47 protein-coding genes and 1 tRNA gene (1 of these 48 running past the window's edge) are annotated in these 57,671 nt (G+C 62.9%); 26 read left to right on the top strand and 22 right to left on the bottom strand.

Annotated features, from left to right (window positions below; all coding sequences use genetic code 11):
* Positions 1-280, bottom strand: partial view of a 3-deoxy-7-phosphoheptulonate synthase gene (locus ACF8EF_RS01860; RefSeq protein ID WP_176683939.1) — the 5' portion only. The gene continues 797 nt to the left of window position 1, outside the view; 280 of the gene's 1,077 nt are visible here — the first part of the coding sequence; its start codon is at positions 278-280; its stop codon lies off the left edge, out of view.
* Between the two features lie 232 nt (positions 281-512).
* On the opposite strand from ACF8EF_RS01860, the gene ACF8EF_RS01855 reads away from it, so the two are divergent.
* From ACF8EF_RS01855 to cysB, 3 genes are all read left to right on the top strand, one after another.
* Positions 513-1,460 carry a putative 2-dehydropantoate 2-reductase gene (locus ACF8EF_RS01855; RefSeq protein WP_176683938.1) on the top strand — a complete coding sequence of 316 codons (948 nt, stop codon included), beginning with the start codon at positions 513-515 and terminating at the stop codon, positions 1,458-1,460.
* Positions 1,461-1,583: 123 nt separating this feature from the next.
* Positions 1,584-2,081: a universal stress protein gene (locus ACF8EF_RS01850; RefSeq protein ID WP_176683937.1), complete on the top strand. Its 498-nt coding sequence runs from the start codon at positions 1,584-1,586 to the stop codon at positions 2,079-2,081.
* Positions 2,082-2,209: 128 nt separating this feature from the next.
* Positions 2,210-3,184, top strand: coding sequence for an HTH-type transcriptional regulator CysB (gene cysB, locus ACF8EF_RS01845; RefSeq protein ID WP_010953293.1), 975 nt, complete (start codon positions 2,210-2,212; stop codon positions 3,182-3,184).
* Between the two features lie 169 nt (positions 3,185-3,353).
* On the opposite strand, the gene ACF8EF_RS01840 is transcribed toward cysB, so the two are convergent.
* The 5 genes from ACF8EF_RS01840 to ACF8EF_RS01820 all read right to left on the bottom strand — a co-directional run bounded on the left by ACF8EF_RS01840 (position 3,354) and on the right by ACF8EF_RS01820 (position 8,764).
* Positions 3,354-4,088 carry a phosphoadenylyl-sulfate reductase gene (locus ACF8EF_RS01840; protein WP_003250299.1) on the bottom strand — a complete coding sequence of 245 codons (735 nt, stop codon included), beginning with the start codon at positions 4,086-4,088 and terminating at the stop codon, positions 3,354-3,356.
* Positions 4,089-4,166: 78 nt separating this feature from the next.
* The gene (gene pabB, locus ACF8EF_RS01835) at positions 4,167-5,507 is read right to left on the bottom strand and encodes an aminodeoxychorismate synthase component I (RefSeq protein WP_392460389.1); all 1,341 of its coding nucleotides are present in this window, start codon (positions 5,505-5,507) and stop codon (positions 4,167-4,169) included.
* Between the two features lie 199 nt (positions 5,508-5,706).
* Positions 5,707-6,687: an alpha-L-glutamate ligase-like protein gene (locus tag ACF8EF_RS01830; RefSeq protein ID WP_176683935.1), complete on the bottom strand. Its 981-nt coding sequence runs from the start codon at positions 6,685-6,687 to the stop codon at positions 5,707-5,709.
* Positions 6,687-8,222, bottom strand: a complete 1,536-nt coding sequence (locus ACF8EF_RS01825; protein WP_176683934.1) for an inactive transglutaminase family protein — start codon at positions 8,220-8,222, stop codon at positions 6,687-6,689. Before ACF8EF_RS01825 ends, ACF8EF_RS01830 begins: the two co-directional genes overlap by 1 nt.
* A 5-nt stretch (positions 8,223-8,227) precedes the next feature.
* A complete protein-coding gene (locus ACF8EF_RS01820; protein WP_021782881.1) occupies positions 8,228-8,764 on the bottom strand; it encodes an ATP-dependent zinc protease in 537 nt (178 codons plus the stop codon).
* Positions 8,765-9,074: 310 nt separating this feature from the next.
* Between ACF8EF_RS01820 and ACF8EF_RS01815 the strand changes: the two genes are divergently transcribed.
* The 6 genes from ACF8EF_RS01815 to prpD all read left to right on the top strand — a co-directional run bounded on the left by ACF8EF_RS01815 (position 9,075) and on the right by prpD (position 17,615).
* Positions 9,075-9,791 (top strand): GntR family transcriptional regulator, encoded by a 717-nt coding sequence (locus tag ACF8EF_RS01815; protein ID WP_176683933.1) that lies wholly within the window; start codon positions 9,075-9,077, stop codon positions 9,789-9,791.
* A complete protein-coding gene (prpB, locus tag ACF8EF_RS01810) occupies positions 9,788-10,678 on the top strand; it encodes a methylisocitrate lyase (RefSeq protein ID WP_012053054.1) in 891 nt (296 codons plus the stop codon). Before ACF8EF_RS01815 ends, prpB begins: the two co-directional genes overlap by 4 nt.
* Positions 10,679-10,738: 60 nt before the next feature.
* Positions 10,739-11,866 carry a 2-methylcitrate synthase gene (gene prpC, locus ACF8EF_RS01805; RefSeq protein WP_021782879.1) on the top strand — a complete coding sequence of 376 codons (1,128 nt, stop codon included), beginning with the start codon at positions 10,739-10,741 and terminating at the stop codon, positions 11,864-11,866.
* A gap of 162 nt (positions 11,867-12,028) precedes the next feature.
* A complete protein-coding gene (gene acnD / locus ACF8EF_RS01800; protein ID WP_176683992.1) occupies positions 12,029-14,617 on the top strand; it encodes a Fe/S-dependent 2-methylisocitrate dehydratase AcnD in 2,589 nt (862 codons plus the stop codon).
* A 151-nt stretch (positions 14,618-14,768) separates the two neighbouring features.
* A complete protein-coding gene (prpF, locus tag ACF8EF_RS01795) occupies positions 14,769-15,959 on the top strand; it encodes a 2-methylaconitate cis-trans isomerase PrpF (protein WP_176683931.1) in 1,191 nt (396 codons plus the stop codon).
* 171 nt (positions 15,960-16,130) lie between these two features.
* Positions 16,131-17,615 carry a 2-methylcitrate dehydratase gene (gene prpD / locus ACF8EF_RS01790; protein ID WP_176683930.1) on the top strand — a complete coding sequence of 495 codons (1,485 nt, stop codon included), beginning with the start codon at positions 16,131-16,133 and terminating at the stop codon, positions 17,613-17,615.
* A gap of 71 nt (positions 17,616-17,686) precedes the next feature.
* Here prpD and acnB read toward each other — a convergent pair whose 3' ends face one another.
* Positions 17,687-20,296 carry a bifunctional aconitate hydratase 2/2-methylisocitrate dehydratase gene (gene acnB, locus ACF8EF_RS01785; protein WP_176683991.1) on the bottom strand — a complete coding sequence of 870 codons (2,610 nt, stop codon included), beginning with the start codon at positions 20,294-20,296 and terminating at the stop codon, positions 17,687-17,689.
* 405 nt (positions 20,297-20,701) lie between these two features.
* On the opposite strand from acnB, the gene ACF8EF_RS01780 reads away from it, so the two are divergent.
* On the top strand, positions 20,702-21,184 hold the full coding sequence (locus ACF8EF_RS01780) for a DUF1289 domain-containing protein (RefSeq protein WP_176683990.1): 483 nt from the start codon (positions 20,702-20,704) through the stop codon (positions 21,182-21,184).
* A gap of 10 nt (positions 21,185-21,194) precedes the next feature.
* Here ACF8EF_RS01780 and queD read toward each other — a convergent pair whose 3' ends face one another.
* Positions 21,195-21,551 (bottom strand): 6-carboxytetrahydropterin synthase QueD, encoded by a 357-nt coding sequence (gene queD / locus ACF8EF_RS01775; protein WP_003250327.1) that lies wholly within the window; start codon positions 21,549-21,551, stop codon positions 21,195-21,197.
* Between the two features lie 53 nt (positions 21,552-21,604).
* Complete coding sequence (locus tag ACF8EF_RS01770; protein ID WP_176683928.1) at positions 21,605-22,684, bottom strand: patatin-like phospholipase family protein; 1,080 nt, start codon at positions 22,682-22,684, stop codon at positions 21,605-21,607.
* 237 nt (positions 22,685-22,921) lie between these two features.
* Between ACF8EF_RS01770 and ACF8EF_RS01765 the strand changes: the two genes are divergently transcribed.
* The 5 genes from ACF8EF_RS01765 (at position 22,922) to ACF8EF_RS01745 (ending at position 26,957) form a co-directional block, all read left to right on the top strand.
* Positions 22,922-23,230, top strand: a complete 309-nt coding sequence (locus ACF8EF_RS01765) for a PepSY domain-containing protein (RefSeq protein ID WP_176683927.1) — start codon at positions 22,922-22,924, stop codon at positions 23,228-23,230.
* Positions 23,230-23,544 (top strand): PepSY domain-containing protein, encoded by a 315-nt coding sequence (locus tag ACF8EF_RS01760; protein ID WP_176683926.1) that lies wholly within the window; start codon positions 23,230-23,232, stop codon positions 23,542-23,544. Before ACF8EF_RS01765 ends, ACF8EF_RS01760 begins: the two co-directional genes overlap by 1 nt.
* Entirely contained in the window at positions 23,545-24,213 is a 669-nt protein-coding gene (locus ACF8EF_RS01755; protein WP_010953307.1) for a response regulator transcription factor, read from the top strand.
* Positions 24,210-25,529: a sensor histidine kinase gene (locus ACF8EF_RS01750; RefSeq protein ID WP_176683925.1), complete on the top strand. Its 1,320-nt coding sequence runs from the start codon at positions 24,210-24,212 to the stop codon at positions 25,527-25,529. The genes ACF8EF_RS01755 and ACF8EF_RS01750 overlap by 4 nt, the downstream gene beginning before the upstream one ends.
* Before the next feature lie 273 nt (positions 25,530-25,802).
* Positions 25,803-26,957: an HPP family protein gene (locus tag ACF8EF_RS01745; protein WP_176683924.1), complete on the top strand. Its 1,155-nt coding sequence runs from the start codon at positions 25,803-25,805 to the stop codon at positions 26,955-26,957.
* On the opposite strand, the gene ACF8EF_RS01740 is transcribed toward ACF8EF_RS01745, so the two are convergent.
* Positions 26,931-27,797, bottom strand: coding sequence for a LysR family transcriptional regulator (locus ACF8EF_RS01740; protein WP_176683923.1), 867 nt, complete (start codon positions 27,795-27,797; stop codon positions 26,931-26,933). The genes ACF8EF_RS01745 and ACF8EF_RS01740 overlap by 27 nt on opposite strands.
* A 178-nt stretch (positions 27,798-27,975) precedes the next feature.
* Between ACF8EF_RS01740 and ACF8EF_RS01735 the strand changes: the two genes are divergently transcribed.
* Positions 27,976-29,865, top strand: coding sequence for a propionyl-CoA synthetase (locus ACF8EF_RS01735; RefSeq protein WP_103444078.1), 1,890 nt, complete (start codon positions 27,976-27,978; stop codon positions 29,863-29,865).
* Between the two features lie 260 nt (positions 29,866-30,125).
* On the opposite strand, the gene zapE is transcribed toward ACF8EF_RS01735, so the two are convergent.
* Together zapE and ACF8EF_RS01725 are read right to left on the bottom strand one after the other, a co-directional pair.
* Complete coding sequence (gene zapE, locus ACF8EF_RS01730; RefSeq protein WP_176683921.1) at positions 30,126-31,196, bottom strand: cell division protein ZapE; 1,071 nt, start codon at positions 31,194-31,196, stop codon at positions 30,126-30,128.
* A 132-nt stretch (positions 31,197-31,328) separates the two neighbouring features.
* On the bottom strand, positions 31,329-31,571 hold the full coding sequence (locus ACF8EF_RS01725) for a hypothetical protein (protein ID WP_020193386.1): 243 nt from the start codon (positions 31,569-31,571) through the stop codon (positions 31,329-31,331).
* A gap of 259 nt (positions 31,572-31,830) precedes the next feature.
* Here ACF8EF_RS01725 and ACF8EF_RS01720 point away from each other — a divergent pair.
* A tRNA-Gln gene (locus ACF8EF_RS01720) sits at positions 31,831-31,905 on the top strand.
* 116 nt (positions 31,906-32,021) lie between these two features.
* Here the strand turns inward: ACF8EF_RS01720 and ACF8EF_RS01715 are convergent.
* From ACF8EF_RS01715 to ACF8EF_RS01705, 3 genes are read right to left on the bottom strand one after another with little or no spacing between them, the layout of a single operon-like run.
* A complete protein-coding gene (locus ACF8EF_RS01715) occupies positions 32,022-34,409 on the bottom strand; it encodes a response regulator (RefSeq protein ID WP_392460387.1) in 2,388 nt (795 codons plus the stop codon).
* 13 nt (positions 34,410-34,422) lie between these two features.
* A complete protein-coding gene (locus ACF8EF_RS01710) occupies positions 34,423-34,884 on the bottom strand; it encodes a response regulator (RefSeq protein ID WP_176683919.1) in 462 nt (153 codons plus the stop codon).
* A gap of 15 nt (positions 34,885-34,899) precedes the next feature.
* The gene (locus ACF8EF_RS01705) at positions 34,900-37,146 is read right to left on the bottom strand and encodes an ATP-binding protein (RefSeq protein ID WP_392460386.1); all 2,247 of its coding nucleotides are present in this window, start codon (positions 37,144-37,146) and stop codon (positions 34,900-34,902) included.
* Between the two features lie 267 nt (positions 37,147-37,413).
* On the opposite strand from ACF8EF_RS01705, the gene ACF8EF_RS01700 reads away from it, so the two are divergent.
* The 7 genes from ACF8EF_RS01700 (at position 37,414) to ACF8EF_RS01670 (ending at position 43,758) form a co-directional block, all read left to right on the top strand.
* A complete protein-coding gene (locus ACF8EF_RS01700; protein ID WP_176683917.1) occupies positions 37,414-37,941 on the top strand; it encodes a spore coat U domain-containing protein in 528 nt (175 codons plus the stop codon).
* Positions 37,942-37,971: 30 nt separating this feature from the next.
* Complete coding sequence (locus tag ACF8EF_RS01695) at positions 37,972-38,508, top strand: spore coat U domain-containing protein (protein ID WP_176683916.1); 537 nt, start codon at positions 37,972-37,974, stop codon at positions 38,506-38,508.
* An 18-nt stretch (positions 38,509-38,526) separates the two neighbouring features.
* The gene (locus ACF8EF_RS01690; RefSeq protein WP_209964917.1) at positions 38,527-39,060 is read left to right on the top strand and encodes a spore coat U domain-containing protein; all 534 of its coding nucleotides are present in this window, start codon (positions 38,527-38,529) and stop codon (positions 39,058-39,060) included.
* Between the two features lie 3 nt (positions 39,061-39,063).
* Positions 39,064-39,567: a spore coat U domain-containing protein gene (locus ACF8EF_RS01685; protein ID WP_176683914.1), complete on the top strand. Its 504-nt coding sequence runs from the start codon at positions 39,064-39,066 to the stop codon at positions 39,565-39,567.
* Positions 39,568-39,607: 40 nt separating this feature from the next.
* Entirely contained in the window at positions 39,608-40,384 is a 777-nt protein-coding gene (locus ACF8EF_RS01680; protein WP_339444615.1) for a molecular chaperone, read from the top strand.
* A gap of 108 nt (positions 40,385-40,492) precedes the next feature.
* Positions 40,493-42,790 (top strand): fimbria/pilus outer membrane usher protein, encoded by a 2,298-nt coding sequence (locus tag ACF8EF_RS01675; RefSeq protein WP_392460400.1) that lies wholly within the window; start codon positions 40,493-40,495, stop codon positions 42,788-42,790.
* Positions 42,787-43,758, top strand: coding sequence for a spore coat U domain-containing protein (locus ACF8EF_RS01670; RefSeq protein WP_176683912.1), 972 nt, complete (start codon positions 42,787-42,789; stop codon positions 43,756-43,758). Before ACF8EF_RS01675 ends, ACF8EF_RS01670 begins: the two co-directional genes overlap by 4 nt.
* Before the next feature lie 89 nt (positions 43,759-43,847).
* Here ACF8EF_RS01670 and ACF8EF_RS01665 read toward each other — a convergent pair whose 3' ends face one another.
* From ACF8EF_RS01665 to dkgB, 5 genes are all read right to left on the bottom strand, one after another.
* Entirely contained in the window at positions 43,848-44,996 is a 1,149-nt protein-coding gene (locus ACF8EF_RS01665) for a carboxypeptidase family protein (protein WP_176683911.1), read from the bottom strand.
* Positions 44,997-45,137: 141 nt separating this feature from the next.
* Positions 45,138-45,911: a helix-turn-helix domain-containing protein gene (locus ACF8EF_RS01660; RefSeq protein WP_176683910.1), complete on the bottom strand. Its 774-nt coding sequence runs from the start codon at positions 45,909-45,911 to the stop codon at positions 45,138-45,140.
* Between the two features lie 36 nt (positions 45,912-45,947).
* Positions 45,948-47,180 (bottom strand): MFS transporter, encoded by a 1,233-nt coding sequence (locus tag ACF8EF_RS01655; RefSeq protein WP_176683909.1) that lies wholly within the window; start codon positions 47,178-47,180, stop codon positions 45,948-45,950.
* A 240-nt stretch (positions 47,181-47,420) separates the two neighbouring features.
* Entirely contained in the window at positions 47,421-48,593 is a 1,173-nt protein-coding gene (locus tag ACF8EF_RS01650; RefSeq protein WP_392460398.1) for an MFS transporter, read from the bottom strand.
* A gap of 20 nt (positions 48,594-48,613) precedes the next feature.
* A complete protein-coding gene (gene dkgB / locus ACF8EF_RS01645; protein ID WP_176683907.1) occupies positions 48,614-49,417 on the bottom strand; it encodes a 2,5-didehydrogluconate reductase DkgB in 804 nt (267 codons plus the stop codon).
* Positions 49,418-49,621: 204 nt separating this feature from the next.
* On the opposite strand from dkgB, the gene ACF8EF_RS01640 reads away from it, so the two are divergent.
* Positions 49,622-53,809, top strand: a complete 4,188-nt coding sequence (locus ACF8EF_RS01640) for an NEL-type E3 ubiquitin ligase domain-containing protein (protein WP_392460384.1) — start codon at positions 49,622-49,624, stop codon at positions 53,807-53,809.
* Positions 53,810-53,855: 46 nt separating this feature from the next.
* Here the strand turns inward: ACF8EF_RS01640 and ACF8EF_RS01635 are convergent, their stop codons facing one another.
* Together ACF8EF_RS01635 and ACF8EF_RS01630 are read right to left on the bottom strand one after the other, a co-directional pair.
* On the bottom strand, positions 53,856-54,350 hold the full coding sequence (locus ACF8EF_RS01635) for a DUF934 domain-containing protein (RefSeq protein WP_176683905.1): 495 nt from the start codon (positions 54,348-54,350) through the stop codon (positions 53,856-53,858).
* On the bottom strand, positions 54,334-55,986 hold the full coding sequence (locus tag ACF8EF_RS01630; protein ID WP_176683904.1) for a nitrite/sulfite reductase: 1,653 nt from the start codon (positions 55,984-55,986) through the stop codon (positions 54,334-54,336). The genes ACF8EF_RS01635 and ACF8EF_RS01630 overlap by 17 nt, the downstream gene beginning before the upstream one ends.
* A 213-nt stretch (positions 55,987-56,199) precedes the next feature.
* Here ACF8EF_RS01630 and ACF8EF_RS01625 point away from each other — a divergent pair, with 213 nt between their 5' ends.
* Positions 56,200-57,276: an ABC transporter substrate-binding protein gene (locus ACF8EF_RS01625; protein ID WP_176683903.1), complete on the top strand. Its 1,077-nt coding sequence runs from the start codon at positions 56,200-56,202 to the stop codon at positions 57,274-57,276.
* The last annotated feature ends 395 nt before the right edge of the window (positions 57,277-57,671 follow it).

Genomic DNA, 57,671 nt, shown 5'->3' with positions numbered 1-57,671 from the left:
CGCGCATGACCAGGTACAGCGTATCGGACACTTCTTCGGCCAGCACTTTCAGGCGCTCGGCGTATTCGTGGGCAGCCTTGATGTCGTGGATGGAGCAAGGGCCGACCACGACGAACAGGCGATGGTCCTTGCCGTCGAGAATATTGCGCACGACTTCACGGCCGGCAGTCACGGTCTGCAGGGCCTTGGCGCTGAGGGGGATTTCCTTCTTGAGCTGATCAGGGGTGATCAGGGTCTCGTTGGAGGCAACGTTCAAGTCATCGATCGGTAAATCAGCCATCGTGTTACTCGTCAGGTCACGGGTGCCGGCCGCCAACTAACCCCGTGCGGCCCAGCAGCAAGAATAATCGCAGCGGGGAGCCGAACCTTAGCGCGTTACAGGTGGCACGACAATGGGCTTGACCCAGTCATTGTGGGGTTTTTACCTGAGCGAAGGTGTTGCGTGCGAATGGACTGCCCAGCGCTGCGTAACCTGTGTAAAAAGAGCGCTGACTATAGACCTGGAGATTGGCATGCATTCTCACCCCCCTCGCATCGGCATCATCGGCAGCGGTGCCATTGGTGGCTTTTATGGGTTGATGCTGGCCCGGGCCGGTTTCGACGTGCATTTTCTGTTGCGTAGTGAGTATCAGGCCGTTTGTGAACAAGGGCTGAGCCTGGACAGTGCCGTGCATGGCGCATTGCAGATGAGGGTGCAGGCGTATGCCAGTGCCACCGACATGCCGCCCTGTGACTGGCTCCTGATCGGGGCCAAGGCCACCAGCAACGAGCAGTTGGCTCCGTTGATCGTCCAGGCCGCTGCGCCCGGCGCCAAGGTGGTGCTGTTGCAGAACGGCCTGGGTGTAGAGGAACAGTTGCGTCCGGCCTTGCGGAGCGACATGCACCTGCTCGGCGGCCTGTGCTTCATCTGCGTTAACCGCCAGGCACCAGGTGTCATTCGTCACCAGGCTTTGGGTGCGGTCAACCTGGGTTATCACAGCGGGCCGGCCAGCGATTGTGGTGTCGCGCTGGTGAATGAAGGCGCCGGGTTGTTCCAGGCTGCGGGGATCGACTCGCAGGTCATGCCGAACCTGGCCTTGGCACGCTGGCAGAAGCTGGTGTGGAACGTGCCTTACAACGGCCTGTCGGTATTGCTGGGGGCTAGCACCGCGCCGCTGATGGCCGACAGCAATGCCCGCGCGCTGATACAGGCCTTGATGGCCGAGGTGGTGCAGGGCGCGGCAGCCTGTGGCCATGTGCTGCCCGAAGGCTATGCCGAGCACTTGTTCCAGGTGACCGAGCGCATGCCCGACTACTGGCCGAGCATGTATCACGACCACGTCCACAAACGCCCGTTGGAGCTGGGGGCCATCTATGCCGAGCCGCTGGCACGCGCACGGGCGGCAGGCTGCAACCTGCCGCGCATTGAGATGCTGTACCAGGCGCTGAGTTTCATCGACAGCGGCAACAGGCCTGCCTGAAGGGGCGGAGGCTTCGGCGGGGCGCTACAGCCCGCGGCCACAGCGCGCCGGACGGCAAAGCGAGCGTCCGGCGCGCTGCTAAGCTGAAGCTTGCTCTGCCGCTGCGGCAGTCGAGGAGGTCGAATGATCCGCTCCATGCTGTACGCCACCGACCTCGGTGTCTACGCCCCTTTCGTGATGCAACACGCGCTGGCCCTGGCGCGCACGTTCAGTGCCGAGCTGTATGTGATCCACGCGGTAGAGCCGATGGGGCAGTTCGCCGAATCCCTCCTGCAAAGTTACCTTGATGAGCAGACGCTCGACCAGTTGCATCGCCAGGGGGTGAACACAGTGATGGCGAACATAGAGCAGCGTGTGCTGGAAAACTTTCGTGACGAGCTGGGCGAAGAGGCTGACCTGGCGGTGATCAAGGCCGTGCGGGTGCGTCAGGGTGACCCGGCGCAGGTGATTCTCGACCAGGCTCAGCGGCTAAGCGTCGACCTGTTGATATTCGGTAGCCACAGTGCGGGTGCCGGGGTGGATGTACCGTTGGGGCGTACGGCGGTGCGGCTGCTGCAGCTGTCGCCGGTGCCGGTGTACATGGTGCCCTTGGCGCAGCATCTGGGGCGTAGGAAAGCATGAAGATAGGTGTAGGCCGTCTCCGTGGGCATGTAACAAAATAGTTCTAGATTTATTTCAAGAACCACTAATATAGTTATATATCGTCGCTGCCTGCTGCCGCGGACTCATCGCTGAACCGAGGGAAACCTATGAAGCTTCAACAACTGCGCTACATCTGGGAAGTGGCGCACCATGACCTCAATGTCTCCGCGACGGCGCAGAGCCTGTATACCTCCCAGCCAGGTATCAGCAAGCAGATCCGCCTGCTCGAAGACGAATTGGGTGTTGAAGTATTTGCCCGCAGCGGCAAGCATCTGACCCGCGTTACCCCGGCCGGTGAGCGCATCATCAACACAGCAGGCGAAATCCTGCGCAAGGTCGAGAGCATCAAGCAGATTGCCCAGGAGTTCTCCAACGAGAAGAAGGGCACGCTGTCCATCGCCACCACCCACACCCAGGCGCGCTATGCGTTGCCGCCGGTTATCAGCAGCTTCATCAAGCAGTATCCGGAAGTGTCCCTGCACATGCACCAAGGTTCGCCCATGCAGATTGCCGAGATGGCAGCGGACGGTACGGTCGACTTCGCCATCGCCACCGAGGCGCTGGAGCTGTTCGGCGACCTGATCATGATGCCGTGCTACAAGTGGAACCGTTGCGTCGTGGTGCCACAAGGTCACCCGCTGGCCAAGCTGCCGAAATTGACCCTGGAAGCAGTCGCCGAATACCCGATCGTCACCTACGTGTTCGGCTTCACCGGGCGCTCGAAGCTGGATGAGGCTTTCAATCACCGCGGCCTCACGCCAAAAGTGGTCTTCACCGCGGCTGACGCCGACGTGATCAAGACTTATGTACGCCTGGGGCTGGGCGTGGGTATCGTTGCCGGCATGGCTGTGGACGCCAAGCTCGACAGTGACTTGGTGGCGCTGGATGCCAGTGAGCTGTTCGAAGCCAGCATCACCAAGATCGGCTTCCGTCGTGGTACCTTCCTGCGCGGCTTCATGTGCGACTTCATCGAGAAGTTTGCCCCGCACCTGACTCGTGAAGTGATGGCCAAGGCCATTCAGTGCCACAACAAGCAAGAGCTGGAAGAGTTGTTCGAAGGTGTCGAGCTGCCGGTGCACTGATTCGGGAATGCTGGGGCCGCTGTGGGAGTAACTGTCTAGCTCAATTTCTAAAAGCTGGCGCGATCCCTGTGGGAGCGGGCTTGCCCGCGAATACGGGCGAAGCCCGTGCCATCCACCGCGGTGTCTTCTTCGCGGGTAAACCCGCTCCTACCAGAGCGCCAGGACTAGCTCAAGCCTTGCTGATCAGGTTGCCCGCATGCAACCCGCATTCCTTCTGTGTCGACTCTTCCCACCACCAGCGCCCTTCACGCTCATGCTGGTTTGGCAGCACCGGGCGGGTGCACGGCTCGCAGCCAATGCTGATGAAGCCACGCTCGTGCAGGCTGTTGTACGGCAGCTCGAGCATGCGGATATAGCCCCATACCTCTTCACTGCTCATCTGCGCCAGTGGGTTGAACTTGTACAGCGTGCGCTCAGGCGTGGAGAAGGCGCTGTCGATTTCCAGTGCTGCCACCTGGCTGCGGGTGCCGGGGCTTTGGTCGCGGCGCTGGCCGGTAGCCCAGGCGCTGACGGTGGCCAGCTTGCGTCGCAGTGGCTCGATCTTGCGAATGCCGCAGCACTCGCCATGGCCGTCCTTGTAGAAGCTGAACAGGCCCTTTTCCTTGACGAACGGGTCGAGCTTGGCGCGGTCGGGGCTGAGGATCTCGATCGGCAGGTTGTACTGTTCGCGTACCTGGTCGATGAACCGGTAGGTCTCCGGGTGCAGGCGCCCAGTGTCGAGGCTGAATACCTTTACCTGCTTGTTCAGCTTCCAGGCCATGTCGACCAGCACCACATCCTCGGCGCCGCTGAAGGAGATCCACAGGTCATCACCGAAGTGCTCGAAGGCCAGCTTGAGGATGTCTTGTGGGGACTTGTTGGCATAGGTCGCGGCCAGGGCGGCGACGTCGAAGGGTTGGCTCATCAGGCGGTTTCCATCTTGGCTGTGGCGCTGTGCGCTCGTAGTGGTGTGATGGTAACAAAAAACGCGGTCTAGAAGGGCTTACAAGCCCTGCAGGGTCTGCATCAGCACCCGCACTTTGGCTATCGACTCTTCATATTCGGCCTGCCACTGCGAATCGGCTACCACCGCACCGCCGCCCCAGCAACTGACCTGGCCATCTTTGATCAGCAAGCTGCGAATGGCGATCGAACTGTCCATTTCGCCACGCACATCCACATACAGCAGCGAGCCGCAGTACAGCGCACGGCGTGCTGGTTCCAGTTCGTCGATGATCTGCATGGCGCGGATTTTCGGTGCGCCGGTGATCGAGCCGCCTGGGAAGCTGTCGCCGATCAGGTCCAGCGCATCCTTGTCGCTGGCCAGCTGGCCGGTGATGCTGCTGACCAGATGGTGCACGTTGGGGTAGCTCTCCAAGCTGAACAGTTCCGGGACCTTCACTGAACCGATCTCACACGTGCGCCCAAGGTCGTTGCGCAGCAGGTCGACGATCATCAGGTTTTCCGAGCGGTCCTTTGGGCTGTGCAGCAGCTCTTCGGCATTACGCTTGTCTTCAGCCGGGTCGCTGGCGCGCGGGCGGGTGCCCTTGATCGGCCGGGTTTCCACCTGGCCTTGGCTGACGCGGATGAAGCGCTCGGGCGAAAAGCTCAGCAGGGTACTGCCGTCGGCCAGTTGCTGGTAGCCGGAGAAGGGTGTCGGGCAGGCTTGGCGCAGGGCCTGGTAGGCCCGCCATGGATCGCCTTGGCAGGGCGCACGAAAGCGCTGGGTGAGGTTGATCTGGTAGCAGTCACCGGCCTGGATGTAGCGTTGTACCTGGTCGAAAGCTGTTTTGTACTGCTCGGGCTCCAGGTCACCGGCCATCGGCGCGAGTAGGCGGAAGTCGCCGGTGGTGGCGGTGGTGTCCTGGAACAGGCTGATCAGGCGTTCGCGTTTGTCGCCTGCCAGGCTCGGGTGGAACACCAGCTGGCTGGTGCCGAGCAGATGATCGCTGACCAGTGCCCAGTCATACAGGCCCAGTTGTGCGTCTGGCAGGCCGAGGTCGTCCACGGCCAGACTTGGCAGGTGTTCCAGGCGGCGGCCGAAGTCGTAGCTCAGGTAGCCGATCAGGCCGCCGGCGAAGGGTAGTTCTATACCGTTGGGCAAGTCCGCGTGGCCCAGTTGTTCCAGGGCAGCACGCAGGCGCTGGAGGAAGACGCGGCCCTCTTCATCGGGCTGCGCCTGCAGTTGTTGCAGCGGCCATGCGCTGAGCAGGTCGAACCGGCCGCGTTCGGCGCCGGGGCGGGCGCTGTCGAGCAGGATCGCACCGGGGGCCTGGCGCAGGTGGGCGAAATAGGCGGCAGGGTCGGGCTTGTAGGGCAGGGGGTGTAGCGTGCAGGTCGGCATCAGTATGGACGGCGATGTAAAAGCGAGGAGGGCGATTGTAGACCTGTGCAGGAAAAGCGCCTAGCGCTGGGTACGACATTCAACGCTGTGTTTGGCCCATGCGCAGCACAAGGCAGCCCCTGCAGGTCGAGTGAAGCACTTGAACCCCGTGCAGTGGCAGCCTTGTGCTGTGAGTGGGCTGCAAGGCAGCCCCTGTATTTCAGCGGTTAGGCACATGCCCGAACAAACCCTGCGCTACCCGTACCCGCTGCTCGGCGTCTTCGCTCACACCCTCCTTGGCCAGTGCTTCGATGTGTGCCTCGATGGCATGGGTGCGTTGAGTCAGGCCGCAATCGTTGGCAATCTGGATGTTCAGCCCCGGGCGGGCGTTGAGCTCCAGAATCAGCGGGCCTTTCTCCTGGTCAAGCACCATGTCCACACCGATATAGCCCAGGCCACACAGTTCATAGCAGCCAGCGGCCAGTTTCATGAAACCGTCCCAGTTCGGCAGTTGCACGCCGTCCACCGCGTTGGTGGTGTCCGGGTGCTTGCTGATGATGTTGTTCAGCCAGGTGCCGCGCAGGGTCACGCCGGTGGCCAGGTCGACACCCACGCCGATGGCGCCCTGGTGCAGGTTGGCCTTGCCGCCGGACTGGCGAGTCGGCAGGCGCAGCATGGCCATCACCGGGTAGCCCATCAGCACGATGATGCGGATGTCCGGCACGCCTTCGTAACTGATGCTCTTGAATATCTGGTCCGGGGTCACGCGGTACTCGATCAGTGCGCGGTCGCGGTGCCCGCCGAGAGAGTACAGCCCGGTGAGGATGCTGGAAATCTGGTGCTCGATTTCCGCATGGCTGATGATCTTGCCCGACACCGTGCGGTAGCGGTCCTCGAAGCGGTCGGCGATTACCAGGATGCCATCACCGCCGGCGCCTTGCGCCGGCTTGATGACGAAATCGCTGCGCCCGCCAATGATCTGGTCGAGCTTCTCGATCTCTTTTTCGGTCTCGATGATGCCGTACATTTCCGGCACATGGATGCCGGCCGCCAGCGCGCGCTCCTTGGTGATGATCTTGTCGTCGACGATCGGGTACAGGTTGCGCTTGTTGTACTTCAGCACATAGTCCGCGTTACGCCGGTTGATCCCCATGATGCCCCGGGCCTCCAGGGCTTTCCACGTCTTGATCAGGCCAAACATCAGGTGTCAGCCTTATTCAGGAAAGCCTTGAAGCGCACGAGCTCGGTCAGGCGGTAGCCGCGATAACGGCCCATCGCCAGCATGAAGCCCACCAGGATCAGCAGCACTGCCGGGAAGGTGAACACGAAGTACACCAGTTCCGGCACCATCATCAGCAGGTGTGCCAGGGCAGCGGCGAACAGGGTGCCGACGGCCACTTTCATGGCATGTCCACCACCACGCTCCTCCCAGGTGATCGACAGGCGTTCGATGGTCATGGTCAGGATCACCATGGGGAACAGTGCTACCGACAGTCCGCGTTCAAGGCCCAGCTTGTGGCTGAACAGACTGATGGCGGCAATCAGCACCACGACAAAGGTCAATACCACCGACAGGCGTGGCAGCATCTGCAGCTTGAGGTGTTCCAGATACGAGCGCAGCGACAGGCCCAGGGCAGTGATCACCGTGAACAGCACAATACCAAAGCCCAGCTGGGTTTCGCGGAACGCCAGGGCAATCAGCACCGGTGTGAATGTGCCCAGGGTCTGGATACCGATCAGGTTGCGCAGCACCAGGATCACCAGCACGCCGATCGGGATCATGACCATGATCATGAAGGTCTGCTGGGTTTGCAGCGGGAGGCCGTACAGCGAGTATTCGAGGAAGTCGGCGTCAGTGTTCTCGTCGGTCAGCTTGGCCAGGCGGATGGCGTTCATCTCGCTGTTGTTCATGCTGAAGGTGACGTTGGCCTTCTTGCCGCCATCGACGGTGATCAGGTTGTCGTCACCGGTCCACCACAGCAGGCGGTCGCTCGGCAGGCCTTGCTCACCGGTGTCCGGGTTGAAGTACAGCCAGTCGTCACCGTTGAAGCTGCGCAACCACAGCTCCGGGGTTTGCGGGGTGTCGGCCAGCAGGCGGATGGTGTGCACCCGTTCCATTGGCACGTGGGCGATCGACAGCAGCAGGTCGATGACCTCGGCTTTCTTCATCGCCGAAGTGTCGCCGGCCAGCAGTAGCTTGACGTTGTCGTCGTTTAGGTTGTTGACCCGCTTGATGGTCTCGCTGACGAAGGTCTCGACGTCAGCCGAGTGCTGACGTATAGGCGCCATCAGCGCTTCGGCGGCGATCTTTTCGGGGCCTTCGACGGCCAGGCTGTCACGGAAGGTCGGGCCTTTGACCTTGGTCTTCTCGCTGCTGTAGCGCTTGGTCAGTACCAGGCGGTAGTAGAGGGTCTGTTTGCCACTGGCGCGACGTGCCGACCAGGTAACCTTGCGGTTGCCGTCTGCACGGTTGATGCTGACCCCGTAGTTGTTGGAGATGAAGCTCTCGTTGAGGCTGACGTAGTCGCGGTTCAGCGGTGGCACGAACATCTGCACCTTGACCGGATCCTTGCTGTTGGCCACGAACTCGACCTTGGCGTCGATGTTCCACAGGTCGTCGGTTTCATCCTCGGTCACCGGGATGCCGAGCACGAAGATCTGATAAGCCGTGACCGCCACGCCCAATAGCACCAGCACGGTGATCAGGGCTTTCAGATGGAGGGTAAGAGAGCGCATCGGGATTACTCTGCTTTGGGAGCGTCGGTGGCACAGGCAGGTTTGCCGGCCGCGTATTTAAGGCTTGGGTCAACCAGTGCGTCGAAGTGCTTGAGCGCCTCGGAGCCGATCAGCAGCGGGAACTGGAAGGCGCTGCGGTCGGTGAGGTTGACTTCGATGGTGCGTCTGGCCTGGCCCATGCAGATTTCGAGTTCGATGACCGGACGGGCCGTGTAGGCCTTGCCCGATTCGGCATCATAGTCGCCAGCCCGGCGCTTGATCTTGCTGACGCGTGCCAGTGGGCGTTCGATCGGGTGCGAATGGGCCGCATCGATCGCGAGGTAGAAGCGTACCCAGCTTTCGCCATTGCGCTTGAACCGTTTGATGTCGCGGGCGCTGAGCGATGCGGTCTTGGCGCCGGTGTCGAGCTTGGCGGCCACTTCCAGATCCAGGTCGCCCAGATGCGCGTATTCGTTGAGACCATACACGGTCTTGCCCGCAGCCTGGCCAAGGGCCGGCAGCAGGGTGAGGCATAACAGCAATAAAACGGGTGTAAGTCTCATATTCCTGGCGCGGTGCTTTGCAAGGTTCTAGGCAAGGTTCAGGGCAAGAAGACTGGCAATTACTGCGCAAGCTTCCTCGTTTATCTGTCAACAAGCATGCATGCATCCATGACAGACAGGCTATCCATACCCCATCGGAGGCGCGGCATTCTATCACGCCGACGTCTTGACGCCAGCGGTGCGCGATCTGACAGCGTAGAAGTGGTGATAGTTCGTGATTAGACGATTGTCGACAATATTCATTTTGTCTTTGACTTGGCGGTCTCATTTAGCTAGTTTCTGACGAGTAGTTTTAAAAGGTGTCGACAATATGCAGGACCTTTCCACCCCCGGGCCGGTGCTGGCAGACGAAACGGAAACCCTCTCCGAAAACGTCTTCCGGCGCATCCAGGCGGCCATTGTCAAGGGTGATATCGCCCCCGGTAGCAAAATTTCCGAGCCGGAGTTGGCGCGCACCTATGGCATCAGCCGTGGGCCGCTACGCGAGGCTATTCACCGCCTTGAAGGCCAACGCCTGCTGGTGCGCGTGCCGCATGTGGGCGCGCGGGTGGTATCGCTCAATCACGCCGAGCTGATCGAGCTGTACGAAATCCGTGAGTCGCTGGAAGGCATGGCCTGCCGCCTGGCCGCTGAACGCATGAGCCAGGCTGACATCGACGAACTGCGCCGGGTGCTCGACACCCATGAGCGCGACGCTGCGTTCCAGGCGGGCCTGGGCTACTACCAGCAGGAAGGCGACTACGACTTCCATTACCGGATTATTCAGGGTAGCGGCAACCAGACCCTGGTCAAGATGCTCTGCGGCGAACTGTACCAACTGGTGCGCATGTACCGTATCCAGTTCTCTGCCACGCCCAACCGGCCACGCCAGGCCTTTGCCGAGCACCATCGCATTCTTGATGCCATCGCCGACCGCGACGGCGAACTGGCCGAACTGCTGATGCGTCGTCACATCGGCGCGTCCAAGCGCAATATCGAGCGTCACTACCTGGACGCCCACAACAACAGCACACGAGGTGAGAAATGACAGTCAAGAGCACCCCCGGTCAGCGTTTCCGTGACGCCGTTGCCGCTGAACATCCGCTGCAGGTGGTTGGCGCCATCAATGCCAACCATGCCCTGCTGGCCAAGCGTGCCGGCTTCAAGGCCATCTACCTGTCTGGTGGTGGCGTGGCCGCCGGCTCCCTGGGCCTGCCAGACCTGGGCATCACTGGCCTGGACGACGTGCTCACCGACGTGCGCCGTATCACCGACGTGTGCGACCTGCCGCTGCTGGTGGATGTCGACACCGGCTTCGGCGCTTCGGCCTTCAACGTCGCCCGTACCGTGCGTTCGATGAGCAAGTTCGGCGCTGCCGCCATCCACATCGAGGACCAGGTTGGCGCCAAGCGTTGTGGCCACCGTCCCAACAAGGAAATTGTCAGCCAGCAGGAAATGGTCGACCGTATCAAGGCTGCCGTCGATGCCCGCAGCGATGACAGTTTCGTGATCATGGCGCGTACCGACGCGCTGGCCGTCGAAGGCCTGAACGCCGCCCTGGACCGTGCCGAGGCGTGCGTCGAAGCTGGCGCCGACATGATCTTCCCGGAAGCCATTACCGAGCTGCAGATGTACAAGACCTTCGCTGATCGGGTGAAGGCACCTATCCTGGCCAACATCACCGAATTCGGTGCCACGCCGCTTTATACAACCGAAGAGCTGGCCTCGGTCGACGTGTCGTTGGTGCTGTACCCGCTTTCGGCGTTCCGCGCCATGAACAAGGCGGCTGAGAACGTGTACACCGCGCTGCGCCGTGACGGCACGCAGAAGAACGTGATCGACACCATGCAGACCCGCATGGAGCTCTACGATGCCATTGGTTATCACGCCTTCGAGCAGAGCCTCGATGCACTGTTTGCCCAGAAGAAGGGCTAAGCGCCAACTCCCGAATTAGCCGGAAAGCATCCATAACAAATTCAAGAAAGGAGAAACACCATGGCCGAAGCAAAAGTACTCAGTGGCGCAGGCCTGCGTGGCCAGGTGGCCGGCCAGACTGCACTGTCGACTGTGGGCCAGGCCGGTGCCGGGCTGACCTACCGTGGTTATGATGTGCGTGACCTGGCTGCCGGTGCCGAGTTCGAAGAAGTCGCCTACCTGCTGCTATATGGCGAGCTGCCCACCCAGGCCGAGCTGGCCGACTACAAGCACAAGCTCAAGGGCCTGCGTGACCTGCCGCAAGCCTTGAAGGAAGTGCTTGAGCGCATCCCGCGCGATGCCCACCCGATGGACGTCATGCGTACCGGTTGCTCGGTAATGGGCACTCTCGAGCCAGAACTGACCTTCGAAGCCCAGCGCGACAAGACCGACCGCCTGCTGGCGCTGTTCCCGGCCGTGATGTGCTACTGGTATCGCTTCACCCACCATGGCGTACGCATCGACTGCACCAGTGATGAAGACACCCTGGGTGGCCACTTCCTGCACCTGCTGCACGGCAAGAAGCCGAGCGAGCTGCACGTCAAGGTCATGAACGTGTCGTTGATTCTCTACGCTGAACACGAATTCAACGCCTCGACCTTCACTGCCCGTGTCTGTGCCTCGACCCTGTCTGACTTGTACTCCTGCGTTACCGCAGCCATCGGCTCGCTGCGTGGGCCGCTGCACGGCGGTGCCAACGAGGCAGCGATGGAACTGATCGAGCGCTTCCAGAGCCCGCAGGAAGCCACCGCCGAGCTGCTGCGCATGCTCGAGCGCAAAGACAAGATCATGGGCTTTGGCCATGCCATCTACAAAGAGTCCGACCCGCGCAACGAGGTGATCAAGGGCTGGTCGAAACAGCTGGCTGACGAAGTGGGTGACAAGGTGCTGTACCCGGTTTCCGAAGCCATCGACAAGACCATGTGGGAGCAGAAGCGCCTGTTCCCCAATGCCGACTTCTACCATGCCTCGGCGTACCACTTCATGGGCATTCCGACCAAGCTGTTCACCCCGATCTTCGTCTGCTCGCGGCTGACCGGCTGGGCGGCGCACGTCTTCGAGCAGCGCGCCAACAACCGCATCATCCGCCCGAGCGCCGAGTATGTCGGCGTCGAGCAGCGCCAGTTCGTGCCGATCGAGCAGCGCTGAATAGCTACAGAGAGGCAGCCCGTTTCCCTTGTGGGAGCGGGCGTGCCCGCGAATGCGCCCGGCCTTGCAACCGCTGTGCACCTGCTGACGCATTCGCGGGCACGCCCGCTCGTACAGGTACGGTGAAACCTTCCGAACCCTGTGACCGAGCCTGATTCCATGATGAACACTGCATACCGCAAGCACCTGCCAGGCACCGACCTGGACTATTTCGATGCCCGCGCGGCGGTCGAGGCGATCAAGCCCGGCGCCTACGACGGCTTGCCTTACACGTCCCGCGTGCTCGCCGAGAACCTGGTGCGCCGCTGCGACCCTGCTACGCTCGATGCCTCGCTGAGCCAGCTGATCGAGCGCAAGCGCGATCTCGACTTCCCGTGGTTCCCGGCCCGCGTGGTGTGCCACGACATCCTCGGCCAGACTGCGCTGGTCGACCTTGCCGGCCTGCGTGACGCCATTGCCGACAAAGGCGGCGACCCGGCCCAGGTCAACCCGGTGGTGCCGGTGCAGCTGATCGTCGACCATTCGCTGGCCGTCGAGTGCGGTGGTTACGACCCGCAGGCCTTCGAGAAGAACCGCGCCATCGAAGACCGCCGCAACGAAGACCGCTTCCACTTCATCAACTGGACCAAGAAGGCGTTCAAGAACGTCGACGTGATCCAGCCGGGCAACGGCATCATGCACCAGATCAACCTGGAGAAGATGTCACCGGTGGTCCACAGCGACCACGGCGTCGCCTACCCGGACACCTGCGTCGGCACCGACAGCCACACGCCGCATGTCGATGCGTTGGGTGTGATCGCCATCGGCGTAGGCGGCCTGGAAGCCGAGAACGTGATGCTCGGCCGCGCCTCCTGGATGCGCTTGCCGGAAATCGTCGGCGTCGAGCTGACTGGCAAACTGGCCCCGAACATCACTGCCACCGACCTGGTCTTGGCCCTGACCGAGTTCCTGCGCAAGCAGAAAGTGGTCGGCGCCTACCTGGAGTTCCATGGTGAGGGTGCACGTGCCCTGACCTTGGGCGACCGCGCCACCATTTCCAACATGGCCCCGGAATACGGCGCCACTGCCGCGATGTTCGCCATCGACCAGCAGACCATCGACTATCTGCGCCTGACCGGCCGTGAAGAGCAGCAGGTCAAACTGGTGGAAACCTACGCCAAGGCCACCGGCCTGTGGGCCGACAGCCTGGGCGCTGCCGTCTATGAACGCACCCTCAGCTTCGACCTGTCGAGCGTGGTGCGCAACATGGCCGGCCCGTCCAACCCGCACGCCCGTGTCGCCACCAGCGACCTGGCCGCCAAGGGCATTGCCGGCAACTGGGAGGAGGTGCCGGGGCAAATGCCTGACGGTGCGGTGATCATCGCTGCCATCACCAGTTGCACCAACACCAGCAACCCGCGCAACGTGATTGCTGCAGGCCTGATTGCACGCAATGCCAACAGGTTGGGCCTGGCCCGCAAGCCGTGGGTGAAGTCGTCGCTGGCGCCCGGCTCCAAGGCCGTGCAACTGTATCTGGAAGAAGCCGGCCTGGAGAAAGAGTTGGAGCAACTCGGTTTCGGCATCGTCGCCTTCGCCTGCACCACCTGCAACGGTATGTCCGGTGCCCTGGACCCGGTGATTCAGCAAGAAATCATCGACCGCGACCTGTATGCCACCGCCGTGCTGTCGGGTAACCGCAACTTCGACGGGCGTATCCACCCGTATGCCAAGCAGGCCTTCCTCGCCTCGCCACCGCTGGTGGTAGCCTATGCCATTGCCGGTACCATTCGCTTCGACATCGAGAAGGATGTGCTGGGCGTGGTCGATGGCAAGGAAATCCGCCTGAAGGATATCTGGCCCAGTGATGAAGAGATCGATGCAGTGGTGCGTGCAGCGGTCAAGCCGGAGCAGTTCCGCAAGGTGTACATCCCGATGTTCGCCATCGAGGAAGACCGTGGGCCGAAGGTGGCGCCGCTGTATGATTGGCGCCCGATGAGCACCTACATCCGCCGCCCTCCCTACTGGGAAGGCGCCCTGGCCGGCGAGCGTACGTTGCGTGGCATGCGCCCGCTGGCGGTGCTGCCGGACAACATCACCACCGACCACCTGTCGCCGTCCAACGCCATCATGCTCGACAGTGCCGCCGGTGAATACCTCGCGAAAATGGGCCTGCCGGAAGAGGACTTCAACTCCTACGCCACTCACCGGGGTGACCACCTGACGGCCCAGCGCGCCACCTTCGCCAACCCCAAACTGTTCAACGAAATGGTGCGCAACGACGACGGCAGCGTGAAGCAGGGTTCGCTGGCGCGTATCGAGCCGGAAGGCAAGGTTACCCGCATGTGGGAGGCGATCGAGACTTACATGCAGCGCAAGCAGCCGCTGATCATTGTCGCCGGTGCCGACTATGGCCAGGGTTCGTCCCGTGACTGGGCGGCCAAGGGCGTGCGTCTGGCGGGTGTCGAGGCAATTGTCGCCGAAGGCTTCGAGCGCATTCACCGCACCAACCTGGTAGGCATGGGCGTGCTGCCGCTGGAGTTCAAGCCGGGCACCGACCGCAAGACCCTGGACCTGGATGGCAGCGAAACCTATGACGTGCTGGGTGCGCGTACGCCACGGGCGACCCTGACCCTGGTGGTGACCCGTGCCAATGGCGAGCGCCTGGAAGTACCGGTGACCTGCCGTCTGGACACCGCCGAGGAAGTGTCGATTTACGAAGCGGGCGGGGTGCTGCAGCGCTTTGCCCAGGACTTCCTCGAAGCGACCGCCTGAGCATGAATCGGGGGCCGCTTTGCGGCCCTTTCGCGACACAAGGCCGCTCCCTCAGCGGGCGGCGCAGTACCTGTGGGAGCGGCCTTGTGTCGCGAAAGGGCTGCAAGGCAGCCCCAGGGTATTTCACCGGACTATCAGGATGCCCAAGAAAATGGCACATGTACCCCAGATCAAAATCCCCGCCACCTACATCCGCGGCGGCACCAGCAAAGGCGTGTTCTTCCGCCTGCAAGACCTGCCTGAGCAGGCGCAAATTCCAGGTCCTGCCCGCGATGCGCTGCTGCTGCGGGTAATCGGTAGCCCCGACCCTTACGGCAAGCAGATTGACGGCATGGGCGGCGCCACGTCGAGCACCAGCAAGACCGTGATCCTGTCGCAAAGCATCAAACCCGAACACGATGTCGACTACCTGTTCGGCCAGGTCAGCATCGACAAGGCCTTCGTCGACTGGAGTGGCAACTGCGGCAACCTGTCCGCTGCGGTCGGTTCGTTTGCCATCAGCAGCGGCCTGGTCGACCCGGCGCGTATTCCGCGCAACGGTATCGCCACGGTGCGTATCTGGCAGGCGAATATCGGCAAGACCATCATCGCCCACGTCCCGATCACTGAAGGTGAAGTGCAGGAAACCGGCGACTTCGAGCTGGACGGGGTCACCTTCCCGGCGGCCGAGGTGCAGCTGGAGTTTCTCGACCCTGCAGCCGATGAAGACGGCGGTGGCGGTGCCATGTTCCCCACCGGCAAGCTGGTCGATGACCTGGAAGTGCCGGGGGTCGGCACGTTCAAGGCAACCTTGATCAATGCCGGTATCCCGACCATTTTTGTCAATGCTGCCGATATCGGCTACACCGGTAGCGAACTACAGGACGCCATCAACGGCGACCCGCAGGCGTTGCTGCGTTTCGAGACCATCCGCGCCTATGGCGCCGTGCGCATGGGGCTTATCGACAACGTCGACCAGGCTGCCGGGCGTCAGCACACGCCGAAAGTGGCGTTCGTCGCACCGCCGAGCACCTACACTGCGTCCAGTGGCAAGGCGGTGCAGGCCGGTGATATCGACCTGCTGGTGCGGGCCTTGTCGATGGGCAAGCTACACCATGCCATGATGGGTACGGCTGCGGTGGCAATTGGCACTGCGGCGGCCATTCCGGGCACGCTGGTCAACCTCGCCGCTGGCGGGGGCGAGCGCAGCGCTGTGCGTTTCGGTCATCCTTCGGGCACCCTGCGGGTCGGGGCCGAGGCGCGCCAGGTGAATGGTGAGTGGACGGTAACCAAGGCAATCATGAGCCGCAGTGCTCGCGTGCTGATGGAGGGCTGGGTTCGCGTGCCTGGCGACAGCTTCTAACGCACCACCGGCGCTCGGCTTTAGTTCGTTGGGGCCGCTTGGCGGCCCTTCGCGGGCTTGCCCGCTCCCGCAGGGTAACCACAGGTTCTGAATGCTGTGGTCAACCTGTGGGAGCGGGCAAGCCCGCGAAGGGCTGCACGGCAGCCCCGGCAATTCTGAAGGGAGCTGGATATGAGCGCCAACGTAGACCTCAACGACCGCCCGGACTACGACCGGGTACTACAAACCCTGGCCGATTACGCCCTCGGCTATCGGGTCGAATCCCTCGAGGCCCTGGACACCGCGCGCAACTGCCTGATGGACACCCTCGGTTGCGGCCTTCTTGCCTTGCGCTTCCCTGAGTGCACCAAGCTCCTTGGCCCTCAGGTGGAAGGCACGCTGGTCCCAAATGGTGCTCGCGTCCCCGGCACCTCCTATCGCCTCGATCCGGTCAAGGCTGCCTGGGACATTGGCTGCACGGTGCGCTGGCTGGACTACAACGATACCTGGCTGGCCGCCGAATGGGCTCATCCCTCGGACAACCTTGGCGGCATCCTGGCAGTGGCTGATCACCTGTCACAGAAGCGTCTTGCCGCGGGTGAAAAGCCACTGCCGATGCGTGATGTGCTCGAGGCCATGGTCATGGCGCATGAAATCCAGGGGGTGCTGGCGCTGGAAAACGCCTTCAACCGCGTCGGCCTCGATCATGTGATTCTGGTGAAGGTCGCCTCGACCGCCGTGTGCGCCAGGTTGATGGGGGCCAATCGTGAGCAGATGCTCTCGGCCTTGTCCCACGCCTTCGTCGACGGCCAGGCCCTTCGTACCTATCGCCACGCGCCCAACGCCGGTTCGCGCAAGTCCTGGGCCGCGGGTGACGCCTCCAGCCGAGGAGTGCAACTGGCTGACATCGCCTTGCGTGGGGAAATGGGCGTGCCGGGCGTGCTCACGGCTTCGCAGTGGGGGTTCTACGATGTTTCGTTCAGCCATACCAACAAAGACCTGGCACTCAAGCCCGCCGGGCAGTACGAGCTGCGTCTGCCCCAGGTGTTGGGCAGCTATGTGATGGAAAACGTGCTGTTCAAGGTCAGTTTTCCTGCCGAGTTCCACGCCCAGACCGCCTGTGAGGCAGCAGTAACCCTGCATCCACTTGTGCGTAACCGTCTGCATGAAGTCGACCGCATCGTCATCACCACCCAGGAATCAGCGATCCGCATCATCTCCAAGAGCGGCCCGCTGGCCAATGCCGCCGACCGTGACCACTGTCTGCAGTACATGGTGGCCGTGCCGCTGATCTTTGGCCATCTGGTGGCCGAACATTATGAGGACGCCTTCCATGCCAACCACCCAAGTATCGACCGCCTGCGCGAGAAGATGGAGGTGGTGGAAGACCCGCGCTTCAGTCGCGAGTACCTGGAGCCGGACAAGCGTTCGATCGCCAACGCGCTGCAGGTGTTCTTCAAGGATGGCAGCAGCACCGAGCAAGTGGTGGTGGAATACCCGATCGGGCATCGTCGGCGGCGCGGGGAAGGTATACCGTTGCTGGAGGCCAAGTTCAGGGCCAACCTGGCGACCCGCTTTGCCCGGCAGCGGTGTCAGCAGATTTTCGAACTGTGCAAGGACCAGCAGAAGCTGGAAGGCATGGCGGTGCACAGGTTCGTGGATTTGTTTGTGATATGAGCTTGCCTGCGCATAAAACAACAAAGCCCCGGCATCGCTGCCGGGGCTTTGCTTACAACCTGTAACTCAGCTTACGCCTGGACCACCGGGATCTTGGCGTTGGCTGCCGCTTCGCGGAACTCGGCGATCTGGTCGAAGCTCAGGTAGCGGTAAACGTCGGCAGCCATGCTGTCGATGTCTTTCGCATACTGCATGTACTCTTCGACGGTCGGCAGTTTGCCGATGATCGAAGCGACAGCGGCCAGCTCGGCCGATGCCAGGTACACGTTGGTCGCGTCGCCCAGACGGTTCGGGAAGTTACGGGTCGAGGTGGAGACCACGGTCGAGCCGGTCTGCACACGTGCCTGGTTACCCATGCACAGCGAGCAGCCTGGCATTTCCATGCGAGCACCGGCCTTGCCGTAGATGCCGTAGTAGCCTTCTTCGGTCAGCTGGTGAGCGTCCATCTTGGTTGGCGGAGCCAGCCACAGACGGGTCGGAATGCCACCCTTGACCTTCTCCAGCAGCTTGCCGGCAGCGCGGAAGTGACCGATGTTGGTCATGCACGAACCGATGAACACTTCGTCGATCTTCTCGCCTTGTACCGAGGACAGCAGGCGGGCATCGTCCGGGTCGTTCGGCGCGCAGAGCACAGGCTCTTTGACGTCGGCCAGGTCGATTTCGATGATTTCGGCGTATTCGGCATCGGCGTCGGCCGACAGCAGCTCAGGCTTGGCCAGCCAGGCTTCCATGGCCTGGGCGCGGCGCTCCAGGGTGCGGGCATCGCCGTAGCCTTCGCCGATCATCCAGCGCAGCAGGGTGATGTTGGACTGCAGGTACTCGGCGATGGCCTTTTCCGGCAGCTTGATGGTGCAACCGGCAGCGGAACGCTCGGCCGAGGCGTCGGACAGCTCGAAGGCTTGCTCGACGGTCAGTTCGTCCAGGCCTTCGATTTCCAGGATGCGGCCGGAGAAGGCGTTTTTCTTGCCTTTCTTCTCAACGGTCAGCAGGCCTTGCTGGATGGCGTAGTAAGGGATGGCATGAACCAGGTCACGCAGGGTGATGCCTGGCTGCAGTTTGCCCTTGAAGCGCACCAGGATCGATTCTGGCATGTCCAGCGGCATGACGCCGGTGGCGGCAGCGAAGGCCACCAGGCCGGAACCGGCCGGGAACGAGATGCCGATCGGGAAGCGGGTGTGCGAGTCGCCACCGGTACCTACGGTGTCAGGCATCAGCATGCGGTTCAGCCAGCTGTGGATGATGCCGTCGCCCGGGCGCAGCGACACGCCGCCACGGGTGCGGATGAAGTCTGGCAGGGTGTGGTGGGTGGTGACGTCGATCGGCTTCGGATAGGCCGCGGTGTGGCAGAACGACTGCATGACCAGGTCAGCAGAGAAGCCCAGGCATGCCAGGTCCTTCAGCTCGTCGCGCGTCATCGGGCCAGTGGTGTCCTGGGAGCCGACGGTGGTCATTTTGGGCTCGCAGTAAGCGCCTGGGCGCACGCCCTGGCCTTCTGGCAGGCCACAGGCACGGCCGACCATTTTCTGCGCCAGGGTGAAGCCCTTGCCGGAATCGGCAGGCTGCTCTGGTTTCTTGAACAGGTCGGAAGCACCCAGGCCCAGCTCGGCGCGGGCTTTTTCGGTCAGGCCACGGCCGACGATCAGCGGGATACGGCCGCCAGCGCGGACTTCATCCAGCAGCACTTCGGTTTTCAGCTCGAAGGTGGTGACCAGTTCGTCGCTGTCGTGACGACGTACTTCACCTTTGTATGGGTAAACGTCGATGACGTCGCCCATGCCCAGGTTGGTGCAGTCGAATTCGATCGGCAGGGCGCCGGCGTCTTCCATGGTGTTGTAGAAGATCGGGGCGATCTTGGTGCCGAAGCAGAAGCCACCGGCGCGCTTGTTCGGCACGTACGGGATGTCGTCGCCGAAGAACCACAGTACCGAGTTGGTAGCTGACTTACGCGAGGAACCGGTACCGACCACGTCGCCGACATAGGCAACCGGGAAGCCCTTGGCCTTGACGGCTTCGATCTGGGCCAGCGGGCCGACCGAACCAGGCTGCTGCGGTTCGATGCCGTCGCGGGCCATTTTCAGCATGGCCAGGGCGTGCAGCGGAATGTCAGGGCGCGACCAGGCGTCCGGGGCAGGCGACAGGTCGTCGGTGTTGGTTTCGCCAGGCACCTTGAACACGGTCAGGGTGTACTTGTCGGCGATGGCCGGACGCGAGGTGAACCACTCGCCGGCAGCCCAGGATTCCAGGACGGCTTTGGCGTGAGCGTTACCGGCCTTGGCTTTTTCGGCCACGTCGTGGAAAGCATCGAACATCAGCAGGGTGTGCTTGAGCTGTTCGGCCGCGACGGCGCCCAGTTCGGCGTCATCCAGCAGTGCGACCAGCGTTTCGATGTTGTAGCCGCCCTGCATGGTGCCCAGCAGTTCGGTGGCGTGCTTGCGGTCGATCAGTGGCGACGTGGCTTCGCCCTTGGCGACAGCGGAGAGGAAAGCGGCCTTGACGTAGGCAGCTTCGTCGACCCCTGGCGGTACGCGGTTGGTGATCAGGTCTACGAGGAAGGCTTCTTCGCCGGCCGGCGGGTTTTTCAGCAGCTCGACCAGGCCTGCAGTTTGTTCGGCGTTCAGCGGCTGGGGAACGATACCCAGGGCGGCGCGCTCTTCGATGTGTTTGCGGTAGGCTTCAAGCACAGTTATTTCCCTCATCAGTGGTCCCTAAAGGGGGTCCGGGACGCTTATCCAGCATTCAATGCACCCATGCGCTGCCGCGGCTTTGTGGGCCGCCCAGCCAGGGTCGCAAAGAATCCTTACAGAAGCTGCTTTCAAAGTTTTACGCCTGCAGAACGGGGGCTGATGAGGGCTGGCGCGGGCATGCGAGGGATGCATGGCCCGGGCCAACGCCGTTCTACCGGATCAACTGTGCTCGTGACGCTTTGAAAACAGCTTCCAACGGACATTGTTGCCTTTGAAAAGGCCGGGTGATTCTACGGTAAAAAAAGCCCGAAGGTAAGGCGGTGTACATGACTTTAACGAGTGACCCCGGTTAGACAAAGGGCTAACATGGGCCTGTATTCCATCGCCAAGCTGTTGTTTTTCATGTCCAACAAGTCCATCAAAACTCCTTGCGTCGGCCTGTGCTCCACGGTGTACGGGGACACGGTGTGCCGTGGTTGCAAGCGTTTTCACCACGAAGTGATCAACTGGAACGGTTACGACGACTCGCAAAAGCGCGCCGTGTGGTTGCGCCTTGAGCAGCTGCTGGTGCAGGTGATGATGGCCAAGCTTGAGGTGTTCGACAAAGGCCTGCTGCGCCAGCAACTGGAGCAGCGCTCCATCCGCTTTGTCGAGCAGCAGTCGGAATATTGCTGGGCTTACCAGCTGATTGCCCGCGGGGCGCGGATGATCCGTGACCTGGAGGCCTATGGCATGGCGTTGCTGCCGGAGTTCCGTGACTGGGAACTGCCCCAATTGCGCGATGCGATCGATCGCGAGTTCTTCCTGCTTTCAGAGGCGCACTACCAGCGCTACATCGCCCCCAGCTTCCTGCGCGATGCCATGGGCAGCGCGCAGGGCCAGTGAGCCGGGCGAATCAGTCGCCGGTGTATTCGCAACCGCTGGTGCAGGTTTCGTGGATGCGAACCTTGGACAGCTCCGGCATCAGCGGCTTGACCTGGTCCCAGATCCACTTGGCGATCACTTCGCTGGTGGGGTTTTCCAGCCCGGGGATGTCGTTCAGGTAGTTGTGGTCCAGCTGATCATAGATCGGCTTGAAGATCGCCTTGACCTCGGCGAAGTCGCGGATCCAGCCCGTGTGCGGATCGAGCGGGCCGGTCAGGTGCAGGCCGACCTTGAACGAGTGGCCATGCAAGCGGCCGCATTTGTGCCCTTCAGGGACGTGGGGCAGGCGGTGGGCCGATTCGAATGTGAATTCCTTGAAAATTTCCACGCTGTCATAACTCTGTGTGAATCAATAATGCGCGCAGTCTACCAGCATGGCCGCTACAAGGCTTGCAGGCGTTCATGCAGCCGCCCGGTGGCGGTCAGTTCCAGAAGTTCATCCCCCAGGCGCTGGCTTTCGGCAATGGCCTTGTACCAATAGCGCTTGCGCCCTGGCGCATCGCCCATGAAGCGCTTGAAGTCGTTGCGGTCGGGCAGCTTGCCGTAGGGCAGGGCGGCCAGGTATTGCGGCGAAGGCGTCATCAGCAGCACGTTTTGCAGGCGGGTGGCATCGCCCTTGCGCCAGGGCAGGGCCTTGTCGAACCAGCCGGGTACGACCTTGTCGGTGAAGTGCGGGTACAGCACCAGGTCGTCACCGCGATAGGGCAGGTCGAGGTGGTAGTCGAGCAGGCCGCCGTCGCGGTAGGTGCCGGCGCCGGCACCGGGGATGTCTTTCACGCCCTGCATGACCATCGGTATCGACCCGGAAGCGAGCAGGGCGTGGCGCAGGTTGGTCAAGTCCAGCGGCAGGTAGCGTGAGGGGAAGTCGGTCAGCGTGTCGAGCGGAGGCGCGGCGCGCCCATCGTGCAGAATGATGCGCTCGAAGTGGCGGGCCAGGCGCGAACGGCCCAAAAGGTTACTGGCAACCACCGAGCCCAGGCCCAGCCCCAGGCGGCCGCGATGGTCGTGAGCGAGCTGGCCATGGCTTTTCACCACCAGGATGTTCAGGCGGTAGTGCGGGTTGGCCAGCAGCTGGCCGTCGCGGCCCTCCAGCAGGTCATCGAGCATGCGTTGGCAACTGCGGCTGATTTCGGCCGGAGTGACGCCCTTGGCGAAATCCTGCTCGGTGTACAGCTCGCCAAGACGGCGGATGCCTGCGACCGGGTCCTCGAGGCAGGCGCTGGCGAAGCGCCAGGCACCGATCGATGCGCCGATCAGGGCACGCTGACGGGGTGCCGAGGGTAGCCACTCGCCGAACAGCGCCAGGTCCAGGCCCTGGATGCCCAGCGGCTTCGGCCCACCCGCCGCGCCCGGCAATACCCCGACATCGGCCGCCTGCAGGCCGCGCTCGCGGATGTGTCGCAAGGCGCGCCGGCCGGCCTTGAAGGTGAGGGCGGGGTATTTGATGTGGATGGCGCTCATGGCGGGTCTCTTGGGCATAGGAGCAGTCTTGTGCTGCGAAGGGGCGGTTACAGATAACATAACTGTAGGTGCCTGTATTGGCCCTTCGCAGCACAAGGCCGCCCCTTGCAGGGGGGCGAGTCTGGTTGGCATCGTAACTGCGCTATCATGCCGCCAGTTGCTTTCAGGTTGAATTAAGGACCGGTGGTTAATCTTAACCCCGTAGACAACTTGTACAGTTCTCAGGAGAGAAGAACGATGAAAACCATGACTGCCCTGATCACCGCCGCTGCCCTTGCCCTGGGCGCCAATGCTGCCTTCGCCAAGGACGTTCAGCCTGACGAAGTGGTCAAACTGGTCAACGCCAAGACCATCAAGTCGCTGGACGAGCTCAAGGCCGCTGCCGTGGCCAAGCACCCAGGCGCCACCGTCACTGACTCGGAACTTGAAGACGAGTACGGCCGCTACATCTACAAGGTCGAGCTGCGTGATGCGCAGAACGTCGAATGGGACGTCGACATGGATGCCAAGACCGGTGAGGTGCTCAAGGACGAACGAGACAGCTGATGATCCATGTATCCCGGCCGGCACGTTACCTGGCACTCTCGCTGCTGGCCGTCTGCTCCCTGGCTGTGGCCCGCGACCTGGACCAGGATGAAGCCCTGAAGCTCCGTCAGAAGGGCATCATCCTGCCGCTCGAGCAACTGCTCGAGACCGCCCTGGGGCGTCACCCCGGGGCGCGTCTGCTGGAAGCCGAGTTGGAAGAGGACGATGATCGCTACGAATATGAAGTCGAGTTGCTGACGACTGAAGGTGTGGTGCGCGAGATCAAGCTCGATGCCAGCACCGGCGCCCTGCTCAAAGACGAGGAAGATGACTGAATGCGCCTGTTGCTTGTCGAGGACAACGTACCGTTGGCCGATGAACTGACCGCCGGCCTGCAGCGCCAGGGCTATGCCGTGGACTGGCTGGCTGATGGCCGTGACGCGGTTTACCAGGGGCAAAGCGAGCCTTACGACCTGATCATCCTGGACCTCGGCCTGCCCGGCTTGCCCGGCCTGGACGTGCTGGCCCAGTGGCGCGCCGCTGGGCTGGCCACACCGGTATTGATCCTCACCGCCCGCGGCTCCTGGGCCGAGCGCATCGAAGGGCTGAAGGCCGGGGCTGACGATTATCTGAGCAAGCCCTTCCACCCCGAAGAGCTGCAACTGCGCATCCAGGCCTTGTTGCGCCGCGCCCGTGGCCTGGCCAACCAGCCTAAGCTGGAAGCGGCCGGCCTGCACCTTGACGAAAGCCGTCAGTGCGTGAGCCGCGACGGGGTGGATGTGCAACTGACCGCCGCCGAGTTCCGCCTGCTGCGCTACTTCATGCTGCACCCGCAGCAGATCCTGTCCAAAAGCCACCTGGCCGAGCACCTCTACGACGGTGAAACCGAGCGCGACTCGAACGTGCTTGAGGTCCACGTCAACCATTTGCGCCGCAAGCTGGGCCGCAGTGTGATCGAAACCCGTCGCGGGCAAGGCTACATCTATGCCGGGAGTGGCGAGTGAAGTCGATCCAGGCGCGCCTGAGCCTGGGCCTGGTGGCGGTACTGGTGGTAGTCGGCGTGGTGCTGGCGCAACTGACGCTGTGGCTGTTCGAGGCCGGCCTGCAACGTTATCTGGAAAACGGCCTGCGCAAGGAAAGCGAGAACCTTCTGGTGGCATTGGTGCGTGGGCCTTCCGGCCTGCAGCTGGATGAGCGGCGCATCTCGGCTGCCTATCAGCGGCCGTTCTCCGGTTACTACTTCCGCATCGATTTCGACCAGGGTACCTGGAGGTCTCGTTCGCTGTGGGACCTGGACATGCCCAAGCCCGCAGCGCCCGGGCTTTCCGATAGCCATGAACTCGGCCCGGAAGGCCAGCAACTGCTGGCCCTGCGTGCCGACTACCGGCGCCTGGGCCAGGACATTTCGATCAGTGTGGCTCAGGACTATTCACCGGTGCGCGAGGGTTTCCGACGCTTGCAGCAGATCGGCCTGGGCATGGGCCTGGTGGCGCTGATCCTGATTCTGGTGCTGCAGCGCATCACAGTTACCCGCTCGTTGCGGCCGCTGGAGCGGGCACGCCAGCAGATCGCCCAACTGCAGCAGGGGCAGCGCTCGCAGCTGGATGCCGAGGTGCCCAGCGAGTTGGTGCCGCTGGTGGGGCAGATCAACCACTTGCTTAGCCATACCGAAGACAGCCTGCGCCGCTCACGCAACGCCCTTGGTAACCTCGGCCATGCGCTGAAGACGCCGCTGGCGGTGCTGCTGAGCCTGGCTTCCAGTGAACGTCTGCAGGGGCTGCCGGAGGTACGCGCGCAAATGCGCGAGCAGTTGCAGCAGATTCAGGAGCGCCTGGCGCGCGAACTGAACCGTGCACGCCTGGCAGGGGATGCGCTGCCGGGCGCGCAGTTCGATTGTGATGCCGAACTGCCGGGGTTGCTCGGGACCTTGGGCATGATTCATGGCGAGGGCGTGCTGTTGGCAAGTGATGTGCCGCCCGGGCTGTTGTTGCCATGGGACCGCGAGGACGTTCTGGAACTGTTGGGTAATCTGCTGGACAACGCCTGCAAGTGGGCTGACAGCGAGGTGCGCGTGGGTATCGCCTCGAACGCCGAGGGCTACCGGCTGTGGGTCGATGACGATGGCCCGGGTATTGCGCAAGACCAGCGGCAGCAGGTGCTTGAGCGAGGTTCACGGCTGGACGAGCAGGTGACTGGGCATGGGCTGGGGTTGGGTATCGTGCGCGATATCGTTGATGCCTGGGAAGGGCGCCTGACCTTGCTGGAAAGCCCGCTGGGCGGCCTGCGGGTGAGCATCGACCTGCCGCGCAAGGCTCGTTAATGCCGGGGCCGCATCGCAACACAAGGCCGCTCCCACAGGTCTACGCAATCCCCTTTGGCCCTATCAGTACTACAAAAAAATTGCAGTACAGCCGCAGTTTTTTGAATTAGCCCAAATTCCCCCCACCCGGCAAAATCCTCCCCACGAAACCCTGCGGTTTCCATCTCTCCACGGACGGAGCCCCTTGTGATATTGCATGCGCAATACGAGGCCCAGGCCAACTCGGCTGGGCTTTCTTTTTGAACAGAAAAACCAAAGATCCCGATTGCCCAAATGTCTGCCTCGCGTTCCGAAAGTCGTCTGCAGCGGCTGTTGCCGGCCCCCCTCAACATCCCCCCAAAAGAATGGTTGCGTGCCGGTATCGGTGCGCTGCTTGGCCTGTTCCTCGCGGGCTGGCTGACCAGCCTGGCCTATGGCCCCAGCATCGCCCTGCACTTGCTCGGCCCGCTGGCTGCCTCGGCAGTACTGGTGTTTGCGGTGCATTCCGGCCCCTTGGCCCAACCTTGGCCGGTGTTGGGCAGCTACGCCCTGGCGGGTGCAGTGGGGCTGGCCATGCGCGAAGGCTTCGGCCCCGAGCTGTGGGTGGCTGCTGCGGCGCTCGGCATCTCGATCCTGGTCATGTGCCTGTTGCGCTGCCTGCACCCGCCGGGTGGTGGTGTGGCAGTGAGCGCGGTGCTGGCCGACCCGGGGTTGACCGCCATGGGCGATCACCTGCTGGAGCCGGTGCTGCTCAATGCGCTGATCCTGGTGACCGTGGCAATCGCCTACAACCGTTTGACGGGTGTGCGCTACCCGAAAGGCGCGGTGCCACGCAAAGACCTGCACCACACCCATGACCCGCTGCCCGGCGAGCGGGTCGGCATCCGCAGTGAAGACCTGGACCAAGCCCTGGAAGAGCTGGGCGAGTTCGTCGACGTCACCCGTGACGAGCTGGAGCGCATCATCCTCGCCACCGAGCAGCACGCCCTGCAGCGAAGCCTTGGTGGTATCACCGCGGCCTCGGTGATGTCCCGCGATGTGCAGTTCGCCACGCCTGATACCACGCTGGAGCAGGCCTGGAAAATGCTCGCCAGCCATCACCTGAAGACCCTGCCTGTCCTGCAGCACGGCAAGCTTGTGGGCATCGTCAGCCTCGGCGACCTGATTGGCCCGGCGATGCAGCGTGGGCGTTTCAGCTGGCGCGGCCTGTTCGGCCGCAAGGCGGTGCGCATGGCGCAAGTGATGAGTACGCGGGTTGTCAGTGTCAGCAGCCAGCACCCGCTGGAACGCCTGCTGCCCTTGTTGTGCGAACAAGGCCTGCACTGCTTGCCGGTGCTTGATGCTGACAAGCTGGTGGGGGTGATCACCCAGACCGACCTGATCGCCGGCCTCAAGCGTCAGTTGCTCAGCAAGACTGAGACTTCAGATAACCGGGTCCCAGCGTTGTGACCAGTCGCTGGCGCCGGTAGCTACCAGTCGGCGCAGGATGGCGAAGGCCTGTTGCAGGGCTTCGCTGTCGCGTTTGCGTGGGTACACCAGGAAGGTCGGGTAGGTGAACTCCGGTGCCTGTGGCACCCGCTCGAACACGCCGCTGTCCAGATAGGCTTGCACCACCCGCGTGCGGAAGTAGCCACTGCCACCTTGGTCGAGTATGAACTGCAGGGCCAACGGGCCAAGGTTGAAGCTTAGCGCCGGGCGCGCACAGTCGGGCAGGGCCGCATCATGCTGGCGGCGGAAGGCCTCGCCCCAGTCGATGTAGATGTATGGCTCGGGCCGCTCGACCCGGCGCACGCGAATCAGCTTCTCCTCCATCAACTGTTCCACCTGCAGGCCTGGGCCGTAGGCCGGCTGGTAGACCAGCGCGGCGTCCAGCAGGCCCATCTCGACTTTGCGCAGCAGCGACTCACCATCGCTGACCTCGCTGCGGATGGCATGGCTGGGCAGTTCACGGTGCAGGGCACTTACCCAGTCGAGCATCATCGGATTGCCCAGGCTCACCTCACCGCCCACATGCAGCACCTGCTGGCAACCTTCAGGCAGCGGCAGGTCGCGGCGCGCGGCTTCCCAGGTTTGCACCAGCTGGTTGGCATAACTGACGAACGCTTCACCATTGCTGGTCAGGCTGGCGCCGCTGCGGCTACGCACGAACAGCTGGCAACCCAGTTGCTGCTCCAGGCGCTGCACGCGCGCGGTGATCGCGGTTTGTGACACGAACAGGCGTTCGGCTGCGGCGACCAGGCTGCCGCAACGCACAATTTCCAGGAAGGTACGGGCCTGATCGATGTCCATGGGCTGCTCGGTGTTTGTGGGGGGCCTATTCTAGAGGCTTTGCACCGTTATGGGGCGTTATTGCGTTGTCTGCAAATTTGCAGGTCGGTTGTGACTTTAGTCCCATGGCAGGGTGGGTGTAGCGGTCCATACTCAAGTTTCGCCCTTCAATAACAACAAGTACCGGGTTTCTGACGATATGAGCTACCAGCACAGCTACGCCCATTCCATTTCCGACCCTGCCGCTTTCTGGGCGGAACAGGCCGCACACCTGGCCTGGCACCGCAAGCCTGCCCTGACCCTGCAAGACAACGCTGACGGGACCCACCGCTGGTTCGCTGATGGCCGTCTCAACAGCTGTTACCTGGCCCTCGATCACCAGATCGAGCAGGGCCGGGGCGAGCAGTTGGCGTTGATCTACGATTCGCCAGTGACCGGCGTGCAGCAGACTTACACCTATAACCAGTTGCGTGATGAGGTCGCGCGCCTGGCCGGTTTGCTGCGCCAGTTGGGGGTGAACAAGGGCGATGGGGTGATCATCTACATGCCCATGGTGCCGCAAGCGGCCATGGCGATGCTGGCCTGCGCGCGGATCGGCGCGGTGCATTCGGTCGTGTTCGGTGGCTTTGCCGCCAACGAGTTGGCCCTGCGCATCGATGACGCCCGCCCCACCTTGTTGCTGACGGCATCGTGTGGGCTGGAGTTCGACCGGGTCATTGCATACAAGCCGCTGGTTGACCGCGCCCTGCAACTGGCCCGGCACCAGCCGCGCAACGTGTTGGTGCTGCAGCGGCCGCAAGCGCACGCTGAACTGCTGCCAGGCCGTGATCTGGATTGGCAGGCGGCCTTGGCCGGCGCCGAGCCGGTGGCGCCCGTCGAGCTGGATGCCGGCGACCCGCTGTACATCATGTACACGTCGGGCACCACCGGGAAACCCAAGGGTATCGTCCGGGAAAACGGCGGCAATGCCGTGGCGCTGTGTTACGCCATGCGCCATATCTATGGCATGCAGGCCGGCGATGTGTGGTGGGGCATTTCCGACGTCGGCTGGGTGGTCGGCCATTCACTGATCGTGTATGGGCCGTTGATGAGCGGCTGTACCACGGTGTTCTATGAAGGCAAGCCGATCCGCACCCCGGATGCTTCGGCCTATTGGCGGGTGGTGGAGCAGTATCAGGTCAACGCGCTGTTCTGTGCACCGACGGCCATGCGCGCCATCCGCAAGGAAGACCCGGAGGGCGAACTGATCCGCAAGCATGACCTCAGCTCGCTGCGGCAACTGTTCCTGGCGGGGGAAAAGCTGGATTCCAGCACCCATGAATGGCTGGAGCGGGTGAGTGGCAAGCCGGTGCACGACCACTGGTGGCAGACCGAGACCGGCTGGCCGGTCACCGCGCCTTGCGTCGGGCTGGAGGGCAGCGCGGCGAAACCAGGGTCGAGCAACCGGGCGGTGCCTGGCTACAACGTTCGCGTGCTGGATGACGAAGGCCACTTGCTCGGGGCCAACCATCAGGGCTCGATCGTGATTGCCCTGCCATTGCCACCCGGTTGCAGTCAGACGCTGTGGGGGGATCACGAGCGGTACCTGCAGGCCTATCTGCGCACGTATCCGGGGTACTACCACACGGGCGATGGCGGCTATCTGGATGATGATGGTTTCGTCTACATCATGGGGCGCACTGATGATGTGATCAACGTTTCCGGTCATCGCTTGTCCACCGGCGAAATGGAAGACCTGGTCGCCCGCCACCCGGCGGTCGCGGAGTGCGCGGTGATCGGCGTACATGACGAGATCAAGGGCCAGGTACCGCTGGCGCTGGTGGTACTCAAGGATGGCGAGGGCATTGCCGAAGCGCAGTTGCTGGTGGAGCTGGTGGGCAGCGTGCGCGAGGAAATCGGCCCGCTGGCCTGTTTCAACCGGGTACGGCTGGTGAAACGCCTGCCCAAGACCCGTTCCGGCAAGATTCTGCGGGCGGTGCTGCGCAAGATTGCCGATGGGCAGGATTATGTGCCGCCTTCGACCCTGGATGATCCGGCAGTGCTGGGCGAGATCGAAGCGGTGCTGGCGGATTTGCCCAGGGCGGGTTGATGGTTTGACCTCGATGGCCCTATCGCGGGCGGGACACGCAACGGTGGTTCGGCAGAGGCCGTCGTGTAGGAGCGGGTTTACCCGCGAAAGGGCCGGGCCTGCTGGCCAATTTCACCCGCCTTTCACCGTTGCCGCCACCACCGTATTCGCGGGTAAACCCGCTCCTACGCCTATCGGGGGTGGACACACATTGGTGATTGGGCGCAGGCCGTCGTAGGAGCGGGTTCACCCGCGAAAGGGCCGGTTCAGGCACTGCAGTCTCAGGGGGCAATCTGGTGCAGTTGCCCCAACCGGCTGCGGGTACGCATCAGGTCGGCCAGTGGGCCGCCCAGGCTCTCTTCCAGCGGTCGTTTACCGATCACGACCACCCGCCGATCCTGGTCATACAGCACATCCACCAGGTTGACGAAGCGCTGCTGAGCCGCAAGCGAACACTCCGAGAGGTCATCCAGCCCATCGATCACCCACTCGTCATAGTCCCTGGCCAGCACCAGGTAGTCGATGACCGCGGTGGCCCTCTCGCACAGATCGTCAAAGCCAAGCACCACCCGCCGGCCATCGACGGCCAGCGCCCGCAGCGGGCGCTTGTTCACGTCCAGTATCACCGGTTGCTCGTTCGGCACGTTCAGCGCCTGGCGCTGCGCCGCATCACCCGGCCAGACATAATGGCCCTGGGTAAAACGCTGATGCTCGCGGTTGGCCGGCAAGCTGCGAAAATCAGTGTCGCCACCGACTTCGAGCACTTGCATCGAGCTGTTGATCAGGCGAATGACCGGCAGAAAACGCTCGTGATACAGCGGGTTGGGCAACAGCCCTTCGGGCGCATAGTTAGAGGTCACCAGCAGGTACACGCCACGGGCGAACAAGGCGTTGAACAGCCGGGTGAGCAGCATGGCATCGCCTATGTCATGCACATGGAATTCGTCGAAGCACAGCACCCGGCAGCCGCCCACCAGTTCGTCCAGCGTTGCGCCCAGCGCGTCGTCCAACGCCCGGTGGCGATGCATGCCCAGATGCAGGCGGGCAAAGAAGTCATGAAAGTGCAGGCGCAGCTTGGCGGCTATCGGCACGGCCTGGAAAAAGCCATCGAGCAGCCAGCTTTTACCACGGCCGACCGAGCCGTACAGGTACAGGCTGCGCGGTTGGCCCTGTTCAAGCTGCTTCAGTTGTTCGGCCATGCAGTGGATTACCCGCCGCTGACCGTCACTCAGCTGATAACCGCGGCTGTGCGCCTTGTCCTCGAACCAGCCGAGCAGCTCGCTCTGTTGATTGGCGGTGCCGCGCAACCGTTGGCCAAGCTTGCGCAGCGGGGTAGGGATCCAGGCAGACAAAAGCAACGCTCCTTGGGCGATGGTGGGGCAGCCTGCAGCTTGCCCGAGGGCGGCCATTTTGACTAATAGAGAAAGTGCCGGGCAATCATCACTTCTTGCGATAGGTCTGACCGCCTGTTGTACCTGTACGGGCTATGCCTTGCGCTCCAGCTGGCGCTCGATCATGTACTTCACCGCCAGGCGACGCTCCTTGAGGTGGCGCAGGTCTTCGTCGACGAAGTTACCGGCCGAAATCGATTCGGCAGCCAGCACCTGGTTGTCGATGTCCACGTATTCGTCCAGCAGGCGGTCCAGCGCCTTGTCCTGCTGGCGGCGCTGTTGGACGATTTCGCGCGGGTAGTGCAGGTCCTGGTACAGGTCGTGAGAGACAGGCATGGGGTCCTCCTTGGTCAATGCGATGGGCTTACCTGATTGGAAGTGCGGAATGCGATTGTGTTGAAGCGAGGCGGGCGTAAACCGACGGACGGTCGCTGTGCCAGCGCCGAAATGACTAACTCGCTGTTTTTTTGGCATTTTTTTTATCAGGGGGGTTCACAGACCGAAAGTTTGTTGTTAAAGTGCCGCGCATTCCAAGACAACAACCCAGTTGTTACCCACTTGGAATTGTCAGAGCAGCAAATGCTGCATCCGATACAGGGGCGTCGCCAAGCGGTAAGGCAGCAGGTTTTGATCCTGCCATGCGTTGGTTCGAATCCAGCCGCCCCTGCCATTTTTCAGATTCAAACGTATTTCACCCAGTGCCAGGAAAGATGAGCACTGGGTTTTCGCGTTTGTGTGGTTTTGCGCGCCACCGCGCCTCCTGAGCGCGGTTCGTGCCGTACCGGGTTACCTGGCAATCCCCAACATTTCGTTCAGCGCCCTGGCCAGCTCATCAGCCTGCACCGGCTTCTGGATCACCAGGCTGCCCGGCAGTTCCAGCCCCTGCAACTCCGCATAACCTGTAAGAAACACCACCGGCACGTGGGGGTACCGTTCGCGGGCCGCCAGCGCCAGTTGTGCGCCGTTGAACTCGGGCATGGCGAAATCAGTCAGCAGCAGGTCAATATCGTCATCCAGCAAGGCCAATGCCTGCTCGCCGCTGTGCGCCTGGCGCACCTGGTAGCCGTATTGGCGTAACACATCGCCAAGCATGTCGCGCACCAGGTGGTCGTCGTCCACCAGTAGCACCGTGCGGTTATGGCCGCTTTCGCTGATCGACTGACTGAGCGCGGCTGCCACGGGTTCGTTCACCATCTCCTCTTTTACCGCTGGCAGGTATACCGCCACTTCGGTACCGCGACCGAGTGTGGTGTCGATGCGCACGCCGCCACCGGACTGCTTGGCGAAGCCGAATACCTGGGCCAGGCCCAGGCCCGAACCTTTGCCGATGTCCTTGGTGGTAAAGAAAGGCTCGAATACCTTGGCCTGCACGTCTTCGCTCATGCCGCACCCCGTATCGCGGATGCTCAGCATCACGTACTCGCCCGGGTCCGGGTCTTCCGGACGTTGCGGGCGCTTGTCGATACGGGTGTTGCGCGTTGTCAGGGTCAGCTGGCCGCCGTTGGGCATGGCGTCGCGGGCATTGATCGCCAGGTTGAGGATGATCATCTCGGTCTGGGTGGGGTCGGTCAGTGCCTGCCACAGGGCCAGGTCAAGGTCCAGACGCACCGAAACGTTGCCACCCAGGGTGCGGCGCAGCAGTTCTTCCAGGCCGGCCAGGGTACGGTTGAGGTTCAGCGGCACCGGCTCCAGACGCTGGCGGCGGGAGAAGGCCAGCAACTGCGAGGTCAGCTTGGCACCACGCTCGCCCGCTTCGCGGATATGGGTGAGGCGAGTGCGGGCCTTGTCCAGGTCGGCCTTGGCCAGATCGCGCTCCAGAAAGCTGGCACCGGTGAGTATCACTGTCAGCAGGTTATTGAAGTCATGCGCCACGCCAGCCGTCAGTTGCCCGACCGCTTCCAGCCGCTGCATCTGCTGCAGAGCGGCCTCGATGCGCTCGCGCTCGTTGATCTGTTCGCGCAACCGGGCGTTGGCATCTGCCAGGCCCAGGGCGGCTTCGCGCTCGCTGGTGATGTCGCGTGCCACCACGTACAGCAGGGTGTCCTCCGGCACCACCACCCACGACAGCCAGCGCTGTTGGCCGCCGGCATGCAGGATGCGACCGACAAAGCGTGCGCTGGTGCGGCCATGGGACAGGGCGGCCAGTTCGGTGAGTAACTGTTCCTGGTCCTGCTCAGGCAGCAGGTGCAGCAAGGACGACTGGCTCAGGCGTTCGCGTGAGAAACCCAGGCTGGCTTCCCAGGCGGGGTTCAGTGCGACCGGGGTCAGGTCTTTGTTCAGCACGGCGAGCAAATCTTGCGACAGCTCCCAGGCGCGGTCGCGTTCGCGGGTACGGCGCTCGACCCGCTCGCCGAGCATCTCGTTCAGCTGACGCAGCGCCTGGGTGGCCTGGCGTTGCGCGTGGATGTCCTGCAGTACGCCTGAGAAGCGAACGCACTGATCATCGACGAACTGGGTCTGGCCGCTGCTCAGCAGCCAGCGTGGCTCCAGGCCATTGGGTTGGGCGATCCGAAACTCCACGCGGTAATGACCGTCACTTTCCGGGCGCATGGCATGTTCCACCGCCTCGCGCACCAGTGGCAGGTCGTCGGGGTAGATGCCGGCGTAGAACACTTCAAGGCTCATTTCGGTGCTGGTGGGCAGGCCGAACAAGGTCTTGCAGCGGTCATCCCACAGCAGCAGGCCCTCTTGCGGGCGCAGGTCCCAGGTGCCCATGCCGGCAGCGTCGATGGCAATGCGAGCACGTGCTTCGACGTCCGCCAAGGCCTCTTCGGCGCGGCGACGGCGCTGGCGTTCCTGCACTTCGCTCAGGGCTCGGCGCACGGCTTTGGGCAGCAGTGGCAGGTTCTTCTTCAACACATAGTCGGTCGCGCCCAGGCGGATCATTTCCACCGCGTGCTCTTCACCGTAAATGCCGGACAGGAATATGAACGGGATGTCGGGTGCCAGGCGTTGGGCGATGGCCAGCACTTCGGTGCCGGACGAGCCTGGTAGTACGCAATCACACAAGATCAGGTCGTAGCGGGCTTGGCGCAGGGCATGTTCGACACCCGCATGGTCGAACACCAGCTGCGACTGTACATGCAGCCCGCTGCGCTCCAGGCGCATCAGGGTAAGCTCGGCGTCCATCGAGCTGTCTTCTACCATCAGTAGTTTCAACGGCGTTTGCTGCATCGTCGCGGCGGCCTCAGTTGCTACCGCGACGGTTCAGTCGCAGTGAGCCGGGTGGCGGTTCGTTTAGCACTGCCCAGAATACTCCGAGGTCGGAGATGGCGGCGACGAATTCCTTGAACTCCACCGGTTTGACCACATAAGCGTTTACCCCCAGCTCGTAGGCACGCAACAGGTCGGGCTCTTCGCGCGAGGAGGTCAGCATCACGGTGGGGATGCTGCGCAGTTCGGCAGTGGCGCGCACTTCCTTGAGCACTTCCAGGCCGTCGACCTTGGGCAGTTTCAGGTCGAGTAGCAGCACGGCAGGGTTGCCGTCGTCGCGCTTGGCATAGGCGTTGCGGCGCAGCAAGTAGTCGAGCGCATCGGCGCCGTCACGCAGCACGATGACCTCGTTGGCCAACTGGCTGCGCTCCAGGGCCAGCAGGGTCAGCTCCAGGTCTCGGGGGTTGTCTTCGACCAGCAGAATGGGCTTGAGCATGATGGTAGCGATGCCTCAGGTAGCAGTGTTTCGGGGTAGGGTGAAGTGGAAGCTGGCGCCCTGGTCGATCTGGCCAGTGGCCCAGACTCGACCATCATGGCGCTCGATGATGCGGCGTACGCTCGCCAGGCCAATGCCGGTGCCTTCGAAATCTTCCATGCGGTGCAGGCGCTGGAAGACGCCGAACAGCTTGTTGGCGTAGGCCATGTCGAAGCCCACGCCATTGTCGCGGATGCAGACCTCGGTTTCGCCGGGGTGCTGTACGGCACTGATGCCGATGCGAGCAGGGTTGCGGCCGCGGGTGTACTTGATGGCATTGGCTATCAGGTTGTGCAAGGCCATGTTGATGAATGCCGGGTCGCCGATCACCTTGGGCAGCGGGGCGATGTCCCAAACGATTGCGCGGCCTTCGTAATCGGGTGCCAGCTCGCTGCGAATGGCCTCGACCAAGGCGTTGAGGTCGACGTCGGACAGGCGCAAGGCCGAGCGGCCCATCTGCGAGAAGTTGAGCAGGTTGTCGACCAGGCTGCCGGCAAAGTGCGCCGCTTCACCGATATGCTGCAGGAAGCGCTTGCCGCGTTCGCTCAGACCCTCGCCTTCGATTTCGCCAAGCAGTTCGGTATAGCCGGCGATGTGCCGAAGCGGTGCGCGCAGGTCGTGGGAAACACTGTAGGAAAACGCTTCGAGCTCCTTGTTGGAACGGCGCAACTCGCCAGCCAGCTGTGCCAGTTCTTCGGCCTTGCGCAGGACAATGCCCAGCACAGCGGTGCGCAGTTCCATCACGCCCTCGATCACCAGTGGGTCCCACGCCTGGCAATAGCCGCGCAGTTCTTCCTGCCAGCGTTCAAAGCTGTGCCGTGGGTCGAGGTTGCCCTGTGGCCCGACCTGCTTGGTCGGCTGGCCGGCCCAGTTGACCGTGCGTATCTGCTCGGGGCGGAACCACAGCAGGTAGTGCGAGTGGATCTGCGAGATGGCCACTGCCAGCACCCCGCCAGCATGGTTTGCCAGCTCGGGTAGCTCAGTGATGTCGCGGCGCAGGTTGTCGCTATGGAACACGCTGTCTTCGTCACGTTGGCCAAGCCAGTGCACCAGCGCGGTCACCTGGGCCTCAGGCGGAGTCTGGCCGATCAGGTCACAGCGCTCGGCCGAGATCACCGCCGCGCCCTGGGCGTCGGCAAAGGCCAGCAGCACGTGGGGCAGGTCGCGCAAGCCATCACTGACACTGTCGTGGTCGGCCATGGACGAGATCATGCGTACGATGTGTTGGCGCAGCGCCAACAGCTTGCGCGTGCTGGTATGGGACTCGCGGGACTCTACCTGCAACGACAGCACGCTGGCCAACAGCTCGCAAGCCGTGCGGGTGCGCAGGTCCACCGGGCGTGGCTGCTGATGGTGACAGGAAATCAGCCCCCACAGCTCGCCGTCGACCACGATCGACAGTGACATCGAGGCCAGCGTGCCCATGTTGCGCATGTACTGCAGGTGCACGGGCGACACGCTGCGCAGTGCAGCGAAACTCATGTCTAGCGCCTTGCCGGTGCGCGGGTTGGTTGCGGGCAGCAGCGGCGAGGGCTGATAGTTGGCATCTTCGATCACGCGGATACGGTTGACCCGGTACAGCTCGCGCGCCTGGCGCGGGATGTCTGCAGCCGGGAAGCACAGGCCTGCGTAGCTGGGGTAGCCCGGGTCGGCTACCTCGGCCAGCACCTGGCCATTGCCTTCGGCATCGAAACGGTAGGCCTTGACCCGCCCGAAGCCGGTGATGCGCTTGAGCTGCAACACCGTTTGCTGCAGCAGGTCTTCGATACTGCTGGCCAGTTGCAGACTGGCGACAAAGCTGCGGACCAACGGGTAATAGTCACCTTGCCCGGCCAGGTCTGCTGGCAGGCGGGGTGGTTCGAACTCGGCAATCAGCACCTGGTCGTGGCAATGGACCAGCACATGCAGCAGGGCACTGACGGGTGCGCCCTGGCGCAAGCACACGTCGCCAATGTGGAATGGGAAGACCTCATCTTCGGGAAGCCGTGAGAGGTGTGCGTGCAGGTCAAAGCCATCGTGAACCAGGTCGGAGAAGTGACAACCGATCAGTTCACGGGCTGGCAAGCCCAACCAGTGCTCGACATTTTCACTGGCCTGCAGCACGCACAGGTCGGTGGCATCCAGCACCAGCAGAAAGCCGTGAGGCTGGATGCTGCCCGGAACCTGGATCGGTTCCTGGGCACAGCGCTCCATGGCGTCTGCCAGTGAGTTGTCTGCAGTCATGATTGAAAAAGCTCCTGTCATGTCCGTCCGTGTACGGCACAGGTGTCTGGCGCAGGACGAGTACGATTCACCCTAACAGAATCCCGGTGAATTTACCGGCTCCTGGCCATTGGAGGCACGGGTTGGCCGCGGGTTCTGTGCGACACAGGCTTTTTTTGCTACCACGGTATCGCTTTGTCGCTAATACAAAAAAATGGCTTAGCGCTACTTCGGCTGCACTGCCTCGCTGCTACGCTCAGTTCAAGACACCTCGACAAGGATAACAAGGTGGCGGAGCGCATGCTGGCCGCGCTGTTCGGCCTGTTGTTCAGCGGCAGTACCGTGGCTGCGGATTTTCTCGTGGAAGTTCGGGTGCTGGTGCAACGTGGCTGCATGCTGGTCAACCAGCCCCGCGATGCGGGAGCCCAGGCCCTGGGGCGAATCGACCTAGGTGCGACGGCGCGCCTGGATGGCCCTGGTGCGCCCTTGAGCGGCGTGCTGCTGAGCCAGCGCCCGCCGCGGCTCGAGTGCAACCCGGATACGCCCTATCAGGTGCGCGTCGATGGTGGCCAGCATGGTGGCGTCGGCGAGCTGCGCTATCTGGCCAGCCACGACCGCCTGGCGCGGCCCATTCCTTATCGCTTGTACCGTGACGCTGCCTGGCGTGAGCCGCTGGCGGTGGGGGTAGCCCTGTCGGCGCGTGTGCCGGGCAGTGGTTCGGTTGAATTGCCGCTGTACGCACGTATCGACAAATTGGCCTGGGTGCCGGAAGCAGGGGCTTACGCCGACCTGCTCAAAGTCACCGTTACCTGGTAGGGACGCCACCATGCACAAGGACGCCATGCCATGAGCCGCACTTCGATCCTGTTGCTCACCCTCGGCCCGCTGCTGATCCCCGGCGGTGCGGTGCATGGCAGCACCACCGGTTTCATCCAGGCACGGCTGGTGATCAGCGCGTCTTGCCAGATCAGCAGCAACGAGACGCAACCGGCGGTGCTGGGTGACCCAGGCGTAATGGACTTTGGCGAGCGCGGTCCGAACTGGGACCAGCCGTTGCGCAGCCAAGTGGACGAAGTGGGCGGTGAGGGCAGCTTGCAGATCAGTTGCACGCCTGAAGTTCGGGCCTTCAACGTGCGTATCAATGGTGGCCTCAATGGCGACGATGGCATACGCCGCCTGAGTAACGGCCGTGAACTGATTCCATACCAGCTGGCGGTCGACCCAGGCGGTAACAGCCGCTACGGCGTCGGCCAGGCGCGTGCCTTCACCATCAGCAGCAGCCAGCAAGTCCCGATTCCCATCTACGGTGTGGTAGTGGCGCAACCGCGTGCGCTGCCGGCCGGGCTTTACCGCGACACCCTCAGAGTGACCCTGGACTGGTAACCCCGCAAGGAGACCCCGATGCGAACGAACCTTTCATATTGCGTCCTCGCAGGCCTGGGCCTGGCGTTGGCTTCCCAGGCCCAGGCGGCCACGGTTACGGGGAGTATCAGCTCGACCCTGACGCTGACTGCGGCGTGCCAAGTCAATGGCTCGTCGGGCACGTCGGGGCTTGACTTCGGTGCCTTGGACTTCGGTACCCAGGATGCCTTGTTCGCCACCGCCGATGCCCAGGTGCTGGGAGGCGGGGGAGGCGCCATGAGCATCCTGTGCTCTGCAGGTACGGTGCCTGTGATCAAAGTGAGTGCAGGCCTGCATGATGGCCAGTCGAGCGGTGGCACCCGAGCGCTCGCCGATGGTTCTGGCAACTTTGTACCGTATGACCTCTATACCGACGCTGGGCGTACGGCGTTGCTGGCGGTCGACGACACCATCACCCTGCCGACCAGTACCGGAGCCGCTCAAACGGTCAACCTTTACGGCAAGGCCGTCGGCAAGGCGGGCCTGCCTGCCGGGGTCTACAGCGACACGATCTCGGTCGAGCTGTCGTTCTGATCCATGCGCGGCTGGCTGGCAGGAGGCCTGACTGGCGTCAGCATGTTGTTGACCGCCCCGTTGGGGGCAGTGACCACCAGTACCTTCACGGTGACGGCGCAGGTTGTCGCCGGGTGCCTGGTGGTAGGCGGTGTCACCAGTTACGGCACGCTCGATTATGGCTCGCAGTCGGCGCTGTCCACGGGGCTGCTCAGCACATCCCTGGGGGGGTCTACCGTGACGTTCCAGTGCACGCCGGGCGTGGCCATGAGCATGAGCCTGGACGGCGGGCAAAACAGTGCCAGTGGCACACGCAACCTGAAGCGCACCAGTGGTGCGCAAGTGCTGGCCTACCAGTTGTACCGGGACGCGGCCTATACCCAGGCTTTGGGCATCGGCCAGAGCGTGGCGGTGAGCTATTCCGACCCGACGGCGATCAAGCTACCGGTCTACGGGCGAGTCCAACTGACCGGCACGCAGCCGGCAGGGACTTACACCGATGTGGTGCAAGTGACGGTGACCTGGTAACTGCCAGTGCCACCCATGACAAGTGTCTAAGGAGAGCTGCATGCGGGCAGGCGCGAAGTGGACGCGTGGATTGACTGGATTGTTGTCGCTGGCAAGCCTGCCGGCCTGGGCGGCCACTTCGGTGCTGATCTGGCCGATCGACCCGGTGCTGGAGGCCGACCAGAAGGCAGGTGCGTTGTGGCTGGAAAACCGTGGCACTGCACCGGCAAACCTGCAGGTGCGGGTATTCGCCTGGCGTCAGGGTGATTATAAGGAGCAGTTCCAGGCGCAGCGCGAGATTATCGGCAGCCCGCCGGTCGCCAACATCGCTCCCGGGCAGAAGCAGTTGATCCGCCTGACCCGTACCGGCCCTTCACCCGCCGGCCAGGAGCAGGCCTACCGCATCATCATCGACGAGATTCCGCCCGCCATCCCGGTCGACAAGGCTGAGCCTGGCGCGACGGCGGCCATTCGTTTGCAGATGCGCTATTCGGTGCCGCTGTTTGTCTATGGCGAGGGGCTGTGGGGCAAGGCCGACCCTGAAGGCAAACGCAACGCCGAGGGGGTGGGCAAGCCGCAGCTCAGTTGGCGCCCGGTGACGGTGCAAGGCAAGCCCTACATTGAACTGCGTAACACGGGCCCGGTACATGCGCGGCTGACCGATGTGGTCGTGCAGCAAGGCCGCCAAAGCAAGCCACTGGCTGAAGGCCTGCTGGGCTATGTGCTGCCGGGGGCAAGCATGCGCTGGCCGGCGCCCGTGGCATCCGGCAGCGTCAGCGTGCTCAAGGGCAGGGTCAATGGTCAGCGCTCGGCGGACGCCATCCGCCAAGGCCAATGAGCCAACGGCTGAATGAAGTGCAGGGGCCAGGGAGGACCCGGCAATGGTTGGAAACCGTGTGTGAAATGGCTTCCGGCGACGACGTGCCGCTGGTGCCTGGGGTTGGCCATGGTCAGCCCCGCGCTGGTGCTGGCCGACGACTTGCCCCCACCGCCCACGGAGATGTCCGCCATCGCCGAGGCCACCCTTTACCTCGATCTGGTGGTGAACCAGATGCCCAGGGTTGAACTGATACCGGTGCAGCAGCGGGCCGGGCGCTTGTACCTGGACAGCGACGTATTGCGTGCAGCTGGCGTCTCGCTGCCGGGCAACCCCCAGGGGGAGGTGGCCCTGGACAGCATCGCGGGGCTGCACACCGACTACGACAGTCAGAACCAGCGCCTGCTGCTGCAGGTGCCGCCAGCCTGGTTGCCAGAACAGCAAGTGGGTGATCGCAACCTTTACCCGGCCAGCGATGCGCGCAGCAGCTTCGGCGCCTTGTTCAACTATGACCTGTATCTCAACGACACCGATGAAGGCGGCACCTACCTGGCCGCCTGGAACGAGCTGCGCCTGTTCGACAGCTGGGGTACCTTCTCCAGTACCGGCCAGTGGCGCCAGTCTTTCAATGGCGCACAGGCGGACGATACGCGCCGAGGCTTCATGCGTTACGACACCACCTGGCGCTTTACCGACGAGCAGCGCCTGCTGACCTACGAAGCCGGTGACTTCGTGACGGGCGCCTTGCCCTGGAGCAGCTCGGTGCGAGTGGGCGGAGTGCAGCTGTCACGCGACTTCGCTGCGCGCCCGGATCTTGTCACTTACCCCTTGCCTGCGTTCGCCGGCGAAGCGGCGGTGCCCACGTCGCTCGACCTGTTCATCAACGGTTTCAAGTCCAGTACCACTGAACTGCAGCCAGGGCCGTACACCCTGACCAACGTGCCGTTCATCAACGGTGCCGGGGAAGCGGTGGTGGTCACCACTGATGCCCTTGGCCGGCAGGTGTCGACCACCTTGCCGTTCTATGTCACCAGCAGCTTGCTGCAGAAGGGCCTGTCGGACTACTCGGTGGCCGCCGGCAGCCTGCGCCGTGATTATGGCGTACGCGATTTCAGCTATGGGCCGGGTATTGCCTCGGGCAGCTTGCGCTATGGGCTCAGTGACATCTTCACCCTGGAAACCCACGCCGAAACGGCTGAGTCGCTGATGCTGGGTGGGCTGGGCGGCAACATGCGCATGGGCAACTTTGGCGTGCTCAACGCTGCCTTGGCGCAAAGCCGGTTCGAGGGCGACAAGGGCCATCAGGTCGCCCTTGGCTACCAGTACAACAGCCAGCGCATCGGCTTCGGTTACCAGCGCCTGCAACGCCATGGCGACTATGCCGACCTGAGTCGGGTGGGCTCCCCGGACATGCAACTGAGCAAAAGCAGCGAACAGGTCACCCTCAGTGTCAACCTGAACGAGTACGGCAGCATTGGCGCTGGCTACTTCGACGTGCGCGCCGGTGACGGTACGCGTACCCGGTTGATCAACCTGAGCTACAGCAAGCCACTGTGGGGCAGCAGCAGTGTGTACCTGTCGGCCAACCGTGAAGTGGGTGACAGCCAGTGGGCGGTGCAGGCGCAATTGGTGATCCCGTTCGACCTGCACGGCACCCTGGCGCTGAGCATGGAACGCAGCAATGAAGGCGAGACCCTGCAACGGGTCAACTACAGCCGTGCGGTGCCAGCCGGTGTCGGCGTCGGTTACAACCTGGGCTATGCCGCAGGCAGCGACCGTGATGCCTATCGCCAGGCCGACGTCACCTGGCGCCTGCAATCGGTGCAACTGCAGGCCGGTGTGTATGGCAGCAGCGGTGAGATGACCCGCTGGGCCGACGCCAGTGGTTCTCTGGTGTGGATGGATGCCGGCGTGTTCGCTGCCAACCGTATCGATGATGCCTTCGTGGTGGTCAGCACCGCAGGTTACGCGGATGTACCGGTGCGTTATGAAAACCAGGAAATCGGCCGTACCGATGCCAAGGGGCACTTGCTGGTGCCTTACAGCAGCGGTTACTACCGGGGCAAGTACGAGATCGATCCCATGAACCTGCCACCGGATGTCCTCGCGCCGGACGTTGAGCAGCGTGTAGCGGTGCGACGGGGCAGTGGCTACTTGCTGGAATTCCCCCTCAAGCGGGTCATGGCGGCCAGTGTCGAATTGGTGGATGGCAACCAGCAGGTGCTCAAACTGGGTAGCCGTGTCACCCACGCAGAGAGCGGCACCCAGGCGGTGGTGGGGTGGGACGGGTTGGTGTACCTGGAGAACCTGTCGTCGCATAACCGCCTTCAGGTGGCGCTTGAAGGGGGTGGGCATTGCGAAGTGGCGTTTGACCTGCCCGAAGCGCAAGGCTCGATCCCTCTGATTGGTCCGCTGGTGTGCCGATGAGCGCCTGGCGGCGGGGCCTGGTGGCGAGCGTGCTGCTGTTGCCGAGTGGCACGGCCTTGGCGCTTTGTTCGTCGGTGGCCACGTTGCCGGCAGCGTTTGGCAGCCTTAATTCAACGCAGGTTCGCAACACGGTACAGACGGCTTCCAGCCTCAACTCCGGGTTGCAGTGCACCGGTTCGCTGCTGACCTTGCTCAGCAGTGGTGATCATTTCTACGCCACGATCACGCCCGCCTCGGGTGGGCTGATCGGCCCGACAGGCGATGTCATTCCCTACACGCTGTATGCCGACAACACCACCCGCTACCCGATTACCCGCGGTGTGGCCTACGACTTCGCCCGCAACGGCATCCTCGACTTGCTGGGGCTGCTCGGCGGTACCACACCCAAGGCGGTGCCGATCTACCTGCGCACCCAGATTGGCAGCAATGTCGCGGCCGGGTTGTATCAAGAGGCCCTGACCGTGGCCTGGAGCTGGGATTATTGTTCGGGGATTGGCGCGTTAGGGATATGCCTTGGGCGCGACATCGGTTCGGGTAGCCAGCTCTTGAACGTGAGCCTGACGGTGACCAACGATTGCCAGATCACCACGCCTGACATCAGCTTCGCCAGTGCACCGGTGGTGGCGGGGTTCGGCACGGTGAGCCAGGGCATAAACGTGTCATGCACCAAGGGCAGCAGCTACACGGTAGGGCTGGATGACGGGCAGAACGTGTCGGGTGGGCGGCGGCGGATGAAGTCTTCGGCCAACAACTACCTGGCCTATGACATTTTCAAAAGTGCCGGGACCGTGCGCTGGGGGGCGTCAGGGGCTGCCAGGCGTTCCAGTACGGATGCCGACATCAACCCCGGCGTAGGTACCGGCACGGGTAGCCAGGTGTTCAACTACAACGCCAAGGTCTATACCGATCAGGCGACACCGCCGGCTGCGACCTATACCGACAGTGTGATACTGGATGTGCAATTCTGAACCTGTCGTCCTTCCGGCGGTTCATACCCCTGAAGGAGCCGCCGTGTGTCGCGACGTGCTGCTCCTGCAGGGGCTGCGCAAGGCGAGGTTCAGCGCAAATCGCCTACCATGCTTGCCAGGGTCTCCAGCACCGCTCCGGCCAGTGCCTTCGAACGCGCCCCCGACCACCCGGTGACGGCATCGGGTGCGTCGTCATGGTCCTTGAACGGCATCTCCAGCGTCAGCGACAGGCAGTCATGTGCCATGCCCACCGCATTGCAGGCCAGCGTCGTGTTCGCCTGTCCGGGTTCGTCACGGGTATAGCCATGCACCGTCTGGAAGTCGCGGGTCAGGCTGCACAAGGTGTTACGGAACTGCTCTTCGAGCTTGGCCAGCCGAGGGGTGTAGCCCGGGTTGCCCTCGCATGCGGCCGTGAACACGTGCGGGATCTCCTCGTCACCGTGCACGTCGATGAAGGCATCCACACCGTACTGCTTCATCTGCGCCTGTGCAAAGAGCACTTCCGGGCTGAATTCGACGCTGGCGTCCTGCCAGGCACGGTTAAGGTCCTTGCCCTTGAAGTTGGTGCGCAGGTGGCCGAGGAAGGCGCCGTCGGGGTTCATGTTGGGGATCAGGTAAAGGTCGGCCTTGGCCAGCAATTGCTGGATCACCGCGTCGTTGGCCTGCAGGCGGTCGATCACGCCTTCCATGAACCATTCGGCCATGTGCTCGCCCGGGTGCTGCTGGGCAATCAGCCACAGCTTGCGCTTGCCTTCGGCACCGTCACCTGCCCGCAGCAGGGGGATATCGCGGCCCTGGATACTGCGGCCGCTGGCCAGCAACTCGACCCCCGGGAGTTGGCAGGCACGTTCGATCAGCTGGTTGTGGCGGGCCCGCGGGTAGGGCTCGAAGTAGGCGAACCAGATCTGGTCCTGTTCAGCCTTGACCTCGAACGATAGCGCCGTACCGTCGAACTGGCTTGGCACACGGAACCAGCGCTGCTGGTCGTAGCTGGCCACAGCGTTGTAGCCGCTCCACGCGTTCTTGTACGAGGAGCCGGAAGCGTTGTCCAGGCTGAAGCGATGGACCTGCCCCGGTGTGAGCCCGCTGACCTTGAAGTGGAACCACTGGTAGTGGCCGCTGTGGGTGTCCGGACGAATGGCCAGGTGTACCTGGGCCGGGTTGCTGGCATCCAGTACCTGTATGTTGCCGGAGTCGAAATCGCAGTCGATCTGCAGGGGGGACAGCGTCACGGTCATGTGCCGGGCTCCTTTGCGGGCATTGTTGTAGGGGTACTGTATACGGCTTGGTGGGGATGCTGTGCAAGAACAGGCAGGGCGAGCCGTCAGCGGACAGCCCGTATGCCGCGGGCCAGTGCCAGCAAATGTGTGGACTTCAGGTTATTTGAAGAACTGACTGGGCGTGGTACCGAACTGACGCTTGAACATGCTGGCGAAGGCACTTGGGCTGTCATAGCCCAAGGCCCCCGCCACATCGATGATTCGCTCGCCCAGGGCAATCCGCTCCAGTGCCTGCATCAGCCGCGCCTGCTGGCGCCACTGGCCGAAGGTCATGCCGGTTTCCTTGCGGAACAACCGCTGGATGGTCTTTTCGTCCACCCCCAGTCGCAGGCCCCAGTCGGCAACCGTGGCGTTATCCTCGGGCCGTTCATGCAACGCCGTGCAGATCACCCGCAGGCGCTGGTCGCTGGGCTGCGACAGCTTCAGCGGCAAGGTCGGCAGTACGCAGATTTCGTCGAGGATCAGGCGCATGACCCGGGTTTCGCGCGAGTCCTCGGCAAACGGTGCGGTGAACCCCACCGAGGCCTTGATCAGTTCGCTGAGCAAGGGCGAGATGCTGATGGCCTTGCTCTGCAGGGGCAGGCCCGTTGCCGCGTCGATGCGCACGAACACACTGCGCATCTTCACGTCGCCGACACAGCGAATGGCGTGCACCTGGCCGCAAGGCATCCACACACCGCGGCTGGGTGGCACCGTCCAGCATTCGTTGCCGGACTCGACGATCATCAGGCCTTTGATGGCATAGATCAGTTGATGCTTGGTGTGGCTATGGGGCTCGATGAACCAGTCGCTTGGGTAGTCTGTCGCACGGCTACCCACTTCCCAGGTCCACTCATCGACCTCCACCAACAATTCACGCTGCGGCTTTACCATCGTGACCTCATATCGGAGCAGCCTGGCAGCGCCACTTTAGCAGCAACGGCCAGGGCGGGCCCGCGAGCGGGTGGCCGGCAGCAAGGCGGTGGCCAACCCGAGCAGCGGCAGGAACGCGATGGCTTGGTACACCCATTCGATGCCATGCTGGTCGGCCAGTGTGCCCAGGCCGGCTGCACCCACGCCGCTGATGCCGAACATCAGCCCGAACATCACCCCCGAAACCATGCCGACCCGGCCTGGCACCGCCTCTTGGGCATACACCACCAGGGCAGCGAATGCCGAGGACATCACCAGGCCGATGGCCACCGCCAGTACGGCTGTCCAGGCGAGGTTGGCATGGGGCAGGGCCAGGGCGAAGGGCGCCACGCCGAGGAACGAGACCCAGATCACGGCCTTGCGCCCGATGCGATCACCCACCGGGCCACCGGCAAAGGTGCCCAGCGCAACGGCTGCGAGAAACACGAACAGGTACAGCTGGCTGTGCTGCACACTCAGGCCGAAATGCTCGATCAGGTAGAAGGTGAAGAAGTTGGTGAACGAAGCGATGTAGACGAACTTGGCGAACATCAGCACGGCGATCACCACCACCGCGCGCCACATGGCACCCCGCGACAGGCCAGGGGCCTGTTGGCCCGCGAAACTCTTGAGCCGGGCCTGGCCGTGGCGCACGCTCCAGCCCGTCACCCGCAGCAGCACCAGAACAGCCAGCGCAGCGGCCAGCATGAACCAGGCAATGGCCGGTTGCCCGTGCGGAATGATGATGGCAGCGGTGAGCAGCGGGCCGAGGGCCGAGCCGGTATTGCCGCCGACCTGGAAGGTTGATTGCGCGGTGCCGAAGCGCCCGCCGGAGGCCATTCTGGCCACCCGCGAGGCCTCTGGGTGGAAGGTGGCCGAACCCACGCCGACCACGGCGGCAGCCACCAGCAGCATTTCATAGCTGCCGGCAAAGGCGAGCAGGGCGATGCCCACCAGCGTCACCAACATGCCGGCAGGCAGCAGGTAGGGTTGTGGGTGCTTGTCGGTGAACATGCCGACCCAAGGTTGCAGCAGGGAAGCAGTCACCTGATACACCAAGGCGATCCAGCCGATCTGGGCGAAGCTCAGCGCGAAATCGCTTTTCAGCATGGGGTAAATCGACGGCAGTACGGCTTGAATCAGGTCGTTGAGCAGGTGGGCGAATGCAGCCGCACCGACGATGCGCACGACAAAGCCCTGAGGCTGGTCGGCAGGCGTGGCGGCGGCTATGGAGGCGGCGGAGGTTGTCATGGGCAAGGTTCTTCTATGGCAAGGGAGCAAGGCGTTGCCGCAGCAGGTTATCCAGTGCCCAGGTGGCCTGTCTCACGCCGAACAGGCAGCCAATGTCGCGTTTCGGGCATCCGTGCCCACTGCCTGGCAAGAGAACGGAGGCGCCCGGTATTCCATCATTACAGCGTGAGGAAATCAGGCGCGGCCCGTGTGCAGGAACGGCCTGGTGTCGCGATGGGCCGCTCCTGCAGGTGATTGCCTTCAGGCCATATCGGCTGCGGTCTTGCCGGCGACCTTGCTGCGCCCGCCCAGCCATACCAGCAACAGCCCCGCAGCCGCCAGCACACCTCCGGCCATTGGCACGGCGGCGTAGCCCAGGTTCAGGCTGATAACCGCACCGCCCAGCGCCGCGCCCACGGCGTTACCCAGGTTGAACGCACCCACGTTGATCGACGATGCCAGGCCTGGCGCCTCGATGGCGGCAGTCATTACACGCATTTGCAGCGGCGGTACCACGGCGAAGGTGAACATGCCCCAGACCAGCAGGGCGATGGCGGCGCCGATGTGGCTACCCAGTACCAGGGGCATCGCCAGCATGATCAGCGCCAGCACGGCGAGGAAGATCTTCGCCGCGCCATCCAGCGACCAGTCGGCCAGGCGGCCACCCAGGCTGTTGCCAAGGGTGAAGCCAACCCCGATCAGTACCAGCCCCAAGGTTACGAAGCTGTCCGAGGCGCCGGTCAGTTCGGCCAGCACCGGCGCCACGTAGGTGTACAAGGTGAACATGGCGCCGGCACCGAGCACGGTGGTGGCCATTGCCAGCAACACGCTGGGGCGGGCAATGACCGCCAGTTCCTTGCGCACATGCGGCACGCTGCCGCGTTCACCCTTGGGCAGGGCGTACCACAGTGCGGCCATGGCCAGCAGGCCGAGTGCGGCGGTGCCGGCAAATGCCATGCGCCAGCCAATCTGCTGGCCGATCCAGGTGGCGGCCGGCACGCCGCCGATGTTGGCGATGGTCAGGCCCATGAACATGGTGGCCACGGCGCTGGCCTGTTTCTCCTTGGGCACCACGCTGGCTGCCACCACGGCTCCCAGGCCGAAGAACGCACCATGGTTGAGGCTGGTGACCAGTCGCGAAGCGAGCAGGGTGTAGTAGTCCGGCGACAGCGACGACAGCAGGTTGCCAAGGGTGAAGATGGCCATCAGCGCCATCAGCGCAGCGCGCTTCCCGAAACGGCTGAACAGCAGGGTCATGATCGGCGCGCCGACCATCACGCCAATGGCATAAGCGGTGATCAGCATGCCGGCGCTGGGGATGCTCACCTCCACGCCCTGGGCGATGACCGGCAGTAGCCCCATCGGGGTGAACTCGGTAGTACCGATGCCAAAGGCACCAATGGCCAACGCGAAGAGCACGCGGCCGGGTCTCATTGTTTGAGCAGTCATCGGTGTCAGTCCCAGGTTGGCGCCAGGCCGTCAGGGCTGACCTCGCGGCCATTGCGCTCCAGCTCGGCGATGCGTGCCATGTCATCGCTGTCCAGCTTCAGGCCACGGGCAAGCAGGTTGCTGGCCAGGTTTTCACGCTTGGTCGACGACGGGATCACGGCATAGCCCAGTTGCAGGGCCCAGGCCAGGGCAACCTGGGCGACGGTAGCCTTGTGCTTGGCGGCGATCTGGGCCAGTACCGGGTCTTTCAGCACTTTGCCGTAGGCCAGGGTCATGTACGAGGTCACGGTGATCCCTTGTTCCTTGAGGAACGCGGTCAGCTTGCTGTTCTGCAGATAGGGGCTGAGCTCGATCTGGTTGGTGGCGATTTCCCCTTTGCCGACCACGGCAATGGCCTGCCTGGTCAGCTCGATGTTGAAGTTGGAAACGCCGATCTGGCGAGCCAGGCCTTGCTGCTTGGCGTCGGCCAGGGCCTTCATGTACTCGGGCAGTTCTACGCCGTTGCCCGGCGCTGGCCAGTGGATCAGCAGCAGGTCGACGTAGTCGGTGCGCAGTTTCTGCAAGCTGTCACGCAGGCTGGGGATCAGCTTGTCGGCGGCGTAGTTGTCGACCCAGATCTTGGTGGTGATGAACAGCTCGCTGCGCGGCACGCCGCTTTCGGCGATGGCCTGGCCGACTTCGGCTTCGTTCTTGTAGATCTGGGCGGTATCGATGACGCGGTAGCCGACTGCCAGGGCAGACTTGACCGAGTCGATGACGGTTTGGCCGGTGAGGCGGAAGGTGCCGAGGCCGAAGGAAGGAACGCTCATGGGGTTGCTCCTGAATAGGGGGAGGATCATGTGGTGCCCAGTGTGCAGGTTTGAACGGCAGCGAATAAGCCGCTACGGCGCCAAAGTCATTTGACCTGTAGGCACAAATACATTTTCAAGCTGTGCATTCACTACATAAATAGGGCCAGAGGGGCTTGGAACCTTGTTCAGCTAGCGCTTTTTTATCAAGCGTTGAGGCTGCCCATGATCCCTTCCGTAATACCTGCCGATTCCATCGATGCGCTGATTGCCCGTCAGCTGCCAGGCTGGCTCAAGCGCGCGTCTGCCCAAGAGCTGACAGGGCTGCGCGCCGCTGCTTTACGCCAACAGCGGGCGCAGGATCAAGTAGACGCCTGGTTAGGGGCCATAACCCCCTTGGATGAGTTCGCCGAGTCGTTGCTCAAAAGAGCACTTGAGGCCCATTCGATCAAGCGGGTTGACCTGCGGCAGGCCCAGCTCAGGCTGGTGACCCTGCTGCCAAAACCGTCGATATCGCCTGCTTTACCAAGCACTTCAACACGACTTGTCAGCACCCAGACGCTGCTCTCGGCGGCACTGCACAACTTCCACGAAAAGGAAATGCAGCCTGGCTGGTTCGCGGCCGGGTCGCAGTTGGTCACTGCAAGTGGGCACCTGCTGCCACTCAGTGCGCAAGCCTTTGTCCGTCTTTGCAGAGACATTGATATCGGCAGGCGTTATCAACGCCATTTGCAATCGAAGCTTGAAGGCGAGGGGGTGGCCGTCGAGAGCACCCTGGAGGAGGCGATGAGCGCGAACCTGGCGCTTGCTGCAATCGCCGCAAGGATCAAGGGTGAAATCGATGAGCAGACCTGTCAGTGGATCAACCAGGTGGTGGGCACAGGGTCTTTTCTGCCAGCCGACAACACCGTGTTGAAGTGTCACACCCTGAGGCTGCTGGGTAAGAAGGTCATTGGCGCACTGATGATCGAAGTGCGTCAGAACGGCCGCCTGCTTGGCGTTATTGCGTGGTTGCCTGAGGACCCGTATGCCCCGGTGAGTTGGCACACCCACTGGGAGCTACTGTACATGACCCTTGGCATACGCTTGCGTAATGAGGCGTATCGGCGGTACTTCCAGCGCTTCGTCGCAGAGCGCGATCGCGTCGCCTTCTGCGCGGCGCTGAACGCGCTGCTCAACCAAGGCAACACTGTTCTTCCGCTTGAGCTGGATGGCCGCTGTTTTGCGATCGAGGGTGACGTGTTCGCCGCGCTGCGCCAAGCCCGGATCGACAAAATGCTGGATGACGCGCGGGTATTGGCGGTATCGACAGAGGATGAGGATATCGCCGACCGCCGCGCACGTTTGCAGGGCTATCTGGACTTGGGGTTGAGCGTGGCAGGCCTGGCAGCGCTGTTTGTGCCTGTGTTGGGGCAGGCCCTGCTGGGGCTTACGGTGGTGCAACTGGCGGGTGAGGTGTACGAAGGCTACCAGGATTGGCAGTTGGGTGATCGCGACGCCGCATTGGGCCACCTGTTCAACGTGGCCGACACGGTCGTGATAGCGGCGGTGACGACGGCCGGGACGGCGGCTCTTGGCAAGCTGGCACAGCGAGTGGCGCGGGTGGATGCCATGGTGCCGGTAAGCCTGGGCGATGGCCAGTTGCGCCTGTGTGATCCGTCCTTGTCGGGTTATCAACGTGAGGGCGTCGATCTGATGGTAGGACAGGCCGTGAATGAAACTGGCCGTTCGCTGAGGCGCCTGCACGATGCTGTCTATGAGGTGAGCGAAGGGGACGACGGCGCATGGCGTATTCATCACCCATCAAGGCCAGGGGCGTATTCACCGGCGCTTGAGCACAATGGTGCCGGAGGATGGGTGCATGAGTTCGAGCAACCGCAGCGCTGGCATGACCCCGCCTACCTGGTACGTCGCCTTGCCAGCCGCACGGCGCAGGTGCCCGATGAGGCGGTATCTGTAGCGCTGCAGACCACCGGCTTCGAGGCTGACTGCCTGCGCCGCTTGCTGTTGGAGAATTCGCCCCCGCCGGCACGCTTGCTCGATGCCATCGAACGCCAGCAATTGCACCGTGATTTTCCGACGTTGCGGGGTGACGCTTTCGAGGAGGTCTTCAACGAGCGACAGATCAGCCCGCAAGCAGCGGACCGCGTATTGATGCGAGACTTCCCGGGCCTTTCCCATCGCTGCGCACGGGAAATCGTCGAGGGGGCCAGCAGTGTCGAGATGGAGAGCCTGACGGGTGCAGGCCGGGTGCCCTTGGCCTTGGCGGAGCGTGCACGCTGGGCAATACGCGACAGCCGGATAGACCGTGCCTGCGCAGGGTTGCGCCAGGCCGCCGCAGAAAATGCCGATACCGGTAAGCTCGCGTTGGGCCTGATCGAAGCCATCGCCCCTTGGTCGGCTGGGGTCAACGTTGAGCTGCCTGCCGCGGGCAGGGGTGGGTTGCTGCAGACGTTGAGGCGGCAGCTGGACAGCCGCCAGCGACAGTTGCTTGGTATGAGCCAGATGACGGATGACGCACTGGGTGAGCGGCTTGGGCGTGAGGCACTCGCAGACCGTGAGTCGGCGGCCCGGATGATTGGGCTGGCCCGTGTGGGGCAGGGGATTCGCCCTCCTGTGCGGTTGTTCGATGGGCGTTTGGGCTACCCGCTCAGTGGCCACCTGACAGGGACCCGCCAGGCACTGCGCCGCACGTTGAACCACGTGTATCCGGTGATGAGCAGTGAGCAGCTGGAGGTCTACCTGCAAGACCTGGCGCAGCGGGGGGTGGACCCGTGGAACCATGTCAGCCAACTGCTACAGGCCAAGGTCAGCCTCAAGCAGGCATTGCAAGCCTGGCGAAATGACGCAGGGCTGAACATTGTCCGCCGCCTGCGTCGTATCAAGGTTGCCAGGCGCATTACGGCAAGCTGGCAGCGCTTTACCCCTGGGGAGGTGGCGGGTGACTACCACCTGACCCTCGTGGGTGAGCGAGTGGGTGAATTGCCGGCCTTGCCTGATAATGTGAGTTTCGACCACATCACGCACCTGACCCTGCGCGATATGCAGCTGACGAGCCTTGATGCGGGCTTTCTTGGTCGCTTCAGCAAGGTGCGCAACCTGGACTTGCGGAACAACCGGCTGACTCGCCTTCCTGCAGGTATCGAGCAACTGACCGAATTGAAAAACCTGCGCCTTGGCGGCAACCAGATCGTGCTTTCCAGCGAGGATAACCTGCGTTTGAGCCAGCTTGTGGAGCTGCGCCGTTTGGAGCTCAACGGTAACCCGGTCGGCTTGCTGCCACCCTTGGCGTCTTTCCCCCTGCTGCGCCGGCTGTCCTTGCGCAACACCGGGCTGGGCGATCTGCCCGCTGATCTGGCCAGGCACGGTAATCTGGAGTTGCTGGACATGCGTGACAACCAGATCCAGACGCTGCCTGAAGCGCTGTCTTTAGTGCCGCTTCGCTTGTTGCGGGGCCTGGAGCTGCACGACAATCCACTCTCGGACGAAACCTTGCAGCGCTTGCAGTTGGCCAGGGCGTCGGCCGGGGCCGTTGAGCGTCGACGTGCAGCTCATGCCACTTCGATCCCGAACGCTGCAGCCCCTTGGTTTTCAGGATTCACGCCAGCCCAGCGCGAGGTGCGATTGGCGAGCTGGAACCGCTTGAGCCAGGAAGCCGGGGCGCAGGATCTGTTCCGCTTCTTCTCTGATTTACGCGCCCTGCGTGAATACGACGCACAACCGCGCGACCTGCAGGCCCGGGTGTGGCATATCCTCGAGGCCTGCGAGCAGCACGCTGAAGTACGTGCGAGCCTGTTCGAGCAAGTTGCCCGGCCGCGCAGTTGCAGTGACGAGTTGCTGCTGACGCTCAGCGAGCTGGAGGTTGGCGCGCTGGTCGCCAAGGCCGGTACAGCCGGTACCGGTTTACAGAAGGAGCGGGCGCTGGTCAGGCTGGGGCGTTCGTTGTTCCGCCTGGATAAAGTCAACGCAATTGCCGCGCGGCATATTGCGGATTACTTTTCGAACGATCCCGTTGAGGTTTACCTGACCTATCGCGTCAGGCTGGCAGATAGTCTCGACCTTCCCGTGCAGCCCAGCCATCTTTCGTACGAGAGTTTCAGTGGAGTTGGCCGTGAAGACCTGGACGCCGCGCGCAGCGAGGTGCTGCGGCAGGAAACGCCACAAGCCTTGGCTCAGGCGCTGGCAGATCGATCCTTCTGGCAGGACTATCTGCACGAGCAGCAGGCGGCGCGCTTCAGCCGCCTGGACGAGCCTTTTCAGCAGCGCCTGGATGCGTTGCTCGAACAATCGAAAACGCTGAGCGATGGCGACTATTTTGCCCAGGTCGAGCATATCTGCGCAGCGCGTGAGGTCGCGAAACGGCAGCTTTTGCTTGAATTGAGCCGAGAGGCAATCCAGCGCCACGGCCTGTGAACGAAACAGCCCGCCGAGAGGCGGGCTGTTCGCTGGGGTGGGACGGTCAGCGGCGGCGGAACAGCGGCAGCGGTTCGTCGGTGGCGGCCTGGTAGGTCACCGAGAAGTCCTTCAGGCCTTGCAGCGCGTCTTCCGGGTCCTTGTCGGCACGGATGGCGAATGCGTCGAAGCCGCAGCGGGCCATGAAGAACAGCTGGTCGCGCAGTACATCGCCGATGGCGCGCAGTTCGCCTTTGAACTTGTAGCGGTCACGCAGCAGGCGCGCATTGGAGTAGCTGCGGCCGTCGGTGAATGCCGGGAAGTTCAGGGCGATGACCTGGAAGTGGTGCACGTCTTCGCCGATTTCCTCCGCTTCCTGGTCGCTGTCCAGCCATACACCCAGGCCGCCATCGCGGGCCTTGAGCACATGGGCATGGTCGCGCCACATCTGCAGCGGGACGATGTAGTCGTCGCAGTTGGTCAGCTCGTCGAACGAGGTTTCCTTGGGCAGCAGGTGCCAGGTTTCGTCGACGATCTGGTTGTTCTTAATGATTCGCTGCATAGACGCGTTCCTTGAAGGGGTCGATGCCGATACGCTGGTAAGTGTCGATGAAACGCTCTTCCTCGGTACGTTGCTCGACGTACACGGCAATCAGCTTCTCGATCACATCGGCCATGTCATCCTGCGCGAAGGACGGGCCAAGGATCTTGCCCAGGCTTGCGCCGCGCGCGGCGTTGCCACCCAGCGACACCTGGTAGAACTCCTCACCCTTCTTGTCCACGCCGAGGATGCCGATGTGGCCCACGTGGTGGTGGCCGCAGGCGTTCATGCAGCCGGAGATGTTCAGGTCGATTTCGCCGATGTCGAACAGGTAGTCCAGGTCGTCGAAACGGCGCTGGATGGACTCGGCAATCGGGATCGACTTGGCGTTGGCCAGCGAGCAGTAGTCACCACCCGGGCAGCAGATGATGTCGGTCAGCAGGCCGATGTTCGGGGTGGCGAAGCCGCCCTCGCGCAGTTCCAGCCACAGCGCGTGCAGCTGGCGCTGCTCGACGTCGGCGAGGATGATGTTCTGCTCGTGCGAGGTGCGCAGGAAGCCGAAGCTGTAGCGTTCGGCCAGGTCGGCCACGGCGTCCAGCTGCTTGTCGGTCAAGTCACCCGGGGCAACACCGGTCGGCTTGAGTGACAGGGTCACAGCCACGTAACCCGGGCGTTTGTGGGCACGGGTGTTGCGCGAGCGCCAGCGGGCGAACCCTGGGTACTCGGCATCCAGTGCGGTGTAGTCGACGTTGTCGAGTGCGAGGTACTCGGGGTCGACGAAGTGGCGCGACACACGCTGCACTTCGGCCTCGGTCAGGGTGGTGCTGCCGCCTCGCAGGTGGACCATTTCGGCCTCGACCTTTTCGGCGAACACTTCCGGGGTAAGGGCCTTGACCAGGATCTTGATCCGCGCCTTGTACTTGTTGTCACGGCGACCGTAACGGTTGTACACGCGCAGGATGGCGTCGAGGTAGCTGATCAGGTCCTGCCACGGCAGGAACTCGTTGATGAACGAGCCCACCACCGGGGTACGGCCCAGGCCGCCACCGACCAGCACACGGAAGCCCAGTTCGCCGGCAGCGTTGCGCACCGGCTCCAGGCCGATGTCGTGCACTTCGATGGCCGCGCGGTCTTCCTGCGAGCCGTTGATGGCGATCTTGAACTTGCGTGGCAGGTAGGCGAATTCCGGGTGGAAGGTGGTCCACTGGCGGACGATTTCACACCATGGGCGCGGGTCGACGATTTCGTCTGCGGCCACACCGGCGAACTGGTCGGTGGTGGTGTTGCGCAGGCAGTTGCCGCTGGTCTGGATCGCGTGCATCTGCACGGTGGCCAGCTCGGCGAGAATGTCCGGGATGTCTTCCAGCGCCGGCCAGTTGTACTGCACGTTCTGGCGCGTGGAGATGTGGGCATAGCCCTTGTCGTAGTCGCGAGCGATCCTGGCCAGGGTGCGGACCTGGTTGGCGTTCAGCTGGCCGTACGGCACCGCGACACGCAGCATCGGCGCGAAACGTTGGATATAAAGGCCGTTCTGCAGGCGCAGAGGGCGGAATTCTTCTTCGCTCAGCTCACCGGCCAGGTAGCGGCGGGTCTGATCACGGAACTGCTTGACGCGGTCCTCGATGATCCGCTGATCGTACTCGTCGTATACGTACATAAAAGTCCTGTCTCAGGCATGCAGCTATTCGCGCGCACGGCCGCGCACTCCGGTACGGAGCCGGGGAACGATATCAGGTTGCAGTTATGCGCTAAAGTGATGTTTTTGCATATGAAAAGAACCAAATGGACTATGTGAGATTGACTGCCATTTGTGCGTTGAGCGTCGCCAGGCGTTTATAATCCGACGTTTGCTTCGCAGAGATGTGACCCCATGCTCAAGGCCCTGTGCCAAAGCTTGTGCCTTGTCTTGCCACTGATGGCAAATGCGCAACCGGCTTCGGTGGTGTTCCTCAACCCGGGGCTGTCCACCGAGACGTTCTGGACCAGCTACACCCGCTTCATGCAGGCCGCCGCGGACGAGCTGGGCATGACCCTGCAGGTGCAATACAGCGAGCGCCGCGCTGACCTGACACTGACTCAGGCCCGGGCGATCCTGAGCGCGCCGCACCGGCCCGATTACCTGGTACTGGTCAACGAGCAGTACGTGGCACCGGAAATCCTGCGCCTGTCGCGTGGCACCGGGGTGAAGCTGCTGCTGGTCAACAATGGCCTGACCACCAGCCAGCGCCTCAGCATCGAGGCTCAGCCCGACAAGTATGCCGAGCCGCTGGGTACCTTGATGAGCAACGACGAGCAGGCGGGCTACCAGATGTTGCACTCGATGCTCGCACAACTGCCTCGCAACGCAGGGCCGGTGGATCTGCTGGCCTTTGCCGGGGTCAAGACCACCCCGGCCTCGCAGTTGCGCGTTGAGGGCATGCGCCGAGCCCTGGCCGATTTCCCACAGGTGCGCTTGCGGCAGGTGGTATACGGCGGCTGGAACCGTCAGCGCGCCTATGAGCAAGCGACGCAGTTGCTGGAGCGTTACCCGGCCACCCGCCTGGTGTGGTCGGCCAATGACCAGATGGCTTTTGGTGCCATGCAGGCGTTCGAGGAGGCCGGGTACACGCCGGGGCGTGACGTGCTGTTCGGTGCCGTCAACAGCTCGCCCGAAGCCTTGCGCGCGCGTATCGATGGGCGCTTGAGCGTGCTGATGGGTGGACATTTCACCCTTGGCGGTTGGGCCATGGTGATGCTGCACGATGATGCCCACGGGCTGGCGTTGAACCGCGACGGCCTGCGCGAGCGCCGTGTTCCGGTATTGCAGGAAATCGATCAGGCCAAGGCAAGGCGTTGGCTGAAGCTACTGGAAAGGGACGACTACGGCGTCGATTTTCGACGTTACAGCGCCGAAGGGCGACCGCCCGGTTACCGTTACCCGTTTCTGGCGTCACCGGTCGAATATTGAATGACCCTGCTTGAGGGAAGGGCATTGCTCGTCTTAACTGCTGGTGGTGAAGTGCATTCCCATAACCACTACAAGAGGCAATGCAATGGGAAACCCAACCAAGGTCCGCAAAGCTGACAGCAGTGTCGATGCCTGGGCGATCCTCTGCCTGATCGTTCTGGTGGTGGTCACTGCCGTGTATTGGGTCAGCCACCAGTGACTTGCAACTCAAGACCGTGATGTAGCAGGGCGCCTGCGGGAGGGAATCTCGCAGGCGCTTTATTAGTGCCTGTGGCCGCCTCTTCGCGGTGAAAACATATCCCTTGAGAATGGCGCAGTACCGTCGTAGGAGCGGGTTTACCCGCGAAAGGGCCGGGCCTGCTGGCCAATATCTACCCTTCGTTCACCGTTGCCGT

Source organism: Pseudomonas sp. zjy_15 (assembly GCF_043101865.1).
Classification (GTDB): domain Bacteria; phylum Pseudomonadota; class Gammaproteobacteria; order Pseudomonadales; family Pseudomonadaceae; genus Aquipseudomonas; species Aquipseudomonas putida_Y.
This window is presented reverse-complemented; position numbering and strand designations above follow the sequence as displayed.

Bases quoted from the DNA above. Each gene is read 5' to 3' on its own strand.
- ACF8EF_RS01765 (WP_176683927.1), top strand. From the start codon at position 22,922: ATGAAAACCATGACTGCCCTGATCACCGCCGCTGCCCTTGCCCTGGGC.
- ACF8EF_RS01725 (WP_020193386.1), bottom strand. From the start codon at position 31,571: ATGCCTGTCTCTCACGACCTGTACCAGGACCTGCACTACCCGCGCGAA.
- ACF8EF_RS01675 (WP_392460400.1), top strand. From the start codon at position 40,493: ATGGTCAGCCCCGCGCTGGTGCTGGCCGACGACTTGCCCCCACCGCCC.
- ACF8EF_RS01705 (WP_392460386.1), bottom strand. From the start codon at position 37,146: ATGACTGCAGACAACTCACTGGCAGACGCCATGGAGCGCTGTGCCCAG.
- ACF8EF_RS01740 (WP_176683923.1), bottom strand. From the start codon at position 27,797: ATGGACATCGATCAGGCCCGTACCTTCCTGGAAATTGTGCGTTGCGGC.
- prpB (WP_012053054.1), top strand. From the start codon at position 9,788: ATGACAGTCAAGAGCACCCCCGGTCAGCGTTTCCGTGACGCCGTTGCC.
- ACF8EF_RS01815 (WP_176683933.1), top strand. From the start codon at position 9,075: ATGCAGGACCTTTCCACCCCCGGGCCGGTGCTGGCAGACGAAACGGAA.
- ACF8EF_RS01840 (WP_003250299.1), bottom strand. From the start codon at position 4,088: ATGAGCCAACCCTTCGACGTCGCCGCCCTGGCCGCGACCTATGCCAAC.
- pabB (WP_392460389.1), bottom strand. From the start codon at position 5,507: ATGCCGACCTGCACGCTACACCCCCTGCCCTACAAGCCCGACCCTGCC.
- ACF8EF_RS01680 (WP_339444615.1), top strand. From the start codon at position 39,608: ATGCGGGCAGGCGCGAAGTGGACGCGTGGATTGACTGGATTGTTGTCG.
- ACF8EF_RS01625 (WP_176683903.1), top strand. From the start codon at position 56,200: ATGCTCAAGGCCCTGTGCCAAAGCTTGTGCCTTGTCTTGCCACTGATG.
- ACF8EF_RS01710 (WP_176683919.1), bottom strand. From the start codon at position 34,884: ATGCTCAAGCCCATTCTGCTGGTCGAAGACAACCCCCGAGACCTGGAG.
- ACF8EF_RS01640 (WP_392460384.1), top strand. From the start codon at position 49,622: ATGATCCCTTCCGTAATACCTGCCGATTCCATCGATGCGCTGATTGCC.
- prpC (WP_021782879.1), top strand. From the start codon at position 10,739: ATGGCCGAAGCAAAAGTACTCAGTGGCGCAGGCCTGCGTGGCCAGGTG.
- ACF8EF_RS01760 (WP_176683926.1), top strand. From the start codon at position 23,230: ATGATCCATGTATCCCGGCCGGCACGTTACCTGGCACTCTCGCTGCTG.
- ACF8EF_RS01715 (WP_392460387.1), bottom strand. From the start codon at position 34,409: ATGCAGCAAACGCCGTTGAAACTACTGATGGTAGAAGACAGCTCGATG.
- ACF8EF_RS01830 (WP_176683935.1), bottom strand. From the start codon at position 6,687: ATGTTTGGCCTGATCAAGACGTGGAAAGCCCTGGAGGCCCGGGGCATC.
- ACF8EF_RS01820 (WP_021782881.1), bottom strand. From the start codon at position 8,764: ATGAGACTTACACCCGTTTTATTGCTGTTATGCCTCACCCTGCTGCCG.
- ACF8EF_RS01735 (WP_103444078.1), top strand. From the start codon at position 27,976: ATGAGCTACCAGCACAGCTACGCCCATTCCATTTCCGACCCTGCCGCT.
- ACF8EF_RS01770 (WP_176683928.1), bottom strand. From the start codon at position 22,684: ATGAGCGCCATCCACATCAAATACCCCGCCCTCACCTTCAAGGCCGGC.
- ACF8EF_RS01755 (WP_010953307.1), top strand. From the start codon at position 23,545: ATGCGCCTGTTGCTTGTCGAGGACAACGTACCGTTGGCCGATGAACTG.
- acnD (WP_176683992.1), top strand. From the start codon at position 12,029: ATGAACACTGCATACCGCAAGCACCTGCCAGGCACCGACCTGGACTAT.
- ACF8EF_RS01855 (WP_176683938.1), top strand. From the start codon at position 513: ATGCATTCTCACCCCCCTCGCATCGGCATCATCGGCAGCGGTGCCATT.
- ACF8EF_RS01665 (WP_176683911.1), bottom strand. From the start codon at position 44,996: ATGACCGTGACGCTGTCCCCCCTGCAGATCGACTGCGATTTCGACTCC.
- cysB (WP_010953293.1), top strand. From the start codon at position 2,210: ATGAAGCTTCAACAACTGCGCTACATCTGGGAAGTGGCGCACCATGAC.
- ACF8EF_RS01660 (WP_176683910.1), bottom strand. From the start codon at position 45,911: ATGGTAAAGCCGCAGCGTGAATTGTTGGTGGAGGTCGATGAGTGGACC.
- ACF8EF_RS01630 (WP_176683904.1), bottom strand. From the start codon at position 55,986: ATGTACGTATACGACGAGTACGATCAGCGGATCATCGAGGACCGCGTC.
- ACF8EF_RS01685 (WP_176683914.1), top strand. From the start codon at position 39,064: ATGCGCGGCTGGCTGGCAGGAGGCCTGACTGGCGTCAGCATGTTGTTG.
- ACF8EF_RS01695 (WP_176683916.1), top strand. From the start codon at position 37,972: ATGAGCCGCACTTCGATCCTGTTGCTCACCCTCGGCCCGCTGCTGATC.
- ACF8EF_RS01850 (WP_176683937.1), top strand. From the start codon at position 1,584: ATGATCCGCTCCATGCTGTACGCCACCGACCTCGGTGTCTACGCCCCT.
- ACF8EF_RS01825 (WP_176683934.1), bottom strand. From the start codon at position 8,222: ATGCGCTCTCTTACCCTCCATCTGAAAGCCCTGATCACCGTGCTGGTG.
- prpF (WP_176683931.1), top strand. From the start codon at position 14,769: ATGGCACATGTACCCCAGATCAAAATCCCCGCCACCTACATCCGCGGC.
- ACF8EF_RS01670 (WP_176683912.1), top strand. From the start codon at position 42,787: ATGAGCGCCTGGCGGCGGGGCCTGGTGGCGAGCGTGCTGCTGTTGCCG.
- dkgB (WP_176683907.1), bottom strand. From the start codon at position 49,417: ATGAGCGTTCCTTCCTTCGGCCTCGGCACCTTCCGCCTCACCGGCCAA.
- prpD (WP_176683930.1), top strand. From the start codon at position 16,131: ATGAGCGCCAACGTAGACCTCAACGACCGCCCGGACTACGACCGGGTA.
- ACF8EF_RS01635 (WP_176683905.1), bottom strand. From the start codon at position 54,350: ATGCAGCGAATCATTAAGAACAACCAGATCGTCGACGAAACCTGGCAC.
- ACF8EF_RS01655 (WP_176683909.1), bottom strand. From the start codon at position 47,180: ATGACAACCTCCGCCGCCTCCATAGCCGCCGCCACGCCTGCCGACCAG.
- ACF8EF_RS01745 (WP_176683924.1), top strand. From the start codon at position 25,803: ATGTCTGCCTCGCGTTCCGAAAGTCGTCTGCAGCGGCTGTTGCCGGCC.
- ACF8EF_RS01650 (WP_392460398.1), bottom strand. From the start codon at position 48,593: ATGAGACCCGGCCGCGTGCTCTTCGCGTTGGCCATTGGTGCCTTTGGC.
- ACF8EF_RS01690 (WP_209964917.1), top strand. From the start codon at position 38,527: ATGCGAACGAACCTTTCATATTGCGTCCTCGCAGGCCTGGGCCTGGCG.
- ACF8EF_RS01780 (WP_176683990.1), top strand. From the start codon at position 20,702: ATGTCCAACAAGTCCATCAAAACTCCTTGCGTCGGCCTGTGCTCCACG.